Origin of the sequence: Anaerotignum faecicola (genome assembly GCF_003865035.1) — a bacterium.
GTDB classification, from domain to species: domain Bacteria; phylum Bacillota; class Clostridia; order Lachnospirales; family Anaerotignaceae; genus Anaerotignum_A; species Anaerotignum_A faecicola.
Map to the genome: position 1 here is coordinate 1 of NZ_BHVZ01000010.1, position 57,671 is coordinate 57,671.

Genomic DNA, 57,671 nt, shown 5'->3' on the forward strand with positions numbered 1-57,671 from the left:
AACTCGATTTCCTAAGTAGCGGCGAGCGAACGGGAAAGAGGCCAAACCGAAGGACCTGGTTCTTCGGGGTTGCGGACTGCAATTAGCATTGCTGAGAGATAGACGAATGGTTTGGGGAAGCCAGCCGTAGACGGTGAAAGCCCGGTAGACGAAATCTTGAAGCAGCGAGCAGGATCCAGAGTACCACGAGACACGAGAAACCTTGTGGGAAGCCGGGGGGACCACCCCCCAAGCCTAAATACTCCCTAGTGACCGATAGTGAAGCAGTACTGTGAAGGAAAGGTGAAAAGGACCCCGGGAGGGGAGTGAAAGAGAACCTGAAACCTTGTGCTTACAAACAGTCAAAGGCCTACGGGCTGATGGCGTACTTTTTGTAGAACGGTCCGGCGAGTTACTAATGCCAGCGAGGTTAAGATGTCAGAAGCATCGGAGCCGAAGGGAAACCAAGTCTGAATAGGGCGTAGAGTTGGTATTAGTAGACCCGAAACCGGGTGACCTATCCATGTCCAGGTTGAAGGAACCGTAAAAGGTTTTGGAGGACCGAACACACATGTGTTGAAAAACGTGGTGATGAGGTGTGGATAGCGGAGAAATTCCAATCGAACTCGGAGATAGCTGGTTCTCCTCGAAATAGCTTTAGGGCTAGCCTCGAGCTGGAGTCTAACGGAGGTAAAGCACTGAACTGACGCGGGGCCCAAAAAGGTTACCAACTCATATCAAACTAAGAATGCCGTCAAGATACCCTCGGGAGTCAGTCTGCGTGAGATAAGTCGCGTGGACAAAAGGGAAAGAGCCCAGACCGACAGCTAAGGTCCCAAAGTACGTGTTAAGTGGAAAAGGATGTGGGATTTCATAGACAACTAGGATGTTGGCTTAGAAGCAGCCATACATTTAAAGAGTGCGTAATAGCTCACTAGTCGAGAAAACCTGCGCCGAAAATGTAACGGGGCTAAAACACGACACCGAAGCTACGGATTCCTTACAAAGTAAGGAGTGGTAGAGGAGCATCCTGCAAGGACGAAGCCAAAGTGAGAGCGATGGTGGACGAAACAGGAGAGAGAATGCCGGAATGAGTAGCGAGATACATGTGAGAAACATGTAGGCCGAATATCTAAGGATTCCTGGGTAAAGCTAATCTTCCCAGGGTTAGTCGGGGCCTAAGGCGAGGACGAAAGTCGTAGTCGATGGATAACAGGTTGATATTCCTGTACTACACATAATCAGAACTGTGGGGACGCAGGAGGATAGGGAAACCGGGGAATGGAAAGACCCGGTCAAGCGTAAAGCTGTGGGAGATAGGCAAATCCGTCTCCTGTAAGTGAAACGTGATGAGGACTGAAAAAAAGTAAGGAAGTTTCCGAATCCACACTGCCGAGAAAAGCCGCTATTGCGTTATGTGTACCCGTACCGTAAACCGACACAGGTAGATGAGGAGAAAATCCACAGGCCGACGGGAGAAGTGTTGTTAAGGAACTCGGCAAAATGACCCCGTAACTTCGGGATAAGGGGAGCCTCGCAAGAGGCCGCAGAAAAGAGGCACAAGCAACTGTTTAGCAAAAACATAGGTCTATGCGAAACCGTAAGGTGAAGTATATGGGCTGACGCCTGCCCGGTGCTGGAAGGTTAAAAGGAGAGGTCAGCGCAAGCGAAGCTTTGAATTCAAGCCCCAGTAAACGGCGGCCGTAACTATAACGGTCCTAAGGTAGCGAAATTCCTTGTCAGGTAAGTTCTGACCCGCACGAAAGGCGTAATGATTTGTGCACTGTCTCGACAACACGCCCGGTGAAATTGAAGAACCAGTGAAGATACTGGTTACCCGCAACAGGACGGAAAGACCCCATGGAGCTTTACTGCAGCCTGATACTGGGATTCGATGATATATGTACAGGATAGGTGGGAGGCTAAGAAGCGAGAACGCTAGTTTTCGTGGAGCCGCCGGTGGGATACCACTCTTATGTCATTGAATTTCTAACCTGCATCCGTAATCCGGATGAGGGACAATGTCAGGCGGGCAGTTTGACTGGGGCGGTCGCCTCCTAAAAGGTAACGGAGGCGCTCGAAGGTCACCTCAGAATGATTGGAAACCATTCAAAGAGTGTAAAGGCAAAAGGTGGCTTGACTGCGAGAGCGACGGCTCGAGCAGGTACGAAAGTAGGACTTAGTGATCCGGTGGTAATAAGTGGGAATGCCATCGCTCAACGGATAAAAGCTACCCTGGGGATAACAGGCTTATCTCCCCCAAGAGTTCACATCGACGGGGAGGTTTGGCACCTCGATGTCGGCTCATCGCATCCTGGGGCTGAAGTAGGTCCCAAGGGTTGGGCTGTTCGCCCATTAAAGCGGTACGCGAGCTGGGTTCAGAACGTCGTGAGACAGTTCGGTCCCTATCCGTTGTGGGCGCAGGAAATTTGAGAGGAGCTGTCCTTAGTACGAGAGGACCGGGATGGACGTACCTCTGGTGTACCGGTTGCAGACCAACTGCACAGCCGGGTAGCTATGTATGGAACGGATAAACGCTGAAGGCATCTAAGCGTGAAGCCGCCCTCAAGATAAGATTTCCCATTCTTCGGAAGTAAGATCCCTTAAAGATAATGAGGTTGATAGGTTGGAGGTGTAAGCATGGTAACATGTTCAGCTGACCAATACTAATAGATCGAGGGCTTGACCAAAAAAAGATTGATAAGATTTGCAACTTGTGTTCAGTTTTGAAGGTGTAACACCTTAATAAAAGAAAGATTTCCGGTGATGATGCGCCTAGGGGACACACCCGTTCCCATTCCGAACACGACGGTTAAGACCTAGGCGGTCGATGGTACTTGGTGGGCAGCTGCCTGGGAGAGTAGATGGTTGCCGGAATCCAATTCAGATAGAATCGCAAATGCGGTTCTATTTTTTGCTGTTTTTAAAGAAAAATCGGCATAAAAAGAAGAAATCCTTCCTTATTAAATTAAAGTGGATTTCTTCTTCTTTTTTATTGTGATTTGTTTAGTTTGCTGCTATATTTCTTGCAACATGCACGCCGCTTGCGGATGCGTGGGAGAGGGAATGGGTGATGCCGCTGCCATCGCCGATGATATACAGCCCATCATAGCGGCTCATCAGCTGTTCATTGACGGCAACCTCCATATTATAGAACTTTACCTCTACACCATAAAGGAGGGTATCATCATTTGCTGTGCCGGGCGCAACCTTATCGAGTGCATAAATCATTTCGATAATGCCATCCAACAGGCGTTTGGGCAGAACAAGACTCAAATCACCGGGGGTTGCATTCAATGTAGGTGTAACGAAGGATTCCTCTATACGCTTTGGTGTGGAACGACGACCACGAATCAAATCACCGAAGCGCTGCACAATTACACCGCCGCCCAGCATATTGCTCAGGCGGGCAATGGATTCGCCATAGCCGTTGGAATCCTTGAATGGCTCAGAAAAATGCTTGGCAACCAACAAAGCGAAGTTTGTATTACCTGTTTGCAGGGCAGGGTCTTCATAGCTATGCCCGTTTACAGTGATAATGCCGTTTGTGTTTTCATTTACAACAGCACCCTTGGGGTTCATGCAGAAGGTACGCACCTTATCTCCGTATTTCTGGGTGCGGTATACGATTTTGCTTTCGTAAAGCTCATCGGTCAGATGAGAAAAAACCTCCGCAGGCAGTTCCACGCGCACACCAAGATCAACGCGGTTGGATTTTGTGGGGATTTCCAGTTCATTACAAATGCGTTCCATCCACTTACTGCCGCTGCGTCCAACGGAAATGATACATTTTTCGCAGGAAAAGCTTTCCTCTGCACAATTTACCGCATAGCCATTTTCCAGAACGGTAACGGAATTGACGGGTGTATCAAAGAAGAAATCCACCTTATCCTTTAGATGTGCATAAAGATTTTCCAGCACAATATAGTTTATATCCGTACCCAAATGACGCACAGAGGCATCCAGAAGGTGCAGGTCATTTTGGATGCAAAGCTTTTTAAACCTTGTGCCTGCGGTGGAATACAGCTTTGTGCCTGCACCGCCATAACGCATATTGATGGTATCAACATACTGCATTAAATCCAAGGCACGTTTTTTGCCGATATATTCATATAAAGTACCGCCAAAATCGTTGGTGATGTTATATTTCCCATCGGAAAAAGCACCTGCACCGCCAAAGCCGCTCATGATGCTGCAGCTTTTACAGCTGACACAGCTTTTGATTTTATCCCCATCAATGGGACAGTGGCGTTTATCGAGCGCATGACCTGCCTCGAAAACAGCAACCCTCATCGTAGGCTTTTGCTGCATCAGTTCATAAGCAGCAAAGATACCACCGGGACCTGCGCCGATAATAATGACATCATAATTCATTCCTTTTCCTCCATTATCTCTCATTATCTTTTATTCTCTCTTATTTATAGCCGGATTGTCGTCCAATCCTCGCAGTTCCATACCTCAGTCACAACATCCTGATAAAATTCAGGTTCGTGACAAATCAAAAGAATACTGCCCTTATATGCCTGCAAAGCACGCTTTAATTCTTCCTTTGCATCCACATCCAAATGGTTGGTTGGCTCATCCAGCAGAAGAACATTGGTTTCGTTGTTGATGAGCTTGCAAAGGCGAACCTTTGCCTGCTCGCCGCCGCTGAGTACCTTCACCATGCTTTCGATATGCTTTGTGGTCAGGCCACATTTTGCCAGAGCGGAACGCACCTCATATTGCGTAAACGAAGGAAATTCCTTCCAGATTTCATCAATACAGGTGACATTTTCGGTGTATTTCTTTTCCTGCTCAAAATAGCCGGTATAAAGATAATCCCCCAGTTCCGTTTTGCCGCTGAGAGGTGGGATTTCGCCGAGGATGCTTTTCAGCAGAGTGGTTTTCCCAATCCCGTTTGCACCGACAAGCGCAATTTTCTGTCCGCGTTCCATGGAAAGGGTGAGAGGTCTGGAAAGGGGTTTATCATATCCAATCACCAAATCCTCTGTCTGGAAAATGTATCTGCCTGCGGCACGCGCCTCTTTGAAGTTGAATTCCGGCTTTGGCTTTTCCTTCGCCAATTCGATGACGTCCATTTTATCCAGCTTTTTCTGACGGGACATTGCCATATTTCTTGTGGAAACACGCGCTTTATTGCGAGCAACGAAGTCCTTTAGGTCATCGATTTCCTGCTGCTGCTTACGATATGCCGCCTCAAGCTGCGCCTTTTTCATGGCATAGACCTCCTGGAATTTATCATAATCCCCGACATAGCGTGTCAGCTCTGCATTTTCTACATGGTAAATCAGATTGACCACGCTGTTAAGGAAGGGAATATCATGCGAAATAAGGATGAAGGCGTTTTCGTATTCAATCAGATAGCGTTTCAGCCATTCGATATGATTTTCGTCCAGATAGTTGGTCGGCTCATCCAGAAGAAGAATATCCGGTTTTTCCAGAAGCAGCTTACCCATTAAAACCTTGGTTCTCTGTCCGCCCGAAAGCTCTGTGACATCTCTGTCCATGCCGATATCCGCAAGACCGAGGGCACGTCCGATTTCGTCCACCTTGGAATCAATGATATAAAAATCATGATGCTCCAGAGTTTCCTGTATACTACCCGTTTCCTCCATCAGAAATTCCATGCGCTCTGCGTCAGCCTCCGCCATTTCGGCATAGTAGGCGTTCATCTGCGCCTCAAGGTCAAAAAGATAGCCGAAGGCAGATTGCAGAACGTCTCGGATGGTCTGTCCCTGTTCCAGAACGGTATGCTGATCTAAATAGCCCACACGGACATTTTTGCTCCATTCGATTTTGCCCTCATCAGGCATCAGCTTTCCTGTGATAATATTCATAAATGTGGATTTCCCTTCGCCATTTGCCCCAACAAAGCCGACGTGCTCCCCCTTCAGAAGGCGGAAGGATACGTCTGTGAAGATGGCTCTGTCACCAAAGCCGTGGCTGAGCTTTACTACATTTAAAATACTCATGTATCGTTCTCCTTATGCTCTTTCCTTTAGTAATTGTTCCAGAATTTTTGCCGCGCCAAAGTGATTGCAGTCCTCCGCAATCATATCCGCCGCAGCCTTGATGTGTGCCTCGCTGTTTGCCATGGCAACGCCAATGCCCGCAAATTCCAGCATGGGCAAATCGTTATCGCTGTCTCCCATGGCAAGCACATGCTCCGCTTCGATGCCAAGCAGGGCACAAAGCGTTTCCAATGCCTTCGCCTTGGTGGCAAGGGGAGAGGTGATTTCAATATTTTCCGGTGTAGATGCGGTAACGGAGCAAAGACCGAGTGCCCGCAGCTCCGCCCAGACCTGCTTTCGCAAGTCCATATCCCGAAAAATCAGATTGATATTTTCCAGAATGGCATGGCTTTTCTGCATTTTCTCCCAGAAATTTTCTACAGGGGTGCGGCTGTTCAGAATATAGCGCACATGGCTTTCCGTCAGCCCGTAGGGAGAAAGATTTTCATAGACGCTTTTCGCAATATACGCCTTGCCATGGATAAAATATTCCGTGATGACAGGCAGACGCTTGGCAATGGGAATCACTGCATCGACTGCATTGGGCGAAAGATTATTTTCAATGACGGCTTTTTTTTCCACTGCGTCATAAATCGCCGCGCCGTTGCTGGTGATAACATAGCGCAGAAAGGGCAGTGCCTTGATTGCCTGTGGCACTGTGCTGAAGGGTCTGCCTGTGGCAGGCACAAAATAAATGCCCTGTTCGTTCATCTGTTCCAACGCATGATATAAGCGAGGGGTAATTTCCTTATTTTTATCGAGAAGGGTGCCATCCAGATCGGAGGCAACCAGCTTTATGTATTTCATAGTATCACCTGCCCATTCTATCTATTCTATCAGATAAAGGAACACGCTACAATAAAAAGGAAGTGACTTTTTGAAAGAAAATTTCGTTTGAGGGTTCTGTCTGTATTTCTCTGGAAAAAGGCAGGCAGATATGATATGCTAACAGCAGAAGCGGAGGAGAAACGGAGGGATTTACATGGTTTTTACGCCATTTAGGCTGAGAGAGTTGGAATTGAAAAATCGTTGGATTATGCTTGCCATGCACACAGGCTTTGCGACAGGCAATGCGCTGACAGAGCGCGACTATGCCTTCTATGAGGAGCGCGCAAAGGGCGGCGCGGCGGCAGTGACGGTGCTGCTTGCTGTGAATGAAGCAGGGGCACTTAAGGGAATGTATGACGCGGAAACGGTAGAGAAGGAAAGCCTGCGGACACTTGCGGAACGCGTCCACGCGCACGATTGCAGGCTGATTGTGCAGCTGTTCCACTGCGGACGAAACGAAAGCGCGAAGAACCACGGCGAAAAGCCCTTGCTTGCGCCTTCTGCGGTGGCTTCGCCTATTTTCAGGACAGAGCCGCAGGAAATGACGGCAGAGGAATTAGCCAAAACAAAGGCGGCGTTTGCCAATGCGGCGGCATTGTGCAAGGAAATCGGCGCGGATATCGTAGAGGTGAGCGCATCGGCAGGGTATCTGCTTTCGGAATTTTTCTCTCCGTTGACAAATCAGAGAACGGATGTATATGGCTATCAGACAGAAAACGGCATGACCTATCCATTGGAGGTTCTGGCGGCAGTGCGTGCGGCAGTAGGGGATTTCCCAATACTGGTAAAGGTTTCTGCGGCGCAGATGGTAGAGGGCGGCTATGAGCTGACAGATACGCTGCGTTTCTGCAAAAAGGCAGAGGATGCAGGGACGATTGATGGTGTGACGGTAACGGGCGGCTGGCATGAATCTCCGGTGGAGCAGATTTCCTATCATGTTTCCAAGGGGGGATATGCGCCGTTTGCGGGTGCTTTGAAGAAATATCTTTCTGTGCCTGTGATTGCTTGCAATCGGATTCATGATGCGGAAACGGCGGAACGGATTCTGGCGCAGGGTCTCTGCGATTTCTGCGGTACGGCAAGGGCATTTCTGGCGGATGCGGCATTTGCCAATCGCTTGCAGGCGGGCAAGCCCTATCTGCCCTGCCAGAGCTGCAATAAGTGCATCGCGGCAGTGCTGAAGGGGAAGGAGCTTTTCTGCGCCTTCAACCCCGAAGCAGGGAATGAAGCCTTTGAGCACCAGAGAAGAAAGATTGCAACCAGAAAGGAATGTATCGTCATCGGCGGCGGTCCTGCCGGCATGGAAGCGGCGAAAAAATCCGCAGAGCGCGGCTTTGTCACAACACTGCTGTGCAGGGAAAAGGAGCTTGGTGGTCAGCTGCGGCTGGCAGCATTACCTCCGAAAAAGGAGGGTCTGCTGGATTATATTGCCTACATGAAAGCAACCCTTGCGGAGCTAGGCGTTACCGTTTTGACAGAAACAGAAGCAACGCTTGATTTTATTAAGGAAAGAAAACCGTATTTTACGGTTGTGGCAACAGGCAGTCAACCCGAAAAGCAGCCAATTGAAGGCTTGTCTGATGAAAAATATTTTACGGCGCAGGAAATCTTGCAGATGCCGGAAGAAAAAATTGCGGAAATGCTTCAAGGAACTGTGGCAATTCTGGGCGGCGGCGCAGTTGGTTTGGAAACGGCAGCATTTCTGACGCAGCGTCTGCCGGAGGGTGCAGCGGAATTCGGGATTAAGATTATCGAGCAGAAGGAAAAAATGGGCATGGACATGGGCGCAATGGCGCGTCCGCTGTTAAATGAATTGAAGAAAAAGAATGTCAGCTTTTTGACAACTACCACCGCAACGCTGATGGACGGCAGCAAGCTGTATGTCAAAATCGGCGAAATGACGCTGTTTGTTTCTGCGGATACAGTTATCTGGGCAGGCGGCGGCGAGCCTGTTGTGGATACGGAGTTGACCATGTGGCTGATGGATGAGCGGATGAGCTATGCCGTTGTGGGGGATGCAAATGAAATCGGCGATGGCGGCACAGCAATCAAGGATGCGTATGAATTGTACACACATTTGTACCTTGCATGACAAGATTTGTGTATATTGTATTTTTTTAAGATATTGATGAAATATTTTTCGGCAGATATTGCCAAGAGAAAAACATTGTGCTATATTTAGTACAAGTGTTAAATAATTGCCAAGGAATTAGGGAAAATCGCAGTACATTCTCGTTGGCAATGAAAAAAATGCTGAGAAATATCACCATTTTTCTTGGAAAGGAAGCGGAAAGTTATGGATTTTATCAAAAGAACATGGGCAGAAATTGACTTGGATGCACTGGATTACAACATCAAGAGCATCAAATCCAAAATGGAACCCGAGCATAAGGTTATGGGTATTGTAAAGGCGGATGCGTATGGTCATGGTGACGGCTTTGTAGCACGCAAGCTGCAGGCAGGCGGCTTCGACTGGTTCGGCGTTTCCAACATCGAAGAAGGTATGAGCCTGAGAAACGAAGGCATCACAAAACCCATTCTGGTTCTGGGCTATACACCCGCAAGCTGCGTAGAAATTCTTTGCCAGCAGAGCATCACAAACGCAATCGTTGGGATTGAACATGCAAGAAGCCTGCAGGAAGCAGCGGCAGCAGCAAATGTTGTTGTAGAAGGTCATATTAAACTGGATACAGGTATGACTCGTGTTGGTTTCCAGACAGATGATGCAGACTTCGATCAGTCCCTGAAGGATATCATTGAAGTAAGTAAAATGCCCAACGTAAAGATTACAGGTATCTTTACACACCATGCAGTTGCTGACTCCTACACAGGTGATAACCCCGATTTCACAAGAATGCAGTTTGCTCGCTTCGATAAAATGGTAACAGCTTTGCAGGATGCAGGCGTACATGTTGGTCTCCGCCACTGTGCAAACAGCGCAACCACAATCGCTTATCCCGAAAGACATATTGATATGTGCCGTTCCGGTATCATTACATACGGTATGCTGCCCTCTAGCGAATGCGAAGGCATGATTGATTTGAAGCCTTTGATGACAGTAAAATCCACAATCGGTCTGGTAAAGCATGTTCCTGCAGGCTCTCAGCTTTCCTACGGCAGAACCTATACAGCAGAAACAGACAGAAGAATTGCTACCATCCCTATTGGCTATGCAGATGGTTACAACAGAGCATTGTCCAACAAGGCTAAAATGATTGTTCATGGTAAATATGCACCCGTTGTTGGTCGTGTCTGCATGGACCAGCTGATGATTGACGTTACAGATATTCCCGAAGCAAAAATGGGGGATGAAGTTATCGTTGTTGGTACAGATGGCGATAAACACTTCACATTTGACGATATGGCTGCAATCCTTGGCACAATCAACTATGAACTGCCCTGCGTATTGACAAAACGTGTTCCCCGTGTTTATAAAGAAAACGGCGAAATCGTTGGTATCGTAGACCATGTTCTGCATCAGTACAGATAAGAAAAATTGAAATAAAAGAGGAGTGGCTTTGCCGCTCCTTTTTTGAGTTGAAAGATTTTTCGGCTGAAAAAAGACATCCCATCGTAAAGACGGGATGTCAATTTTTTTGTCTGATAAAGCTGTAGGCTTACAGCTTTGCAATCACTGCGTCCGCAAATTCCTCGGTGCTTGCGGTGCCGCCCATATCCTGCGTCAGTGTTTTCCCTTCGGAAATGACATCGGTTACGGCTTTTTCGATTGCCGCTGCCGCCTTTGCCTCGCCCAGATGTGCCAGCATCAGGGAAGCGGAAAGGATGCAGGCAGTCGGGTTGATTTTGTGCTGTCCTGCAATATCGGGGGCAGAGCCGTGGATTGGCTCGAAAATTGCACCGTCCTTGCCGATATTTGCGCTGGGGGTTAAGCCCAAGCCGCCAACCAGACCTGCACACAGGTCGGAAACGATATCGCCGTAAAGGTTCGGGCAAACCAGTACATCATATTCCTCAGGGTGCATTACCAAACGCATACACATGGCATCGACAATGCTGTCTGTAAATTCGATTTGCGGATATTCCTTTGCAATCTCTCTTGCTACATCCAGAAACAGACCATCGGTGCATTTCATAATGTTTGCCTTATGTACGGCTGTTACTTTTTTTCTTCCTTCTCTTACGGCATATTCAAAGGCGTAACGGCAGATGCGCTCGCAGCCCTTTCTGGTAATCAGCTTAATGCTTTCCGCCGCATCTTCGCCAACCATGTGCTCAATCCCTGCATACAGGTCTTCTGTATTTTCGCGCACGATAACAAGGTCGATATGATCATATCTTGTGATTACGCCGGGGTAGGTTTTGGCAGGGCGTACGTTTGCATAAAGGTCAAAGGTTTTGCGCAGTGCTACGTTTACGCTGCGGAAGCCCTTGCCGACAGGGGTCGTAATAGGCCCTTTCAGCGCAACGCCGTTCTTGCGGATGGAATCAATGACATGGTCGGGCAGGGGTGTGCCGTATTTTTCGATCATGGCTGCGCCTGCTTCCATTTCATCCCATTCAATGGCAACGCCGGTTGCCTCTACAACGCGCTTCGCTGCCGCAACAACCTCAGGGCCGCTGCCGTCCCCGGGGATAAGAGTTACTTTATGTGCCATATTATTTTGCCTCCTTTGTATAGTTCAGCAGACCGCCTGCGAGCAGAATGTCGCACTGTCTTGCGGAAATATTCAGTCTTGTGGGAATTTCTTCGCCGGTACGCACCAGTGTTACCATTACGTTCTGTCCCTCTACTGCGCCTTTGATCTGGTCTGCGGCATATTTGATGACAAATTCGTCCCCAAGGCGAATGTTGTCATAGTCCCATTCGTTTACGAATACCAGAGGCAGGATACCGTTGTTAATCAGGTTTGCCATGTGGATACGCGCGAAGGATTTTGCGATGACACCCTTTACGCCAAGCTGCAGGGGAGCCAGTGCTGCATGCTCGCGGCTGGAGCCCTGCCCGTAGTTCTGCCCTGCGATGATAAAGCCGCCGCCTGCCGCCTTCGCTCTTGCGGGGAACTCAGGATCACAGGGGGTCAGGCAGTAATCTGCCAGATAGGGTACGTTGGAACGGAAGGGCAGAAGCTTCGCATTGGAGGGCATAATGTGGTCTGTTGTGATGTTGTCCTCTACCTTAATCAGCGCGCCGCCCTTGATTTCCTTGGGTACCTTTGTATTCTTGGGGAAGGGCTGAATATTCGGGCCTCTGACAACCTTCACACATTCGCCTTCAGGTGCAGGAGGAATGATGAGGTTATCGTTTACCATGAAATGCGCAGGCATGGAAACCAGAGGGGCTTCTCCCAGTGTATGGGGATCTGTTACAACGCCTGCCAGTGCGGATGCAACCGCTGTTTCGGGGCTGACGATATAAACCTGCGCGGATTTTGTCCCGCTTCTGCCTTCAAAGTTTCTGTTGATGGTACGCAGGGAAACCGCATTCGTTGCAGGAGCCTGCCCCATGCCGATGCAGGGGCCACAGCCACATTCCAGAATACGCGCGCCTGCGGAAATAATATCTGCTAGTGCGCCGTTTGCCGCCAGCATATTCATAACCTGCTTGGAGCCGGGCGCGATAACCAGACTGACATCGGGATGAACGGATTTTCCTTTTAAGAGTGCCGCAACCGTCATCATATCGGTATAAGAGGAATTGGTGCAGGAGCCGATTGCAACCTGATCCACCTTCAGACCTGCAACATCCTTTACCTGCTTGATATTATCGGGGGAATGAGGGCAGGCAACCAGAGGTGCGATTTCATCCAGAGCAATCGTTACTTCCTCATCATAGGTTGCATCTGCGTCAGCGGAAAGCTCTATCCAATCCTCGCCGCGTCCCTGCGCGTCAAGGAATTTCTTTGTCACCTCGTCAGAAGGGAATACGGATGTAGTTGCGCCCAGCTCTGCGCCCATGTTTGTGATGGTTGCTCTCTGGGGAACGGAAAGCGTCTTTACGCCTTCACCTGCGTATTCCATCACCTTGCCGACACCGCCTTTAACGGACAGGCGGCGCAGTACCTCAAGAATAACGTCCTTCGCGGTTACCCAGGGGGAAAGCTTGCCTGTCAGGTTCACACGGCAAACCTTGGGCATAGCCAGATAATACGCACCGCCGCCCATTGCAACGGCTACATCCAGACCGCCTGCGCCAATCGCAAGCATCCCGATGCCGCCGCCTGTAGGGGTGTGGCTGTCAGAGCCAAGCAGGGTTTTGCCGGGCTTGCCGAAGCGCTCCAGATGCACCTGATGACAGATGCCGTTGCCGGGCTTGGAGAAATAAATCCCATGCTTGCTTGTCACTGTCTGGATATATTTATGGTCATCTGCGTTTTCAAAGCCTGTCTGCAGGGTGTTGTGGTCGATGTAAGCAACAGATTTCTCTGTTTTGACACGGGGAATCCCAATGGCTTCAAACTGCAGATACGCCATGGTACCTGTGGAGTCCTGTGTCAGTGTCTGGTCGATTTTGATGGCGATTTCCTTCCCTGCCACCATTTCACCGGATACCAGATGGTTTTTAATCAGTTTTTCGGTAATATTCATTCCCATATTCTCTTCCTCCTAAGAAAACTGTTTGATGAAATTTTATTTTTTTAACAAATCCTTCTTACAGAAGCCCTGCCTGCTTTGCCAGCTCCGGCAGAAGCGCGCATGTGGCTGCCTCCATCTCTTCCTCACTGATGAAGGTCATACGTCCGTCGCTGTACTGCTTATCTACCCATTCCTTGAGGATAGCAGTGCGAGGGTCATTCTTGCTGATTTTGCTTTCGCCCTCCAGATGCAATGTCTGGTTCAGCCAGTATGCAACGCCGGCAAGACCGGAGTTTTTGTTGACCTCTACGCTGAGGGGGCGGTTCAGCAGCTTTGCTGTATTGAAGATGTTATAAATTTCCTCATCCTTCGCAACGCCGTCTGCGTGAATACCGGCTCTGGTTACATTAAAGTCACGCCCGACGAAGGGGGTGCGAGAGGGGATTTTATAGCCAAGCTCTTTTTCATAAAATTCTGCGATTTCCGTAATGACAGTAGGGTCCATGCCATCTAATGTTCCTCTCAGGGAAGCATATTCCATTACCATTGCTTCGAGAGGGGTGTTGCCTGTGCGTTCTCCGATGCCTAAGAGAGAGCAGTTTACGGAGGAGCAGCCATACAGCCATGCCGTTGTGGAATTGACAACCGCCTTATAGAAATCGTTATGCCCATGCCATTCCAGTAATTCGGAAGGGATCTGCGCAAAGTGGTTTACACCATAAATGATACCGCCGACAGAACGGGGCAGGGTAGCACCGGGGTAAGGCACGCCGTAGCCCATCGTATCACAGAAGCGGATTTTTACGGGCAGCTGATATTTATCCATCAGCTTTTTCAGCTCCGTTGCAAAGGGAACCACGCAGCCATAGAAATCGGCTCTTGTGACATCCTCAAAATGGCAGCGAGGGGTAATGCCCATATCCAGAGCAGCCTCTACAATTTCCAGATAGCCGTCGATTGCCTGCTTTCTGGTTTTGTGCAGCTTATTGAAAATATGATAGTCGGAGCAGGAAACCAGAATCCCACATTCGGGCATCCCCATTTCCTTGACCAGCTTGAAGTCCTCCTTAGTGGCACGAATCCATCCTGTGATTTCGGGGAATTCATAGCCCAGCTCGCGGCATGCTTCGATCGCCCTGCGGTCATTTTCGCTGTACAGGAAAAATTCGCACTGTCTGATTTTGCCCTTGGGGCCGCCTAAGCGGTGCAGCATATCATACAGCGTTGCGATCTGCTTTGCCGTATAGGGAGCGCGAGACTGCTGCCCATCACGGAAGGTGGTATCTGTCAGCCAGATTTTCTCAGGCACATTCATGGGTACCTGACGGTAGTTGAACGTAACCTTCGGCACTTCGTCATAGCTGTAGTTATCACGATACAGGTTAGGCTCAGGAATATCCTGAAGGCTGTATTTATAGCGCCTGAGTTCCAAGAGATTGGTTTTGTCGTTATAAGTGATCAAAGTTCTCACTCCTTCTATCTGGATTTGTTTATCATACAAAAACAAGTGCTTTGCGTGATATTTTATATTTATAGAATATATCAATCATAGTGCCGTCTGTCAAGAGAAAACGATAAAAAAATTGAATATGTGACAAAATGATTAAAAATCAGGTTTTATTTGAATTTACAAGGTTTTTTAAAAAATATAATAAAATTTTTTCTATAGAAAACAATAAATTATTTCGATATATTAGTTTTTGTCCTAGAAAATAATTCGGAAATTCTATAGATAAATTATGATAGATTTTCTGTTTTTGCAAGAAGGTCGTTGATTTTGCGTGAAAAATAGGGAGACCTGTGCTATACTCAGAAAAGATAGGAGTGAGGCGTATGATTGAGCGATTTCCCGTTTGGGCACCCGGGGAGCATGGCATGGAGCGGCGGAGGGTTTATATCTACCTGCCCGATGAATATTACGAGAAGCCCAAGCGACAGTATCCTGTTTTATACATGTTTGATGGGCATAATGTTTTTTATGATGAAGATGCTACCTACGGCAAAAGCTGGGGGATGGAGCAGTATTTGCAGAAAAGCGGCAGAAAGCTGATGGTGGTTGCGCTGGAATCGAGCCGCGCGCCTGATTATGGCAGACTAAAGGAATATGCCCCTTTTTCGTTTACCACAGAGGAAACGGGCGGAATTATAGGCAACGGGGATATCACTATGGATTGGATTGTCCATGTTCTCAAGCGGACAGTAGATACCCAGTACCGCACCAAGGCAGACCGCAGGCATACCTTTCTGGCAGGCTCCTCTATGGGAGGACTTATGACACTTTATGGGCTTCTGGCGTATCCGGAGGTCTTTTCGCGCGGTGCGGCACTCTCGCCTTCACTCTGGATTGATGCGGAAAAGGTCAAGGCGATGATTCGGCATGCCAGAGTGAAACGAAATACTGTGCTTTATATGGATTACGGCGCACTGGAATTTGCCGATCATCCGCACAGCCGCAGTCTCTTTGCGGAAGTCAGTGCATTGCTGATAGAAAAGCGTGTTCTGCTCAATAGTCGTATTGTTCCGCGGGGAACACACTGCGAAGCAAGCTGGGAAAAGCAGATTCCGTTTTTTATGAAAACGCTGTTTGAATAAGGCGTAATCCGAACAAAAGATAACAGGAGGGATGTTCTATGAAAAATTTTGTATTTCTTTCCCCGAATTTCCCAACAAATTATTGGAAATTCTGTAAAGAGCTGAAGGAAAACGGCATGCGCGTACTGGGCATTGGCGATGAACCGTATGAGCAGCTGGATGAGAATGTGAAAAACAGCCTGCACGAATATTACAAGGTTGGCAGTCTGGAAAATTATGATGAGGTCTATCGTGCGGTTGCCTTTTTTGCCTTTAAATACGGGCGGATTGACTGGCTGGAAAGCAATAACGAATACTGGCTGGAGCAGGATGCTAAGCTGCGGACGGATTTCAATATTACCACAGGCTTTCAGGTGCAGGATATGCCGCGGATGAAATATAAATCCAAAATGAAGGAAGCATACAGAGAGGCAGGGCTTGCAGTCGCGCGCTATACCCTTGTGGAAAGCATGGAGGACTGCCGCCGCTTTGTTGCCGAGGCCGGCTATCCCGTTGTGGCAAAGCCGGATAACGGCGTGGGTGCCTCCCATAATTTCAAGATTACGAATGACGAGGAGCTTGCGGCGTTCTATAAGCAGCGTCACGAAGGGGTTGTCTATATCATGGAGGAGTTTGTCAATGGTGAGGTCTGCTCCTATGATGCCATTATTGATTCCAAGGGGAATATTCTTTTTGAAACGGGCAACGTAACCCCCGGCTCCATCATGGATATGGTCAACCAAAGCGATGACTGCAAATTCTATATCGTGAAGGATTTGCCTGAGGACACCAAACGGGCAGGGCGCGCCACGGTGAAAGCCTTTGGCGTGAAAAGCCGCTTTGTGCATTTTGAATTTTTCCGTCTGCGTCAGGACCAGAAGGGATTAGGCAGGAGGGGCGAAATTATGGCGCTTGAGGTCAATATGCGTCCCTGCGGCGGCTTTGGTCCCGATATGATGGACTATGCAAACAGTACGGATGTCTATAAAATCTGGGCGGATATGATTGCCTTCGACCGCTCCACAAAGTCGGAGGGAGCGCATGCGTTCTGCGCCTATGTCGGCAGAAGGGATGGCAAGCAGTATCAGCTCAGCCACGAAGAAATCCTCTCGCACTATGGGGATGCTGTCCGTATGTCCGGTCGCCTGCCGGATGCGCTGAGTGTTGCCATGGGCAATCAGTTCTATATGGCAACCTTCCCCGAAATGGCGGAGGTAGAAGCATTTTTTGCCGCAGTCTCGGCATTGGTGTAAAATTTTTTGATACGCATAAATAAAAAACGCCGTGAGAGAAGATTGTTCTCTGATACGGCGTTTTTGTTGTTTATTCGGAAATTCATCTGACAGGAATGGAAATCTCCATCAGAAATTTTTCATAGAATTTCCATGAACCTCATGCGCTCTCTGCTGCCGGATTTTTCCCTCGGCAAAATTTCAGATAGAAAAGGATGCAGAGCATTACGGAAAGCAGAGAACCGCCTGCCGAAGCCAGCCCCATCGGGAACAGCGTATCGGGGAAGAGCATGGAAGCAAGATAGGACCCCGGTACACGCACAAGCAAAACCGAACTGATGTTGTGCAGGAAGGAAAGAACCGACTTGCCGCAGGCGCAGAAATAGCCGCTGAAGCTAAAATGAATCCCTGCAAAAACGCAGTCGAGGATATAGCTGCGCAGGTATTGTCCGCCGAAGCGAATGACCTCTGCGCCGCCTGCCGCCTGTCGGTCGGTAAAGAGTGCGACAAGCTGTTCCGCGCAGAGCTGTACCCCGATGCAGACGCAAAGCCCGAAGCCAACGGTAATGCAGATGGCATAGCGTAGGGTCTGTACAGCGCGTTCCGGCTTGCCTGCCCCGATGTTCTGCGCCCCCAGTGCCGAAACGGTGGAAAGCATGGAAGAGGGGACAAGGAACACAAACCCGATGATTTTTTCTACAATCCCGACTGCCGCAGCATCGTTCAGCCCTCTGCGGTTTGCAATAATCGTAATCACGATAAACGCAATCTGAATTAGCCCGTCCTGCAGGGCAACAGGTACACCAATCTGCAAAATCTGCCCCACAACAGGGCGGCGCGGATGGAAGTCCCCCTTGGAAAGAGAAATGCTTTTCCGCCTCAGAATCATAAACAGAGAAACCGCTACACTGATGGTCTGCGCAAGGGTTGTGCCGAGTGCCGCACCGGCAGGACCGAAGTCAAGCGCGCCAATGAAAAGATAATCCAGTGCGATATTTGCCGCGCACGCAATTGCAATGAAATACATCGGGCTTTTGCTGTCACCCATGCCACGGAAAATGGAGCTGATGATGTTATATGCCGTAATAAAGGGAATCCCCAGAAAGCAAATGGTCAGATATGCAACTGTGCCGTCTACCGCCTCCGCAGGGGTGGACATTACACCGACAATCGGGCGCACCAGAAGCAGCAGCACGACCGTCAGCACAATGGAAAGCCCAAAAAAGAGCGTCACAGTGTTGCCGACGTTTTCTGAAATCTGCTTATGGTTTCTGCCGCCCACTGCGCGCGCAATGCTGACGGTTGTTCCCATCGCAAGCCCTACGAGCATAACGGTCAGCATGTGCATCACCTGCGAGCCGATGGAAACGGCGGTTGTGCTAGCAACCCCGTCAAATTGCCCGATGATGAATAAATCCGCCATGCCGTAAAGCGTCTGTAAGAAATAAGAAAGCAGATAGGGCAGGGAGAATATGAGTATATTTTTACCGACACTGCCGGTGGTAAGGTTTCTTTCCATAGGGAACTCCTTTCGTTGCTTTAAAAAATCTTTTGTATATGGTATATGCTTTTGTAAAAATACATAAAATTTATATGTTTACATTAAACGCTACAACTATTGCAGAGTCAAGAGTTTTTGCCAAAAACAGGGTTCAAAAGAAAAAGAGCCTTCCGATTTTGTATTTAATCAGAAGGTTCTTAATTTTCTGTTTTTATTCCTGCTTTTGCTCCTGTGGTAAAAGTTTTTTCGTCAGATATTGTTCTCCCATCAAATCATCATACGTCAGCAGCTCATGCAGCTTGATATATTTGTTTCTCGTTTCCTCATCACAGCCCTCGGAATAAAGATTGTAATACGGGCTGATAACAGGGCAATGCGCATATAAATCCAGAAGGAAATTGCTCCGCAGTGTTTCCGGTGCGCCGATGTAATCATACATCAGTGCTGTCAGCAGATACGGCGAAACGGGTGTGCCGTCTGCGCGGTATTCGTGCCCTGTATCGTAATTGCTGAATACAACATAGGGCGTGGAGAACATCTGATATTTTTCTTCCTCTGTCCAGTTTGCGGCAGTGGTGGAGGTGATTGTGCCGGTGGAGGCATAAACACCGAAATCGTTCCCCAGCGTCGGCAGGTGGTCGCCATACCAAAGCACAACGGTCGGCTTTTCTCTGTTCATCACGTACTCATACAATCTGCCAAGCTGTGCATCCGAATCGGAAACGCCCTTGCAGTAATTGTGCAGCAGGTTGCTTTCCTCCTCCGAAAGCGTATCGGAGGTAAAATCAATATTCCATTCGGAGGGGTCAAATTTATTCAGATACAGCCCATGGTTTTCCATGGTAATGCCCTGAATGAAAACGCCTTTTTCATGCGGCTGCTCCAGCTGATACATGATTTCCTCCACAAGGCTTTCATCTGTCAGGAAGGGACCGCTGTTGAAATGCTGCTCTGCGTGTAAATCATATTCCCCCAGCATTTCATCAAAGCCAAGCAGGGGATAGGCGCGGTCACGTTCATAAAATTCCTTCTGATAGGTATGAATCCCAATGGTATCATAGCCCTGATTCTTAAATTCGCGTGCATAGGAATAAATATTGTTGAATACATACTGCTGATACGGCACATTGCCGGAGGGCAGCATACTTGTAGTCATGCCGGTCAGAATCTCAAATTCGGGACGCACCGTGCCGCCGCCGAAGGTGCAGGAAACCATGCTGCCGCCGTGGTTTTCCGCAAGAATCCTGCGGTAATTGGGAATCGGGTCCTCTGTAAAGCTCACGTTTTTCAGCGTGGTAGGGTCCCAGAAGGATTCCGAAAGAATCACAATGACATCGGGATTCTGAAAATCTGCGCCGCTAGCTTCGTCCGGTTGATATTGTGCAAATGCCTTTTCCAGATATCTCTCACTGTAATTATCCGGGTCACCCATGTTTAAGGAAGAAAGGTTTAGCACAAAAGCGGTCAGAAAGCCGTTTTCGGTGTAGTTTTTTGTCTGGTCGGTCGGTGCCTCGGAGGAAAGCCCCAACAGGCTGTAATCGGCTCGTACGGTGCCGTTCATGGTGCAAAGATACAGACACCCCAATAGAATCGGCGCACCAAGCACGCGTTTTTTCCATGCGATTGGAAGTGTCGGACGCAGAATCGCAAGCACCGTAAGATATGCCACTGTGCCGCCCCAGAGCCACCATAACGGTGTGGGGATTTTCAGCGCAGAAAGAAATGTGGTGAAGCTGTCTGCATTTTTTGCCAGCAGCATATCCCAAGGAAGAAAATGCTCCTTGAGGATTTCTGTTTTCAGGAAATCAACCGTCGGCATAATCGTAAATATTAAGCCTGTCAAAAGTGCTGCCAGGGGAACGTGTTTCCAGAGGCAGACCATCGCCCCGAAGAAAAGATAAATCAGAAGCATCCCTAACAGGAACGCCCCGTAATTTTCCGTTAAAAGCGTGCGCAGCAACACCGCCGCGCCGTCCTCCCCGGAAAGAAAGGAAATGGCGTTGCCGCTCAGGCTCAGCCAGAGGGGAAACAGCAGCACCAGCAGCCACATGATGAAGGCGGCAGGCTTATGCGTTTGTATATACGCATCTATTTTTGTACGAATTTCTCGTAATTTTTTCATGTTTGCAAAACCTCTTTTGTGTAGATTGATTGAATTTCTAAATGGATATTTTAACACGATTTTCACGCGTTTTCAAGAAATTGAAGAAGTAAAATTGTGAAATAAGCCAAACGCCTGATTTCGTCTTAGGAAGGCACACGATAAAGAAAATTCTGCCTGTTCGCTTGACAGGGGATGTTTCGTCCTGTAAAGTAAAAAATAGTGCCGTAACTGTGCATTTATTTGCATGCAGATTTCGGCAGAGAACGAGAGGTGGCACCATGAAAAAGCAAGATTCCAATTATAATAATGAAAGCATCACTTCCCTGAAGGGGGCGGAACGCGTCCGCCTGCGCCCTGGGGTTATCTTCGGCTCGGACGGTCTGGATGGGTGCGAGCATGCCTTTTTTGAAATCCTTTCTAACTCCATTGATGAGGCGCGAGAGGGCTACGGCAAAAAGATTGAGATTACCCGTTTCAAGGATGATTCCATTCTCGTGCGCGATCATGGCAGGGGGATTCCTGTGGATTATAACCCCAAGGAGGATTGCTTCAACTGGGAGCTGGTGTTCTGTGAGCTGTACGCAGGCGGCAAATATCAGAATAATACAGGAGAAAACTATGAATTCAGCTTGGGTCTGAACGGTCTGGGCACCTGTGCAACGCAGTATGCCTCCGAATTTATGGAGGCGGTGATTTACCGCGACGGCATGTGCTATCAGCTGCATTTTGAAAAGGGTGAAAATATCGGCGGTCTGATGAAGGAGGCGGTGGAAAAGCACCCCACCGGCACGCAGATTACATGGCGGCCCGATAGAGATGTTTTTACCGAAATTCATATTCCCCTTTCCTATTTTCAGGATGTGCTGAAAAAGCAGGCGGTTGTGAACGCAGGGCTTTTGTTTGAATTATATGATGAGGAAAGCGGCGAAACCTTCCAATATTGCTATGAAAATGGGATTCGCGATTATCTTGCGGAGCTGAACGGCGAAAATGGACTGACCGCTGTGCATTATCTCCAGACCGAAACCAAGGGACGCGACAGAGAGGATAAGCCCGAATATCGCCTGAAATTTGAAGCGGCGTTCTGCTTCAATAATCATGTGAATGTACTGGAATATTACCATAATTCCAGCTTTCTGGAATACGGTGGCTCCCCCGATAAGGCGGTGCGCAATGCTTTTGTCTTTGCGATTGATAAATATCTGAAAAGCAATAGCTTATATAAAAAGGATGAAAAGAAGATCACCTTTGCGGATGTGGAGGAAAGCCTGATTCTGGTCATCAATTCCTTCTCCACCGTAACAAGCTACGAAAACCAGACGAAAAAATCCATTACGAATAAATTCATTCAGGAGGCCATGACGGAGTTCTTCCGCCGACAGCTGGAGATTTATTTCATTGAAAATAAAATGGATGCCGATAAGATTGCGGCACAGGTGCTTGCGAATAAAAGAAGCCGTGAAACGGCGGAAAATACCCGTGTGAATATCCGCAAAAAGCTGACGGGCAGTCTGGATATGAATAACCGTGTGGAAAAATTTGTAAACTGCCGTACAAAGGATGTCTCCCGCAGAGAAATCTATATCGTGGAGGGCGATTCCGCGCTTGGCTCCTGTAAGCAGGGCAGAGATGCGGATTTTCAGGCGATTATGCCAATCCGAGGAAAGATTTTGAACTGCTTGAAGGCAGATTATAATAAGATTTTCAATAGCGACATCATCATTGACCTATTGAAGGTGCTTGGCTGTGGCGTTGAGGTGAAATCCAAGCATGATAAGGGGCTGAATTCCTTTGATCTGGCGCAGCTTCGTTGGAGCAAGGTTATTCTCTGCACCGATGCGGATGTGGACGGCTTCCAGATACGCACCCTCCTTTTGACGATGCTCTACCGCCTTGTACCGACGCTGATTTACGAAAAAAAGGTCTATATTGCGGAATCGCCGTTATATGAAATCCGCCATGGCAAGGATAAATATTTCGCCTATACCGACAGCGAAAAGGCAAAAATCACCGCCAAGCTGAAGGGCAAGGTGAAAATCAAACGCTCCAAGGGCTTGGGTGAAAATGCCGCAGATATGATGTGGGAAACCACCATGAACCCCGAAACGCGCAGGCTCATTCTGGTTACGCCCGATGAAGCGGAGCGCACACAGGCGATTTTTGAACTCCTGCTTGGGGAAAATCTTTCCGGCAGAAAGGAACACATTGCAGAGGAAGGTCATAAATATCTGGATATGATTGACCTCAGCTAAGAGGTGGATGTATGGCAAAGAAAAAAACAACAACGAAAAAAGAATATCACGATAATTTCATACAGGAGCAGCGCATTACCGATACGCTTGAGCTGAATTATATGCCCTACGCCATGAGTGTCATTGTTTCCCGTGCCATTCCTGAGATTGACGGCTTCAAGCCCTCCCATAGAAAGCTTTTGTATACCATGTATCTGATGGGGCTTCTGAAGGGGGACAGAACCAAATCTGCCAATGTGGTAGGGCAGACCATGAAGCTGAACCCCCATGGGGACAGTGCGATTTATGAAACCATGGTGCGTCTGACAAAGGATAATGAAGCGCTTTTGGTGCCTTTTGTGGATTCTGAGGGGAATTTTGGGAAATACTATTCCAGAGAGATGGCGTATGCCGCCTCCCGTTATACCGAGGTAAAGCTGGAGAGCATCTGTCAGGAAATCTTTGCGGATATTGACAAGGACACGGTTTCGTTTATTGATAACTATGACGGCAGCATGAAGGAGCCGGCGCTTCTGCCGACCACCTTCCCTAATATTCTGGCAAACCCGAACCTTGGCATTGCGGTTGGTATGGCATCCTCCATTTGCAGCTTCAACCTTGCAGAATTGTGCGAAGCAACGGCGCAGTATATCAAGGATGATACGGTTGATTTGTGTGAGGTGCTTTCCGCTCCCGATTTTTCCACCGGCGGCGAATTGATTTACAGCCGGAAGGACTTGGAGCAGATTTATAAAACGGGACGTGGCAGTGTGAAGCTGCGTGCAAAATATCGTTATGATAAAAAGGATAACTGTATCGAGGTCTATGAAATTCCCTATACCACCAATATCGAAGCCATTGTGGATAAAATCATCGCATTGGTTAAGGCAGGGAAAATCAAGGATATCACCGATGTGCGCGATGAATCAGACAGAAACGGTCTGAAAATCACGATTGACCTCAAGCGCGGCACGAATGTAGAACTGCTGATGCACAAGCTGTTCGCCATGACACCCTTGTCGGATAGCTTCAGCTGTAATTTTAATGTGCTGATTCATGGCAAGCCCATGACACTTGGCGTGGGCGAAATTTTGAAGCACTGGACGGACTTCCGCATGGATTCCATCCGCAGACAGCTTGCATTTGATATTCAGAAGAAATCCGAAAAATATCATCTGCTCGAAGGGCTTTCCAAAATCCTGATGGATATTGATAAGGCGATTGCCATTATCCGTGGCACCGAGGAGGAAAAAATGGTTGTGCCGAATTTGATGGCAGGCTTTGAAATTGACGAGGTGCAGGCGGAATATATCGCGGAGATTAAGCTGCGCAACATCAATAAGGAATATATCCTGAAACGCATTGCAGAGCTGGATGCACTGGAAAAGGAAATCAAAGGTCTGCATGAAACACTTCGCTCGGATGCAAAAATCAAAAATATCATCTGTAAGCAGTTGCGCAATGTGGCAAAAAAATACGGCAAGCCCAGAAAAACCGAAATCATCCATGAGGATGATGTGACGGTGCTTTCCAAGGAGGACTTCATCGAGGATTACCCTGTAACCTTCTTCCTGACGAAGGAGAATTATTTCAAGAAAATCAGTCAGGCATCTCTGCGTATGGCAGGGGAGCAGAAGCTGAAGGAGGAGGACGTTCTTCTGATGGAGCAGGAGGGCGCAAACCGTATGGATCTGCTGTTTTTCTCCAATCAGCAGAATGTGTATAAGCTGAAAGCCTCGGATGTGGCGGATGCCAAGGCGAGTGCATTGGGGGATTATCTCCCGAATCTCTTGCAGCTTGACGCAGGGGAAACCATTATTTACATGACTGCAACAGCGGATTACAGCGGTCAGATGGTGTTTTTCTTTGCAAACGGCAAGGCGGCGAAGGTGCCGCTTTCCGCCTATGAAACCAAAACAAATCGCCGCAAGCTGGTCAATGCCTATTCCGCAAGGGCAGAGCTAGTGCGGATGGCGAAAATCGCGGAGGAAGCAGATTTTATGCTGATGCGCAATGCGGATAAGGCAACGCTCTTGAATACAGAGTTGATTCCGCTGAGTGCCACAAAGAACGCCGGCGGCGTGCAGGTCTTTACACTCAAGAAAAACAGTGCAGTTACCGCGGTGTTTGCCAAGGCAGAATTTGAAACAGAGGAATACGAATATTATCGCACGAAAAAAATTCCCACCACGGGACATTTTATACAGGAAAAGGATAAAACCACCAATCATCTGCCCGGGCAGATGGCGTTGGGGGAATAAGAAAGGATGACGAGTATGAAACGGTTTATGGCAATTCTTCTTGCAGGGATGCTGAGCCTTTCCGCCGCAGTGCCTTCCTTTGCCGCCGTTGCGACGAATGCAGGCAAATGGGCAAAGCCTTCCATCGAATTTGCCTATCAGCAGGGACTTCTGACGGAGGCGGATTTGCAGAAGGCAAAATCGCCCATGACGAGAAAGGATTTCTGCAAGATGGTGATGCGTTTTCTGAATGTAATCACCGGAAAGGAATGGAAAGCGGCAGGTAAAACGCCCTTTACAGACTGCGATGATGCAGATGTGACAGCGGCGTATGAGCTGGGTATTATCGGCGGCACAGACCCCGGTATTTTTGAGCCGAACAGCACGCTGACCCGCGAGCAGATGGCAATTATGGTGGCGCGCGTGATGAAAACCTGCGGCGTGGATTTAACGGAGAAGGCAAAGAAAAATCCCTTCAACGATACCGCAGAGCTGTTTGCTTCCTCCAATAAATATATCGACCAGCTGTATGGCATTGGGATTCTTGCGGGCTATCAGGATGGCGGATATCATCCCTTCCGCGAAATGACGGTGCAGGAGGCTGTGGTTTCCTTCGTGAAGGCATATCGCTATATTGAGGAGCAGACCGGCGGCAAGGTGGAAATTACCGAACCAAAGGTGGACAAGGTGGACAGAGTGGACACCCAAAATGACACAAAAGTGGACACCAAAACGGACACGAAAGCGGACACCAAGACAGAGGAAGTGAAGGTGACGGATGCGGCGACAACAGAAACGGTTACTGTCGGCGAAAAAAAGGTTTGTCTCGGCTGGACGGCGGCAGAGCTGAAGGCTGTCTGGGGCGAACCCGACCGCATTGACGATTCTGTGTATGGCTTAGAGAGATATGTTTATCTCAACAAGTATCAGAATTATTTCTTTGCAACGATGCAGGATGGGAAAATTGTCGAAATTTTTGTGCCGGGCACAGATTTTACCTATAACGGTACAAGCGGCAAGGGCATTGCGGCGAATATTAAGAATCTTTCCCACGTCAGCAGCTTAGAGCACAGCGGTATTGTATACAATGCCAATTCCGAGGTGCATGTTCCTCTGGATTATGAGGGGAAAATCTGTGGTGTGCTTTTGCAGGAAAAGAGCTTTGCCCAGACAAAGGATTACCAGAGCACCTTGCAGTATACCACAAGAGAAGCCATGGAAGCGGAGCTGCTTGATTTGATTCAGGTGTGTCGTCTGGAAAAGGGTCTGTCCCTGCTTACGGCAGACAGTAAGCTGGGGGGCGTAGCAAGAGCACATTCCGAGGATATGACGGCGAAGGGATATTTCGACTATACCGGCTCTGACGACTCGACACCCTTCAGTCGGATTCTGGCGAAGGGCAAAGCCTTCCGCACGGCATCCGAAACCATTGCCAAGCAGCGCGGCGATGTGGTGCAGATTTATCAGGAATGGATGCGTACCGCTGCGAAGGAGAACAGCCTGACAGACGGCACCATGCAGGAGGCAGGCGTGGGGATTTCTGCAAAATCCAAGGAGCTTTATGTAACGGTTGACCTTTGCGGTCAGTAAAAAATGGAATAAAAGAAAAAAGTATACAGAACAGAAAAAAAGCCTTGCACGGGAGAATTTTCCCATGCAGGGCTTTTTTTGATCCGGATTTCAGAAATTTTCTGTCAAAGCCAGAATTTCCTTTTCCAGAAGGGCATAGAACACATCATAGCCTGCGTTGCTCCAATGCACGCCATCGAACTGAAACAGTGCATCATACGCTTCGAAGCCTTGTGCTTCCTTAATGTCCAGAAATGCCTGATATACATCAATGACGGGACAATGATAGCCCTTTGCCAGCTTTTTGACGATTTCCCCATATTTTTCAATGCGGTCGGTTGTGGTGAAGGGGTAGAAATCCGTATCCACCACGGGCGGCGGCGTAACCAGAACGGGCAGACAGACACCGCTATGGAAAGCAGAATCTCCGTGCTTTTCTGCCAGAAGGCGTTCCAGAATGAACATCATATTGTGTTCATATTCCCAAGGTGTACGATATTGCCCTTCGTTGAGGGCACTGTCATTGGAACCCAGCAGAATTACAGTAAGATGCGGCTTTAACCAAAGCACCTGACTTTCCAGCCGTTCTTTCGCTTCTCTGGTGGTTTCTCCGTTGATGCCGCGATTGTATACCTTCCAACGAAGCTGCGGATTTTTCTCCGGCAGCTCCCTTGCCAAGCGGAAGGGATATGCAATATGGGACAAAACACCATAGCCGTATGTTAAGCTGTCGCCAAAGGCAACCAAACGAAATTCTTTCATGGGGCAGACCTCCTTTTTTTCTCTATTCTAAAGAGAAAGCAGGAGAATGTCAATCAAAGCAAGGCTGTCATTTGCCTGTATGAAGATCCAACGTGGGGCGGATAATCTGCATGATGTTATCCTTGAAGGAACGCCCGACGAAGGCAAGCTGCTCCGAACCGAAAAAAGAAATCGTCCAAGGATTTTGAGATTTATCGATGGAGGATGCATTTTTCAGATTGACAATAAAGGAGCGATGTGTCTGCACAAAGGTTTCCTTGGGCAGCACTTCCAGAATACGATATAACGGAACCGAAACACAGATGGTTTTTTTCAACAGATGGATGACAGATTTTTTTTGCTCACTTTCGATAAAAAGAATATCCTGATACGGAATTTTATAGATTGCTTTTTGCGTACTGATGCGGCAATAAAGGGGTTCATCATGTGTGGATTCGCTATTTGTGACACAAACGGAACCCCTGTCAGTACAAAGTTCATTTACAGCAGAAGCGGCTGCTCCTGTCGTATGGATTGAATTTTTGCACATAATTATCTCCTCTTTCGTGGTAAAACTTATGAAATTAGACTTATATTTAAAATTACACCAAGGGAATTTTCTTAAATTTTAACATAAAATGTAATTTCTTGTAAATGTTTTCGTACATAAAAATTATAAAAAGAATACTACAAAATTCGCGCTCTGTGAAATAATGCCATCGCAGGTATTTTTTCACCTTTTCCGCATAGGATGAGAAAAGAAGGGAGGACGAGCCAATGCAGACAGAGGCAGTTTGGCGTGCATTGCCGAGAAAAATACGGGAGGTGCTTGCGGAGAAGGATCTGCACGATTTGCAGGAAATTCGCCTGCGCAGCGGACAGCCCTTGCTTTTAAAAAGAGAGAATCGACTGTTTTCTCTGGGGAAGGAGGGGGTGTTTCTGCCTGCGGCGGATGAAAAGGGGATGCGCATTTCCATGGCGGATCTGCGTGAAACCGTTTCGCTTCTGAGCGGCTATTCTCTCTATGCCTTTGAGGAAGAGCTGCGACAGGGCTATCTTACCATAGAGGGCGGACACAGAGTCGGCTTCTGCGGCAAGGCGGTTCTGGAAAACGGCGAAATCCGCACGCTGCGGCAAATCAATGCCTTAAATATCCGCATTGCGAGAGAAAGGAAGGGGTGGGGAGAAACGCTTCTGCCGCTTCTGTTGGAAAAGAATACGCTTTGCCATACCCTGCTTGTTTCACCGCCGGGATGCGGAAAAACAACGCTTTTGCGCGATCTCATCCGTTGTCTGAGTGAGAGAGGAAAAACGGTCGGCGTGGTGGATGAGCGCGGAGAAATTGCGCCGCTCAGAGACGGCATGCCGCAGATGGATGTTGGCCCCTGTACGGATATTCTGGAGGGCTGCCCGAAGGCGAAGGGGATGACGCTTTTACTGCGAAGCATGTCTCCTGATATCATCGCTGTGGATGAGCTGGGCAGGCGTGAGGATGTTGCCGCGGTGGAGGAGGTTTTAAACGCAGGGGTGAAGCTGATTGCGACGGCACATGGGCGGGACTTTGCCGACATTGAAACAAGACCGCAGCTGCGTGCGCTTGTCCGCAGAAAAATATTTGAACGGTATCTTTTTCTTTCCAACCGAAACGGCACAGGCACCATAGAGGGGCTGTGCGACAGGGAGGGGAAAATGATTGCGGAAGAAGAAATGACGATGAAAAAGGAGGAGGAAGCATGATGCGTTTGCTCGGCAGTGTGCTTGTGCTTGGTGCGACGCTCTGGTTCGGGGCATATTTTGCGGCAAAGGAGAAATATCGTTTGCAGGAGCTGGCAGAGCTGGAACGTGCAATCCTGCTTCTGCAAAGCCAGATTGCCTACCTTTCCGCTCCTCTGACAGAGGTTCTGGAAAGCATCAGCTGGAAGGCGGAGGGCGTGATTGGCGAGATTTTCGCGCAGGCGGCGGCAGTCATGGCAGAGAGGGAAAGGGCTTCTGCGGAGGAAATCTGGACAGAGGCATGGTCGAAGAAGCGGAATCAGATTTTCCTGACGGCGGAGGATTTGGATATGGTGCTTTCCTTCGGGAAAACCCTCGGCTATCTGGATAAGGCGCAGCAGGAGGGGAGCATTTGTCTGCTGTTGCGGTATCTGGAGGAGGCATTGGCGCAGGGCAGAAAACGATTGGAGAAAAACGGCAGACTTTACTACGGCATCGGCGGACTTTCGGGATTGCTCATTATTGTAACACTGCTGTGAGGGGGGAGAAAATGGAAATCAATATTGTGTTTCGGATTGCGGCGGTCGGGATTCTGGTGGCAGTGTTGCATCAGGTACTGATGCGTGCAGGCAGAGAAGAACAGGCGATGCTGACCACGCTGGCAGGGTTGGTTGTGGTGCTGTTTTGGGTGATTCAATACATCAGCCAGCTGTTTGATACGGTGCAGACCTTATTTCAGCTTTGAGGAGGCGGTCGGATGGAAATTGGTAAAATCATCGCCATTGGTCTGGTGGGGACGATATTTGCCGTTCTGCTGAAAAAGGAAAATCCGCAGCTTGCGATGCTTCTTGCCGCTGTGACGGGGATTCTGATTTTCGGAATAATCTGTGTGCCGCTGGGAAGGCTCATCGGCTTGCTGCGAGAAACGGCAGAAACGGCGGGGGTCGGGGACGGCTACTTCGCAGTGGTGCTGAAGGTGATCGGCATTGCATATCTGACGCAGTTCGGCGCACAGCTTTGCGCGGATGCGGGAGAGGGAACGGTTGCGGCAAAAATTGAACTGGCAGGAAAGATTCTCATGATGACGGCGGCGGCTCCTGTGCTGATTGGACTGCTGGAACTGGTCATGGGCTTGGTATAGGAGGGGGCAGGATGAAGAAATGGGGGTTGCTTCTGATTTTGCTGCTTTCCCTTCTGCCAAGGACGACATTCGCAGAGGAAACGGCGGATGCAATCTGCATAGAAGGCGAAACGGAAGGGCTGGATACGGATGCTGTGGATGCGGCGACGGAGGAAATGGACGCAGGGGTCAGCTTTTCCGATTTGCTTGCGGAAATCCTTTCGGGGGAATTTGATTTTACATTCGCAAATATCAAGGAGAAGGCTCTGGAATTGACATTCGGAGAGCTGCGCATGCAGGGCAGGCTTTTGGCACAGCTGGTGCTGATTGTCATTCTGAGTGCAATTCTGAAGCAGTGCAGTGATTCCTTTCAAGGGAAAAATGTGGGCGAAATGGGATTTTATGTTTGCTACATGGTATTGATTGTGGCGATTCTGACCTCGTTTTACAGCATTTCACAGTCTGTTGTGGAGCGGATGCGAGGACTATGTGGGGTGTTTGGGGCGATGGTGCCCATTTTTCTGGTGCTTTCCGCTTCATCGGGGAATCTGACGCAGGGGGCTCTGATGGGGCCGACGCTGATGGGCGGCGCGACGGCACTTTCCGTTGGCATCAGCTATGTGCTGATTCCTGCGATTCAGCTTTCGATTGCCTTGGAGATGACGGATCATATTTCCGAAAAACCGATTCTGGGGAAATTTGCGGAGCTGCTGCGGCAGTGCATTTCCTGGGGGATGAAGGGGGCGGCAATGCTTTTTATGCTCCTGCTTTCCCTGCAGAAAATCGGCGGCGGTGCGCTGAACGGTCTGGCGGCGAAAACAGCGAAAATCGCAGTCGGGGCGGTGCCGGTGGTCGGGGGTGTGATGGGCGGCGCGGTGGAAACGGCAGCGGCTATGGCAGGAACGCTCAAAAGCGGCACACTGGTTGCAGCAGTAGTGCTTCTGCTCCTGCTTTGTCTGCCATTGCTCATCAAGCTGCTTGTGATCCTGCTTGTGTTTCGGCTGACGGCGGCTGCGGCGGAATTTATCTGCGAGGAACGCTTAGTAGAGTGCATTGCGGCGGCAGGGGAATACATAGGACTTCTGCTGGGGATTGTTTTTCTGGGCGAAGGGATGTTTTTCTTTTCGGCATTGCTTTTGTTGGGGGGCTTGTAGGCATGATGGCGGCATTTGCGGCATATATTAAAACCATAACTGCGTTAGCTGTTTTCTCTGCTCTGGTGGGACTGCTTCTGCCGGAGGGGAAATATCGCCGTTATACGGAGCTGGTGCTGGGGATTCTGGTGCTGACGGCGGTGCTGCGTCCGTTGCTTGGGCTGTTTCATGCGGCGGAAACGGGAGATTTGCCCCTGACGAGGATAGAGCAGGAATGGTCGGATACATACAACGGATACAGAGAAGAAGGGTGAGAGGATGCAAAAGAATTTGTGGAAGGGGTTATTTCGCCCCGAAAACAAAAAGCTGCGGAGCAATATTTTTCTGGCACTTCTGGCAGGGGTGCTGCTTCTGGCAATGGGGAAGAGCTTTTTCGGCGGAGAAAAGGAAACGCCTGCACAGGCGGAAACGCAGACGGCTTCCGATGTGGCGGAGCGAGAGACAGAAACGCGTATGGCGGAAATTCTTTCCAAGGTGCAGGGAGCAGGTGCGGTGGATGTCATGCTGACCTATTGCAGAACGGAGGAACGCACCATTGCACAGGATGAGGTACGGGAGGAATCGGAGAGGGACGGAAAATTCCGCGTGGAGCAGAAGGCGGTGCTGACCGAGGAAAAGGGCGGCAATACTGCGCCGTTCATCCTTTCGGAAAATGCCCCTGTGATTGAAGGGGTGGTTATTGTTGCGGAGGGCGGCGGAGATGCCACGGTGCAGGCGGCACTGCATCAGGCGGCAGAGGCACTTTGCAATGTGCCTGCGCATAAAATTGCAGTTTTGCAGATGAAATAGAATTTTTGCAGAGGGGGAAAAGGTATGTTTGTCATCAAAAGGAATCAGGTTGTGGTTACGGCACTGGCGGTGATGATTGCGGCGGCAGGCTATCTGAATTTTCAGGAAAGTCGCTCTTCCGAAGGAAAGCAGACGGCATTGCAGCTGACCGAGGAAGGGGATGTGACGGCGTTGGTGGATTATTCCGCTCTGCCGGATGATACGGACGAAACGGAGCTGGATCCGATTACGGCGGAAACCACAGGCGACGGTGCGGCGGTTTATGTTTCGGCGAATGGGAATGACTCTGCTTATTTTGCGGAGGCAAAGCTGAACCGAGAGCAGTCTCGCGCGAAGGAAAAGGATATTTTGACGGAAATGCTCAATAACGAAAACATTACCGAGGAGCAGAAGGCAAAATGCACCGAAAGCATGCTGCTATTGCAGGAACGGATGGAAAAGGAAAGTGCCGCAGAGGCAATGATCCAATCCAAGGGGTTCAAACAGGCGTATGTCCGCATGGATAACGAAACGGTGGATGTGGTGGTGGATGCGGTGAAGCTGACGGATAAGGATGTTGCACAGATTGAGGATATCGTGCAAAGAAAAACAGGGATGTCTGCCGATAAAATCCGCATCAATACATTGCAAAAGTAAGAAATTACAGAAAATCAGATGAAGGCAGTGGGAATAAAATCCGAATACTGCCTTCTTTTTTATGCATAAAATGGTGCATAATTCGTTGCAAAATAGGCGAATATCTGTTATACTCATATCATAATTATGCGTGAATATATTGTTTTGCAAAAACAGGAGATAGAAATAACAGGAGGGATTACACATGTCTGAAAATAAAACAAACGGTCAGATTCAGATTGCAGATGAGGTTGTCGGCGTGATTGCTACAACAGCTGCACTGGAGGTGGAAGGCGTAGTTGCCGGCGGCGGCAAGGGCTTTGTGGAGCTGTTTGGCAAGAAGGGTCATACCAAATGCGCGAAAATCACAAAGGATGCGGATGAAGCCGTTCTGGATATGGATATTATCGTAAATTTCGGCACAAAGGTGCAGAACGCTGCCAAGGAAGTACAGGAAAAGGTGAAAACCACAGTGGAAACCATGACAGGACTTACGGTTGCGGCAGTGAATGTAAGCATCTGCGGCATTGTGAAGGAAACGGAAGCAAAGGCAGAGGAAGAAGAATAATCGTGAAAAACGGTGGGTCTCATGGCTATCTGAGGCCCTTGCTTATTTTTAAGTGTGCCGTTGGTTGGAGAAATAATGGAGGGATACTATGAGCCGTAGAGGTGCGAGAAGAAATGCGTTTTATCTGCTGTTCCAGATGGATTTCAGCGAAGCGGAGGAATTTGAGCAGGTGAAGGAGCTTTTCTTTGCGGAAAAGGAAGAGCCTGTAGAGGAAGAAGATAAGGAATTTATTCTTTCCGAGGTGGAGGGCGTACATGCCCACATGGCGGAAATTGACGAAATGATTACAGCAAGTGCAAACGGATGGGATCCTGCGCGGATGAACAAGGTGGATTTGGCGATTCTGCGTCTGGCAGTGTATGAAATGAAATACGGGGAAACCCCCATCGGCGTTGCCATCAATGAGGCGGTGGAGCTTGCAAAACGCTTCAGCTCTGATGAAGCACCTGCCTTTATCAACGGCGTACTGGGCAAAGTAATCAAATGATAGAGCCGAAGGTGTTCTCGGTTGGGCAGATTAACCGCTATATCAAAAATCTGCTGGAAAATGATTTTATACTGAACAGCCTTCTGGTGCAGGGGGAGATTTCCAATTTCAAGGCACATTCGAGCGGGCATTGGTATTTTACCCTCAAGGACGCACAGGGAGCGATTGCCTGCGTGATGTTTCAGCAGGATGCGGCACAGGTGCCCTTTCTGCCCGAAAACGGGATGCAGGTGATTTTATACGGGCATGTTTCTCTGTACGAAAGGACGGGGCAGTATCAGCTGTACGGCGAATTTCTGGAGCCGGTCGGCATGGGTGCCCTGCAGCTTGCCTTTGAGCAGATGAAGGAAAAGCTTGCAGCGGAGGGACTTTTTGATGCGGACTATAAGCGGGAGATTCCCGAAAATATCGGCTGTATTGCGGTAATTACCTCCCCGACGGGGGCGGCGGTGCGCGATATTATCCAGATTGCAAAAAGACGCGACCCGAGAGTGAAGCTTGCCATATTCCCGACACTGGTGCAGGGAGAAGCGGCTGCGGCGGATATTGTCAGAAGTCTGAAACTTGCGAACAGCTGGGGCAAGGCAGACGTGATTATTCTGGGGCGCGGCGGCGGCTCGATGGAGGATTTGTGGGCGTTTAACGAGGAAAGCGTGGCAAGAGCCATTTTTGCTTCGGAGCTGCCTGTGATTTCTGCTGTCGGGCATGAAACGGATTTTACGATTGCCGATTTTGTTTCGGATTTGCGTGCGCCGACCCCATCTGCGGCGGCAGAGCTTGCAACCACAAGGCTTGCGGACAAAAAGGAGGATGCAAGGGCGCTGGCGGAACGATTGGAACGGAATTTGCAGGCAATCCTGACGGTATCTAAGCGGAGACTGGAATTTCTGAAGGAACGCCCTGTGCTGAAGCGTCCGTTGGAATTGATGCAGAAAAAGGAGCGCATGCTTGCGGAGCAGGAACGGCTTCTGTATAAAGAAACGGCAGGACAGCTGCAGCGGCTCAGCCGAGGACTTCTGGCGGCAGAGGGCAGGCTGGCGGCGGTTTCGCCGTTTTCTGTGATGAACCGCGGCTATGCCATGCTGATGGATGAGAGAGGTACGCCGCTTACAACGGCGCAGGCGGCGGCAATCGGGCAGGCGGTACGGATTCGCATGAAGGACGGCATTTTGCAGGCAGAGGTGACAGGAAAGGCGGTATTTGCCGATGGCGAGAAAGAAACAAACCTTTGATGAAGCAATGGAACGCTTAGAGGAAATTGTAGAACAGCTGGAACAGGAGGAGGTCTCCCTGGAGACGGCTGTTTCGTTGTATAAAGAGGGGCTGACTCTTGCGGCACTTTGCAGAGAAAAGCTTTCTGCGGCGGAGGGAGAAATCGTTCTGCTGAGAAAAGAAGCAGGGCTTTGGCAGGAGGAGCCGTTTCAGGCGGAGGTGGAAGAATGATGGATTTGAAGCAGGAAATGAAGGAACGCTGTGCCTATATTGAACAGGCGTTGGAGCAGGCAGTGCCTGAACAGAAGGACTTTCCGCCTGTGATTTTTGAAGCAATGCGCTACAGCCTTCTGGCAGGGGGCAAGCGTCTGCGCCCGATGATGGTTCTGGCGGCATGCGAGGCAGTCGGCGGCAAAAAGGAGGATGCACTTCCCTTTGCGTGCGCCTTGGAAATGATTCATACCTATTCGCTGATTCATGATGACCTGCCTGCGATGGATAACGATGATTACCGCAGGGGGAGACTGACGAACCATAAGGTTTTTGGCGAGGATATGGCGATTCTGGCAGGGGATGGTCTGTTGCATCATGCCATGGAAACGATGGCGGATGCTTGCGTGAAAAACCCTACACCGCAGACAACAGGTGCCATGAAAGCGATTGCACACGGCGCAGGTGTGGAAGGGATGCTTGTTGGGCAGGTGGTGGATGTTTTCATGGAGGGGAAGCCTCTGGATATCGAAACGCTTGATTTTATCCACCTGCATAAAACGGCGGCAATGATTCGCGGCGCACTGCAGGCAGGGGCAATCTGCGGCGGTGCGGATGAAAAAACAGTTGCGGCATTTGCACTGGCAGGCGAAAAAATCGGCATTGCATTCCAGATTCTGGATGATATTCTGGATGTGACAAGTACACTGGAGGAATTGGGCAAGCCCATCCACAGTGATGAAAAAAATCAGAAAACAACGTATGTGACGCTGTTTGGGATTGAAAAATCAAGAGAGATTGCGGCAAGGCTTTCCGCCGAGGCTGTTTCCATCTGGGAGGAGCAGGGCGAGGGCTGTGCATTTTTATTAGAGTTGACAAAATATCTTACAACCAGAACATTTTAAGAAGATCCTTCCGAGAGATTTTTTGAGGTTGTGAGAATAGAGAGTTGGTGAAACTGTGGACGGTATTTTAAAGCATATCCATTCCACTGAAGATATAAAGAATTTAAACGAAAAAGAGTTAAAGCAGCTTTGCAAAGAGCTGCGGCGGTTCCTTTTGCAGAAGGTATCCAAAACAGGAGGACATCTTGCGTCCAATCTGGGCATTGTGGAGCTGACCGTAGCACTGGAATACTGCTTTCATCTGCCGGAGGATAAAATTGTCTGGGACGTTGGACATCAGGCGTATATTCATAAGATGCTGACGGGCAGAAAAGAGGGCTTCGACCATCTGCGGCAGCTAGATGGACTGAGCGGCTTTCCCAAGCCGACGGAAAGCGACTGCGATGCCTTTGCGGCAGGACACAGCTCCACTTCCATTTCAGCGGCGTTCGGGCTTGCGAAGGCAAGAGACCTGACGGGCGGAAAGGAGCACGTCATTGCGGTTATCGGGGACGGCTCCATGACGGGTGGACTCGCGTATGAGGCACTGAACAATGTCGGCAAGGAGCATACCAGAATGATTGTCATTCTGAATGATAACCAGATGTCTATTGATACGAATGTGGGCGCCATCAGCCGCCATCTGAACAGCCTGCGGACAAGCTATCAATACCGTGGCTGGAAGGAGGCGGTCAAGCAGTTCCGAGATAATGTGCCTGTGATTGGTGAAGGAACCTATCAGGTGCTGAAAAACGTGCGTGACGGGGCGAAAATGCTCTTAACAGGCGGTGCATTGTTTGAACAGCTTGGGCTTAAATATATCGGCCCTGTGGATGGACATGATTTGCCGGATCTGATTGAACTGTTTGAAAATGTGAAGGAAATGAACCGCCCTGTGCTGATTCATGTGAAAACGATTAAAGGCAAGGGCTATCCCTACGCAGAGGAGCGTCCCTGGGCGTATCATGGCGTAGGTGCGTTTGATTTGAAAACAGGACAGCCGCTTTCCAAGGGCGGCAGAAGCTGGTCCTCTGTTTTCGGGGATAAAATGGTGGAAATCGGGAAGAAGAATCCGAAGGTCGCAGGGATTACGGCAGCAATGAGCGGCGGCACAGGCTTTGAGAAATTTCAGAGAGCCTTCCCGAAACGCTTTTTTGATGTTGCCATTGCGGAGCAGCACGGCACAACCTTTGCGGCGGGTCTGGCAAAGGGCGGCGTAACACCTGTGTTTGCGGTGTATTCCTCCTTCCTGCAAAGGGCGTATGACCAGATCGTGCATGATGTGTGTATGCAGAAGCTGCATGTTGTATTTGCGATAGACCGTGCAGGGATTGTCGGGGCAGACGGAGAAACCCATCAGGGCGTTTTCGATATCTCCTTTCTCAGCCACATCCCCAATATGACGGTGCTTTCGCCAAAAAACGCATGGGAATTGGAGGAAATGCTTGATTTTGCGGTGAATGAATGGAACGGCCCGATTGCGGTGCGCTATCCGAGAGGAACGGCGGAAACCGCTTTTGCAGAGCAGAAGGAGCCGATTACATACGGTAAGGCAGAGGTCATTCAGAAGGGCAGGGATATTGCTGTTCTGGCGGAGGGACACATGCTAAAGCCGGCGGCAGAGGCGGCAGAACGATTAGAGGCGGAGGGGTATCACCCCGTGCTTGTGAATATGCGCTTTCTGAACCCTCTGGATACGGAGCTGCTGAAAGAGATTGCTGAAACGTGCGCCCATATTGTGACGGTGGAGGATAATCTGCGTAAGGGCGGCTTCGGCTCAAAGGTACTGGAATACTACGGGGATGCAGGGATACAGACGGATGTGCTGAATCTGGCATTTCCCGATAAATATATCGAACAGGGCACGCAGGCACAGCTTTTTGAAAGATATGGGCTGGATGCGGCGGGCATTTATAACAGCATCAAGGAAAGATTGGGAGAATGACCATGGCAGAAAAGGTTGAAAAGGAAAGATTAGACGTTTTACTGGTGCAGCAGGGCTTGGCAAACTCCAGGGAGCTGGCGAAGGCGTATATCATGGCAGGGAATGTATACGTTGACGGACAGAAGGAGGATAAGGCCGGCACAAAGGTGGCAGTGACAGCGAAGCTTGAGGTAAAGGGCAACCAGATGAAATATGTCAGCCGCGGCGGCTATAAGCTGGAAAAGGCGATGGATGTATTCGGTATCCGTCTGAATGGGAAAATTTGTCTGGATATTGGTGCATCGACAGGAGGCTTTACGGATTGTATGCTGCAAAACGGTGCAAGCAAGGTTTATGCCATTGATGTTGGCTACGGTCAGTTTGCGTGGAAATTAAGAAATGACGAAAGAGTTGTTTGTCTGGAAAAAACAAACGTAAGATATGTGACGCATGAGCAGGTGCCGGATGAAGGGGATTTTGCATCGATTGATGTTTCCTTTATTTCTCTGACAAAGGTACTGCCTGCGGTGCTTGGCGTGCTGGGCGAAAAGGGGCAGCTGGTCTGTCTGATTAAGCCGCAGTTTGAAGCCGGACGGGAGAAGGTCGGCAAGAAGGGCGTTGTTCGGGACAGCAGCGTGCATCGCGAGGTCATCGAGATGATTGTGGAGTATGTCCGCACACAGAGCCTTGGGATTCTCGGTCTGGATTTCTCCCCGATTAAGGGGCCTGAAGGCAATATCGAGTATCTCATTTATCTGGATAAGAGCCGGAGCGGCATGCACGAGGACGAGGTGCAGGCGAGAGTAGATACCGTTGTTGCACAATCGCATAAAATCCTTTCGGGCGAGAAATGAGGTGCGGAAGATGAAAAAAGTAGCAATTTTACCGAATATACAGAAGGATAAGGGACTGGCGGTGACAAAGCGGCTGGTGCGTTATCTGGAGGAAAAGGGCTGTCAGCCGCGCCTTTCCGAAGCGGTGGCGGAACTGGCGGAGCTGCCGCAGTATGCGCAGACGGAAACGGAGCTGTATCAGAACAGTGATCTGCTGATTTCGCTTGGCGGTGATGGAACACTGCTTGGCATTGGCAGAAAAACGGCGAAATTTGAAAAGCCGATTCTGGGTATCAATCTGGGGACGCTCGGCTTTCTGACGGCAGAGGATAAGAATTATGCCGAAGCGGCGATTGATAAGGTGCTGAAGGGCGATTTTAAACTGGAAAAGCGCATGATGCTGACCTGCGGCATTGCCAAGGGGGATGAACGCACGGAGGGCATTATTGCTTTGAATGATATCTGCATTACGCGCGATTTATATAAAATTCTGGAGTTTCACGTTTTTGTAAATGATGAATTTGTGGATACCCTGCTTGCGGATGGTGTTATCATCTGTACGCCGACAGGCTCAACGGCATATAACCTTTCCGCAGGGGGGCCCGTATTGAAGGCGGATGCACAGATTATTGCGATTACACCCATTTCACCGCACACGCTGACAAGCAGACCCATTGTGGTTTCTGCGGATGATGTGGTTACGGTTGAGGTGAAGCCAAGCAGAGAGGACACGCCCTTTACGGTCAGTGCGGACGGGCAGAACAACTTTACGTTGACGGGGCAGAATGTTGTGCAAATTCGTCGTGCGGATGTCTGCACCACGATTATTAAGACAAAGCCGCAGAGCTTTTACGATGTACTGCGGCATAAATTGAAATAAGAATGGCTGAACAAGCAGCCTTTGGATATCTTTCTGAAACAGTAAGGAGGGGTAGTGCGATGAAGATCGCCAGACATGCAAAAATTTTGGAATTGATTGAAAATTATGACATTGAAACGCAGGACGAGCTGGCACAGAGGCTTTGTGAGGAAGGCTTTGTGGTGACACAGGCAACGGTTTCTCGTGATATTCGTGAAATGAAGCTGACGAAAATCGCAACAGAAAAGGGACGGCAGAAATATGCCGTGATTACGGGCAATGATACGGAAGTGACAGAGAGACTAACGCGCGTATTCAAAGAGGCTGTGCTGAAAATGGACTATGCGCAGAACATGATTGTAGTGAAAACACTGGATGGTATGGGCATGGCGGTTGCCGTTGCGCTTGATAATATGCAGAACAGCGAAATTCTTGGCACGATTGCAGGGGATGATACTGTTTTCTGCGTGGTGCGTACACATAATCAGGCGGCAGTTATCATCGAAAAGCTGTATCGCATCATCCATAGTGCCTAAAGGGGGGGGACGCTTTATGCTGGAACATCTGCACATCAGAAATGTGGCGCTGATTAAGGAAAGCGAAATCTCCTTTGGAGATGGGCTGAATATTCTGACGGGCGAAACGGGTGCCGGCAAATCCATGATTATTGATTCTTTGCAGTTTGCCCTTGGCGGCAGAGCAGGGAAGGATTTTCTGCGCCACGGCGAAAAGCAGGCGGCGGTTGAGGCGTTGTTTTCCGTACAGTCGCAGGCGCTTACGGAAAAGCTTGCGGAAAACGGCATTGTCCCTGAGGAGGACGGGACGCTTCTGATTACCCGCACACTCAGCGAAGCGGGAAAATCTGTCTGCCGTATCAACGGCTCTACGGTGACGGTCGGTATGCTGAAGGAGATTGCCGAGGATATGATTGATATTTATGGACAGCATGAGCATCAGTCTCTTTTGAATCCTGTGAAGCACATTCGCCTGTTGGATCGCTTCTGCGGCGCAGGCTTTGGTGAGGCAATGGAGGAATACAAAAACAGCCGGCAAAGGCTGAAGGACTTAGAAAAGCAGCTTACGATTCTGATTGGAGATGAAAGCCAAAGAGAACAGCGGATGGATATGCTGCTGTTTCAGAAGGAAGAAATCGAAGCGGCAGAGCTGCAGGAGGGCGAGGAGGATGCCCTTCTGGAGCAGAAAAAACGCCTGAGCAGCATGGAAAGGCTGATACGACTGACGGGCGAAAGTGTAACACTTCTGTATGACGGGGATGACCGCGCGCCCTCTGCCTGCGACCAGCTGGGGGATGCCCTTGCGAAATTACAGGAAGCGGCGGAATATGATGCGGCTCTGTCTCCCTTGGCGGATGCATTGGCGGATGGCTATGCTGCCGTGGAGGACTGCGCGCGGGAATTGAAGCGCGAGGCGGAAAAGCAAGAGGCTGATCCGGAGGAGCTGGAACGCATTGAGGAGCGCTTGCAGCTTTTTTATAAATTGAAGCGAAAATATGGCGGCAGCATCGAGGCGGTATTGGAATTTTACGAAAAAGCCGTACAGGAGCTGGAATTTCTCTCCAACAGCAGCGAAAAGGCGGCGGAACTTTCTGCCAAGAAGGCAGCGGAGGAGAAGCGCCTGTCTGCTCTTGCGGAAACGCTGACAGCAAGAAGAAGGGCGACTGCCGAACAGGTGGAGGAGCAGATTGAAACGGCACTGCATGACATGGAAATGAAGCATGCACGGTTTCATATTCAGATAGAAGAAAAAGCCGATTGGGGCGCAGACGGCAAGGATAAGGTGGAATTTCTGATTTCTGCCAATGCAGGGGAGCCGCTCAAGCCCTTGGCAAAGATTGCATCCGGCGGCGAAATGAGCCGTGTGATGCTTGCACTGAAAACGGTGCTTGTGGATGCGGATGAAATCGGGACATTTATTTTTGATGAAATTGATACAGGGGTCAGTGGCAGAACGGCGAGAAGGGTCGGCGAGAAAATGCGCTTTCTGGGCGGAAAACGACAGCTTCTCTGCATTACGCATCTGCCCCAGATTGCCGCGATGGCGGATAATCACTTTCTGATTGAAAAGGAAAGCGACGCAGGAGAAACCGTGACGCGCGTGACGGCACTGGACGAGGAAGGCGCGGTGCGCGAGGTGGCGAGACTGATGAATGATGTGACGGAAACCACACTGGCAGCGGCAAGAGAGCTGCTTGCGGAAAAATAAAACGAAGAACACATGATGACACCCTAAGTCGAAATCAGGATTTCGACTTGTTGAAGCAGAGGAATAAACAGACGAGTTCCATCAGCTTAAAAGCCTTGAAACTCGCTGTTTTCCTCGTCGGAAGTGAATTCCGACTGCGGATTCCATTTGGGAAACGGATTTGTTTCCCAAGCCCTTCCGCTACCTCAAAATTACTTTGTCTACAGACTGAGCACATGATGACAGCATTGTGTGTTCTTTTTTTGTCGAGATTTTTCTGCTTTTCACAGGAAAAACGACAGGTTTCGCAGGTCCTTCGTTTTATAATCATAGAAGGAGGGAAGGAATGGAACCGAAGATTTACATAGATATCGTTTTTCCGGTGACATGGGGGATGGATGCCTTTCTGCTCTGGATGGCAGGGCGGATTCTGGGCCTGCGAAGGAAGCGGTGGCGATTTGCATTAGGCGGTCTTTTTGCGGCGGTGTGTGATTGCGCGTGGCTTTTCTTTTTGCAAAGAAGCGGCGGTGCGCTATTTTCGCTTTTGCTTCTGGCGGGCGGCGTTTTCATTGCCTATACACCGAAAAGCGGAAAAATATTTTTGCGGCTGATAGGGACAACACTGCTTTCTTCGTTCCTGCTTGGCGGCGGCGCACAGCTTTTGTTTACCTTTACGCAGGCACAGCGATTGTTTGGGCAGGGTCTTATCGTAGAGCAGATTTATCCGTGGTGGCTGCTGCCATGGGCGGTGCTTTTGGCGTATGTATTGCTGAAATTGGGTGCAGGGTGGATGGAGACGCATATTTGCCGCAGACGTGAATTCTGCACGGCTGCTGTGTTTCGGCAGGGCAGATGCGCCGAGGTGCGCGTGCTGATTGATACGGGAAACGGGCTGAAGCAGGCGGATGACCGAGGGGTTGCGATTCTGGAGATGCAGGCGGTTTTGCCGCTGTTTTCGGCAGAGGAGGGCGTGCGGCTGCTTTCCGGGAGCAGAGAGGGCTTGGAATGGCTTGCGTTCAGCAGTCTGGGGAACCCGGATGGCAGGCTCTGGGGTATACGGGCAGAGAAGCTGATTTTGTTTTTCGGGGGAAAAAGCATCTGCCATCGGGATATTTTTGTCGGGATTGCCGAGGAAGCGTTTACGGGCAGTTATGAGGGCATTGTGCCACCCTCTTTATGGAAGGAGGATTCGGAATGAAGGAATGGAGATATTTAGTTTTTCTTGTAAAATACCATCTGAACCGTTGGATACGGGAAAAGAAGCAGGGAGGGGTATTCTATATCGGGGGGAGCGATGTATTTCCGCCGCCGCTCAAGCCGGAGGAGGAGCTGGTGCTTCTGGAGCAGCTGGGCGGAGAGGAGGATGTGACGGTAAAAGCTGTTCTGATTGAGCGAAATCTGCGTCTGGTGGTCTATATCGCAAGGAAGTTTGAAAATACGGGCATCAATGTGGAGGATTTAATTTCCATTGGCACGATTGGGCTGATTAAGGCAATCAATACGTTTAAGGTGGATAAAAAAATTAAGCTGGCAACCTATGCTTCACGCTGTATCGAAAACGAAATTCTGATGTATCTGAGACGAAACAGCAAGACGAAAACAGAGGTTTCCATTGATGAGCCGCTAAATGTGGACTGGGAAGGAAATGAGCTGCTGCTTTCCGATATTCTGGGGACGGAGAACGATATCATCACGAAGGATATTGAGAATAAGGTTGACCGAGAGCTTTTGCAGGATGCCATGCAGAAGCTGAGCGGACGGGAGCGGCGGATTGTAGAAATGCGCTTTGGTATTCTGCCGGAAACAGAGGAAAAAACGCAGAAGGAGGTGGCGGATATTCTGGGGATTTCGCAGTCCTATATTTCCAGACTGGAAAAAAAGATTATGCGGCGGCTGAAAAAGGAAATAAGCAAAATGATGTAAGAAAAAGGTGCGCCCGATTGGGACGCACCGAAAGCGGATGTTGAAGGACATCCGTTTTTTGCTATACATCCAGATAATGAAGCGGTTCATAATCGACATTTTTTGCCTTGCCAAACCCACGGTCAATATACTGCTGATTGCCATTTTTTCCGCCGTGGCGCTGGATGCGTGTGCTTTCGCGCAGGGCGGCTGCTGTGGGAATGCCGTCATGGATTTCTGTCAGACGCATGAAGAAAACTCCTTTCAATTGCTATAACAGCTTTTTTGCTAGGATACGAAAAAGAATGTGATTTTATACGAGGATTGGCGAGATTTGCTTCGTATATTTTTGTGCGCAAAGGGAGAAGGTATTCATATACCTTTGAACGAATGGAGTGACAGGATTGGCTTATTACGGAAAGGTGGAAATCAGCGGTGTGAATACGGCAAACCTGCCCGTTCTGACAGGAACAGAGGCAAAGGCGCTGTTTATAAAATGCAAGGCAGGGGACGAAGCTGCCCGTCAGCAGCTGATAGAGGGGAATTTGCGGCTGGTGCTTAGTATTATCAAGCGCTTTGAAAACCGCAATGAAAATATGGATGATTTGTTTCAAATTGGTGTGGTGGGGCTGATTAAGGCGATTGATAATTTTAATATTGAGATGGATGTGATGCCGTCAACGTATTTCTGCCCCATGATTATTGGGGAGATTCGCAGATATCTCAGGGATAACAACACCATTCGGGTGTCGCGTTCTCTCAGGGATACGGCGTATAAGGCGTTACAGGTGAAGGAACGGCTGATGGCAGAGCAGGAAAAGGAGCCGAGCATAGAGGAAATTGCGAAGGAAATGGGGATGAGCCGAGAAAATATCGTGATGGCAATGGATGCCATTCAGGATCCGGTTTCCCTTTTTGAGCCGATTTATCATGACGGCGGCGACACGCTTTTTGTGATGGATCAGGTGAGTGATGAAAAGAACGGTGACAGGCTCTGGCTGGAAAATCTTTCTCTGAGCGAAGCCATGCAGCACCTCAATGAGCGCGAAAAGAAAATCGTAAATCTGCGCTTTTTTGAAGGCAAAACACAGACAGAGGTCAGCACAGAAATCGGCATTAGTCAGGCGCAGGTTTCCCGTCTGGAAAAATCTGCTTTGCAGCACATGCGAAAGTTTATGTAAGGGATTATGGGAAAACGAAAAAAGGTAGTCGAATATTCCTATAAAAGGTGTAGACAATTTTCTTTTGATAGGATAAAATGAAAAGCAAAGGGGAATTTTTAGATACCCGAAGGAAAGAAGGCTTTTTGAATATCAGGAGGAAAAATATGAAAATAAAAGCAGAAGATACCGCGGCATTGATTATCGATTTTCAGGAAAAACTGGTGCCTGCCATTGCAGATCATGATGAAATTGTTGCAAAGGCAGCTATTTTTGCGGCAGGGTTGAAGGAATTTGGCGTTCCTATGGCTGTGACACAGCAGTATACAAAGGGACTGGGCGAAACTGTTCCTGCGATGAAGGAAGCTATCGGCGCATTTGAACCCATGGAAAAAACAGCTTTTTCCGCAATGGGCTGTGATGCCTTTGTGGAATGGGTAAAAGCACAGGGCAAAAAGACAATTTTGGTTTGCGGCGTGGAAGCACATATCTGCGTGCTGCAGAGTATTATAGATTTGATTGGTGAAGGCTATCGTGTATTTATTGTGGCGGACTGCGTTGGCTCCAGAGTGGTATACAATAAGGAGTATGCAATCCAGAGAGCTGTGCAGGAGGGTGCATTCGTAACTACCTGCGAGGGCGCGCTGTATGAAATGACACAGGGGGCAGGCACACCCCATTTCAAAGCAATTTCAAAGCTGACAAAATAATGATTGGAGGCCTCAATTCCTGAGAATTGGGGTTTCTTTTTTGAGTAGGTTTTCAAGAAGGAATGAGAAGAATGCACATAAAAGAACATTTTCAGACAATTACATACCATAGAAGGCTGGTGCGGCAGAGCTGCTTCCGGGTTGGGCTTTACTGGCAGGGGCTGACGCATGATTTGAGCAAATACAGTCTGACAGAATTTTTGGTCGGTGCGAAATATTTTCAGGGTGATTGCAGCCCCAATAATGCAGAGAAGGAGGAGAAGGGCTATTCCTCCTCCTGGCTGCATCATAAGGGCAGAAATAAGCATCATTTTGAATATTGGATTGATTATTCCATGCCCGGCAGCAAGGGGCCGCTTCTGATTGGGATGAAAATGCCCCTGCGGTATGTGGTGGAAATGTTCATGGATCGCATTGCAGCATGCAAGGTTTATCAGAAGGAAGACTATACCGATGCAAGCCCCTGGCTGTATCATCAGAAAAGCAAGCGTGTACAGGCGGTGATGCACCCCGAAAGCCTTGCTTTGCTCAATCACTTACTGCAAATGCTGGCAGAGGAGGGGGAGAAAAAGACCTTCGCTTATGCAAAACAGCTGGTACAAAAGGACAGAATCAGCCGATGGAAAAAATGCTTTGGAAAAAAGCAGGGCAAACGAGGTGAATGAGATGAACAAAGGAAAGGTAGTAGTAGGGATGAGCGGCGGCGTGGACAGCACGGTTGCGGCATATCTTTTAAACAAGCAGGGCTATGAGGTGACAGGCGTAACACTGCGGATGTGGGACGGAGAAGGCACAGAGAAGGCGATTGCCGATGCAAAACGGGTGGCAGATTCCATCGGGATTTCCCATGAGGTACTGGATTGCAGAGAAGCCTTCCGTACCTGTGTGGTGAATGATTTTATCGGACAGTATCAAAAGGGCGTAACCCCGAACCCCTGTATCGTCTGCAACCGCATGGTAAAGGAAAAATCCCTTCTGGATAAGGCAAAGGAAATCGGTGGGAAGTACATTGCAACGGGGCACTATGCCCGTATCGAAAAGCATCCGAAAACGGGACGTTATGCCATCCGAAATTCTGCAACCGCCGAAAAAGACCAGACGTATGCGCTTTATCGGCTGACACAGGAGCAGCTTGGCGCAATGCTTCTGCCTATTGGGGAATATACCAAGGACGAGGTGCGTAAGATTGCGGAGGCTGTGGACGGCTTTGTGGCAAAAAAAGGCGAAAGTCAGGATATCTGCTTTATTCCCGATGGGGATTATGCCGCCTTCATTGAAAGAGAGGGCAAGCTGACGGAAACGCCCGGTAATTTTGTAGATATGGACGGGACTATTTTAGGTAAGCACAAGGGCTTGATTCATTATACCATCGGGCAGAGAAAGGGGCTTGGCATTGCGCTTGGCAAGCCTGCCTTTGTGTATCGTTTGGATACGGAAAAAAACGAGGTTGTTCTTTCCGATAATGCGGCATTATTCCGGACAACGCTTTGTGCCGACAATCTGGCATACATGGCGTATGATAAATTTGAGGACGGACAGCGTTTTCTGGCGAAAATCCGCTATGCGCATAAGCCTGCATGGTGTACTGTGCGGATGGTCGGGGAGGATAAATTAGAGGTTGTCTTTGATGAACCGCAAAGAGCGATCACGCCCGGGCAGTCACTTGTGCTGTATGATGGGGAATTTGTTGCCGGTGGCGGATTTGTATTGTAATTAAGCCAAAAATGAAAAAGCTTTTTTGAAAATGCAAAAGGGGAGGATTCAAGGGAAACGGGTTGGCAAATGTCGGCCTGTTTCTTTTTGAAAAAATGCTTCACAGCACAAAGGGCAGAAGCCGAAAATTCGGTTCTGCCCGGTGGGGTCGAAATGTGTATCGTATTTTTTTTGATTTACTTGAGTAAAATCAAAGACTTTCTTTTAAAATTTCGATGATTTCCGCTCGATTGGGAACGTGATAGCCGCCCTTCAGAATCAATGTGACATCTGCGATGCTCTCCAGCATATCCTCGGTTACGCCAAGCTCTGCAAGATGCAGCACTACGCCGATTTCACGCATCCAGTCTTCCATAGCAGAGAGACCCTCCTGTGCTACTTGCTCTGTTGCCTTGCCCTCTGCATTGATGTTCCAGACATTCACAGCAAAACGCTTGAATTTCGGGATGGCATAGGGCAGTATATGGCGATAATATGGCAGGGATACCGCAGAAAGCGTCATGCCGTGGGTCGCATCAGTATAGCCTCCGACTGCCTGCCCAAGCATGTGCACCATCCAGTCGGTATGCTTTCCTTTGTCAATGAGCGTATTCAGTGCCCATGTGGCTGTCCACATGAGATTGCTGCGCGCTTCATAATCCAGTGGATTTTGTACGGCTATGCGGCTGGAATGAATGACAGAGCGCATTAAGCCCTCGCTGATGTAATCACTGGTGTTGTCATCTTCATCCGAAAAATATTGCTCGCAGATATGATTGAAAATATCATATATACCGGAAACCATCTGATATTTCGGCAGTGTAAACGTATATTCAGGATTCAATATCGTAAACCGAGGCATGATTTTTTCATCGGCAAAAACATGAGCAATTTTCTGATGTGTTTCTGTGTTGGTAATCACGCTACCTGCGTTCATTTCGGAGCCGGTGCCGACCATGGTGAGGACGCAGCCGACAGGGACGATTTCGCAGCTCGGTTCTTCAAAGCGAACAAAGTATTTCTCCCAAGGCTCCTCCTCGCAATGAACGGAAACAGAGACAGCCTTGGAATAATCGCAGACAGAGCCGCCGCCTACAGCAAGCAGTAAATCTGCCTTATGCGCACGGGCAATTTCAATTCCCTCATGCAGCTTTGCAACGGTGGGATTGGGCATAACACCGCTAATCTCTGCAACAGTTTTATTATTTTTCTTTAAAAGAGCAGTTACGGCATCATAAATTCCATTTTTCTTAATGGAGCCGCCGCCGTATATCAGCACAACATTTTTGCCGTACTTGGATAGTTCGTCATTGAGGTAGTTCAAGGATTTTTTCCCGAAATACAGCTTGGTTGGATTGCAGTAAGAAAAGTTACCTAACATAATTGCTCACCCATGCCTTTCTTTTTAATTCTTATAAAAATCATGCACCTTTTGATGACTGCTCTTATTTTAGTCGTATTTATTCTGTGGGTTGTGCGAGGGGATTTTGGCGGTATCCCTCCAGCAGATTGTCATTTTCCATGATGAACGGCCGTGTTGTATCCTGCTCCCACGCAACATCATATTTTTCCATGAGATAATCACTCAGCTCTGTCCGATTTTTTAATTTTACCAGACGATATGGCTCCTGGAAGGCGACCTTCTCGATAAAATAAAGCTCTCCGTTTTCTGCGGGAAGCAAAATGCCGACATGACCGATAAAAAGCGTATTATCCGTATCCGAAAATTTGTCATGCAGAACGACGGAGATCAGGCGTGCCTTGTCGTCTGTAAACGAAATGCCGCGTTCCCTCCAGCCTGCCTGCAGAGCCTTGACCTGCTCGGTTACATCGGTACTGTTTGCAGCATTTACAGGTGCGAACAGAGCACAGAATTTGGCGGTACTGTCTCCGCAGAGAACAGAGGAATCCGCAGAAAGCGTTTCAAGATCCAGAAAAAGCGCATCCTCGCCTTGGGTATTCGGCTGATTAGCTCCCACTGTGACAAAGTCGCCGAATAGACTGAAGGCTGTGATCCTGCAATTATATCCGGGAAAGCTGCCGTTTTTTTTCATCCAAGCATCCTGCATTTCATAGGGATCATATTTGGTTTCAGTTGGTGCCGCGCTTTCAAAGCCCTTCGTTAGCCACTCACTTTTTACATCTGCACGAAAGGCATCGACCTTGGCAAAAAGGGTATCAATTCTGTTTTCCTTTACCCCAGCATCCGAGAGACCTTGGCGAAGCAGGCTGCGAGATTCTTCATCCGTCAGATTGGAATATACAGCGGTTTTCAGTGGCAGCTGTTGGCTGTCTGCTTTTGTTGCTGCACAGCCGCAAAAGCCGCTTAGGGTTAGGCTTGCAGCCAGCAGCAGGGTGGCATATTTTTTCAAATTCATGTGCATCTACCTTCCTTATAATGGATTTGGGTGGAGCATACTTCTTTCAAGGTGTTAGCCAAGAATGCGCCGGTCGAAATGTTGCAAGACTGGCGCAAACCGGATAAATATTGGATTTTTACGGTAGTTCAGATTATTCCCATTCTACAAAGACTAACGCTTTTTGTTTAGGAATTATTCTCTGTAATGTTTCTCGTTCTTTTGATTATTTGATATATCCATATTATCCTGCCTATACGAGCTAATGTTATCATTTTGTTATCGGCATTGATAACACCTACTCGATAACTGTGGATAATAACTATATGTAGCATGTCAAATTATAAGCTATTTTGCTTAGAGATTCAACACAAAACTGAAATTTTACTTTTCCTTATATTCATCTGGTATTGCTATTTGAAATGTTTCACACAACAGCATCACATCATGCACATCATTTTTATCGTGTTCATATCCCAAATGAAGCATTACCTGACTCAATGGTTCAATACAAGAAACAGTTATATCTCCAACTTTTCCAATACCGGAAAAAGTTTTTGATGGAAATATATCTCCCTCATAAACAATTCCGTCATCTGTAAATTCAAAACAATGTAAATCAATGATTCTTTGTTTATCATCTTTCCAGACAGTATGACCATCCGTTGTATAATCAGTATTTACTTCCTCAAATCCATGCTGCTTAATCACATAAATATAATCATGATAATGTTTCAGTTCAACAAACAAATCAATATCATTGTGTATTCTTGATTCTCTTTTAAGAAGTGCATCAACACCCCATCCGCCATCTAAATATACTTTAATTTCGTTTTGCAAAGCATATTTTATAATTTCACATGCATCTTCTGTACGTACCATAATCTATCCTCCAAATTCAAATCTTTGTATGCTTTCCAACTCACTAAAAGCCTGAAATTTGTCAGTCTTTCATCCTTTTTGTTATCAATCACCAATTAGCTGTAATCCATTAGGATTTAGCTGATATATTTTATCGCACACCTCTTCAATATACTTTCTATCGTGAGAAATGCTAATGACAGCCCCCGGAAATTCTCGGAGCATTTTTCTTATTACCGGACCGGACAATGGTGAAAAATTTCTTGTCGGTTCATCCAGAATAAGAACATTTGCACCACTTAAGCTCATCCTCAAGAGAAGCACTTTCGCCTTTTGTCCGCCTGATAACTCCCGAATCGGATGCTCCATTTCATCTGGTGTGTATTTAAGTGAACCAAGGTATGTTCTAATTCTTGTACGCTCTTCTTTATCTCCTGTTTTATCAAGGTAATCAACCGGTGTAACATCCAAATCCAGCAGGTCTTCATAAGTTTGAGGCATATATTCTGCTTTAATGTCATTCCGATTTAGGAGTTCTTCCGCTATCTTTTTTAGAAGAGTCGTTTTTCCTGCCCCGTTGGCTCCTATCATACAGATTTTTTCTGAACCTTTTATTTTTAAATGAATTCCTTCTGCTAAAATTCTTTTGCCATCCGGAGTCACAAGCTTTGAAAGTTCATATTCTATGACCGTTTTTCCTGCGGGAATGTGTGAGTTTTCATCCCCTAATTTGACAAAGATTGCTTCTTCCTGTTCCGGCATCTGAGTCATATTTTCATCTTCTTTTTCAAATCTTCGTTCCATTGCCTTAACCGTATGCATTTTGTCCTTTAAGTTTTTGGCAACAGACGGTGCTTGTCTGGTACAACTTCTTAATGCACCTTGTACACTCTGCATAACTCTTTGATATTTTTCATCGCGAATCTTTTTCTCCCTACGGTCACTCAGTGCCCGCTGTTTTTGGATTTCAAATTTATGAAGCCGTTCTTCCACATAGCGTCTATAGGGAAGCTTTGCCACGGTATATCTCGCCTTTGTTTTTCGTATAATCTGCTCGATATGTATCACCATGTTGGCAGTACGCTCTATCAGCGTTTCATCGTGTGAAATAAAAAGCACAATGTGCTTCCAGTCATTTATGATTTTTTCCAGTAATGTAAGCGTCGCAATGTCGATGTCATTGGAAGGTTCGTCCAACAACAGCACAGAAACATCGCGAATGAAAAGCCTCATAAGTTGTGTCTTGACTTTTTCGCCTCCTGAAAGACTACCCATTGTCTGGTTACTGTAGAAAAAATCATTTTTCATTCCAAATTTTCCCGCAATAACAGACAATTCTTTAGGCGTTTTCTCCCAGAATATTTCCTCTTCAGAAAAATATTCGTATATTGTTTTTTCCTTATCTTCATCGAGCATCTCCTGCGGAAGATAACCAAGACGTTCGTGTCCCATTATCCTTTCCCCATCTGCTTCTATATAGTTTTCTACAAGCGACGGATTGTATATCCACTTCATTAATGTCGATTTCCCATTTCCCTCTTCTCCAATAATAACTGCCTTATCTCCATCATTTAGCACAAGGTTGAAATCATTAAGAATTATTCTCAGGTCTTTTTTATGTGTTAAATTTAATTTTTTTATCTGCAACATTAAAGTTTCTCCTTTTCGAAGTCTGAGCCAATTATTATTTTGAACACACAAAAACGAGTCTTTTTTGCATACGCAAAAATAGACTCGCTAAATAGACCCTTATTTCTTTTCCAAAAGGAAAACAAAGGAAATGCCTCTTGCGATAATCCAACTTAAGCGTACACAAAACAAACCTATTCTCTACAGGCTCAATAACTATATGTGTCTTACTTAAATCAAATTATCTATTAATCATTTCCTCACCTTACACAAAATGTGCCTTTCTTTCTTCTAATGGCAATACTATCATACTGTATTTTTTGTGTCAATACATTTCACCTTATGGAAGTGCAAATTAAAATTTTCACTTCCTAATTATACATCCAACCATTACGAAATTCAATCTTTCACAACCTCTTTACAACCACAACCACAGCACTCCAGCAAACGCAGGAGCACCATACCGTAAAACGCTTATGTGTAAATCAACTCCGTTCCTACAACTTCCCTCACACAAGCCTGAATATTATTCATTCTTCCAATCCATTCGTAGGGATTATCTTTCTTTAATTGTTCCGTCACATCTTGTCTGTCGGCATATTCCTTTACCAGTCGAAGAAACATATCCTCTGCTTGCTTATCGACTTCTGCAAGATAACTATGCAGCTTTCCGCTTGTCAGCAGGTTCATATATAACACTTTATAGTGTTCCTTTAAATGCCTTGCATGTCGTTTCCCCCATAAACCAATCGGCTCTATTTCTTCTTCGGCTGGTACTGTGATGTTCGGCAATAAATAATCACCCACCTGTCTATAAGTTCCGCCCATTTCTTCAAAAATTGTCTTTGTCATTTTCCTTTTCCTCCTGTGATTTTTGTCTATCGTGATCGTGTATTATCACGCTTGCGACCTTTAACTGTTCTTGCCTGCTCCAACAAATCATCTATCTGTTTGCGACCAAAAACCTTACGGAGCAGGCTGTAATCTTTATTTTCTGCTTTTAGGATTTTGTTTTCTTCGGTCAATCTTTCATTGACTTTCTCCAAACGCTGATTGGTGCGGTATAACTGTGCATTCGCTGTATTCAGCCTATGATAGTTGTCCCACCCCTCAAAGCAGCGGGCAAGCACCGTTTTGACAAGTTGCTTCAATTTCCTTACAACCGGCTCTGCCATTTTGGTTTTATATGCCTTTGCAGTCATAAATTTCTCTGGTTCTGGCAACTGATATTTCGGTGCAGTATCAAGCTCTATTTCAAGATTTGACAGCTCGTCTTTTGCCTTATCATAGTTCAATACTCGTTCCGACAACACATCAAATTCAATCTGTTTCTGCTCGATTTTCGCACCTAATGCCGCCACTTCTTTTTCTCTTTCCTGCTTTTTATAATCCAAAACAGAAAGATGTTTTTCGTGTGTGCCTAAATGTTCCCACTCAATCCCATAACGTTCCATCACCGCCGCAAGCTGTTCTTTTTCGGACTGTATCCATTGCGACCACTCCGTATCGCCACGACTGCCGCCCTTAAAACCTTGCGTTGCAAGAGCCTGCTTTAGTGACACTCTTGTATCAAGTCCACGCTTGCTGCCTGTGGTAAAAGGTACAAAATCTATGTGCAGATGTGGTGTAGCTTCATCCATATGCAGATGAGCCGAGAACACCCGAAGCTGTGGATTTCGCTCCTGAAAACCCTGATAGTATTCATCTAAAATCTGCTTTGCCAGTTCTCCGTTTTCCGTATCGGCGTTCATATTTCCCTTACCGCCCACCTGTAAAATGATTTCGTGGAACGGTTTTTCCTGCTTGGAACTTCGGATTTTTTCATAATAATCTTTTATCTTTCGGTCTGACCTTATCTGCTTGGCATTGTATCTTTCCAATGCTTCATCAAACAATTCGTGATAAACTGTCTTTATATTTTCATTGCAGTAGTCGATATTGAGATGAGTACGAGTTCCGTCTACATTTTCTGCTCGGAACTTTCGGCTATTGTGATTGACCGAGCCTTTACCGACCATTGCACTTATCGTTCTCTGCATTTTTTCATCTCCCATCTGTAAATTTCAACATTCTCAGGTTTTGTTACTTTTGTCAAAAGTAACGCAAAAGCACTTTTGACGGGTACACCCATCAAAAATGCGACCTGTAAACAGGTTTTGCGTTCTCCGAAGGCTCTCCGAGGGGTGAGCGTGTGCCGGTGGCACACACGCCTGCGAACCGACCGAGCCAGCAGGCGAGACCAAAGAGCCGCCTTTGAAAAGGCACTCTCTGCACACTCCCCTAAACTTTATCCGGTGTCAAAGTGTGACGATGGTGACAATGTTTTTCACAGCGTGCTGCTCTCAAAAACATTGACACCTTTGACACCGTTTGTCACGCCGTCTGCTCGGTTTCTTTCCAAAGTGAAACCTTTCTTCCGTCGTGTGTGCGGCTGTTCTGATAACGGATACCGTAATCACGAAACAGCCTGCTTGCGTTGATACTGAGCCTTAAAGAAAGTACATTCGGCTTTATATCCACCGCAAGCCTTTCGCAAAGTTCCGAAGCAGTTCCTTCCCATCTGTCACTTTCCGAAAAGAGCGTATCCGCTATCTTCTCAAGCAGAGGTTCGGGCGGTTCTTTCCACATCTCCGTTTCCGATTTTGCAAAGTTCCACACCAATCGCTCGCTGTCCCTTACAAGATGGATTTTCATATCCTGCTGGTCTCTGCCAGCAACATCAAGTGTGGCATTGTTGGAAGCACGCTTGTCCTTACTGAGAACAAATGCACCGTCTGCCGCACCCATCAGACCATTCGTGCCTGAAATCATATCGAATATATCTTCCGATTTTTGTTTGCGTGTATGATGAACAATAAGCATTGAAACCTTGTAACTGTCTGCCAACGCTTTCAGCCTTGCCACAACATCATAATCACTTGCGTAGCTGTAATCTGCTCCGCCTGCTTCACGCACACGCTTTAAGGTGTCTATGATAATCAAGCCTGTGTCTGGGTGTTCCCTCATAAACCCTCTTATCTGTTCTTCCAGTCCGCCATTGACCGTTTTACATTCCGTTGCGAAATACAGATTGCCTGTCTCCTTTGCACCGAACATCTGAAACAATCGCTTCTGCAAACGTGGGTAATCATCTTCAAGGGCAAAATAAAGCACCGTTGCCTTACGCACCTTATACTCCCAAAGCGGTGTGCCTGTGCTGATATGATAGGCAAGCTGTGCCATCATAAAGCTCTTTCCCACTTTCGGGGAACCTACGAAAAGGTAAGTTCCCCTTTGGAGCAGACCGTCGATAAGTGGTGTCTGAACCTCAAACACCGTATCATACAGCGTTGTCATTGATACTGTTTTCAGATAGGAAGGGTCTAACTGTCTGAGTATTTCCCTTTGCATTTCTTCAAAAGATTGCTCGTACCCCTTGAAATCCGTATCCTGATTGACTATACTATTGTCAGTACATTTGGAAAGTGACTGTTCCGCATCTGTTGCCGCAGATACATTTGGAATAGTCATTTCTTTTTTATTCTCCATTCGCATCCTCTCCTTTCAAACCGCCGAGAATAATGGAAATCAGTTCTATTACACTCAGCAGTTCATCATCCACACCTTTTCCTGCTTCAATCCTTTTCAGTTCCGCAAGGACTGTGGCAAATTCCGTTTTCAACGCCTTATACACTCTCGGATTGCCCTGTACCACCACATCCTGATTTAAGCAACGGCGGTAACAATACTCCTGTTTTGGCAATCCTGATAGAGCTACAGCTCTGTTAATGAGTTCGTTTTCTTCGGGCGATACTCGAAACCCTACTGTGATATTCCTCCAACGATTTTTGTTATCTCTGTTCTTAGCTGACATTTTCAAAATCTCCTTTCCCTAAATCATCTAATTTTTCTGCCATCTCAATCTGCTTTGACGGAAAGAGGTGTGCGTACTGATAAGTAATATCAATACTTTCGTGACCAACTCGGTCAGCAATCGCCACCGCAGAAAAGCCCATATCAATCAAGAGTGAAATGTGGCTGTGACGGAGATCGTGAATGCGGATACGCTTCACGCCTGCCGCCTTTGCCCCTCTGTCCATCTCGTGATGAAGATAGCTTTTCGTCACCGTAAAGATACGGTCTTTCTTCTTCAATCCGTAAAGCATACCGAGATATTCTTTCATTTCCTCACACAGAAACTTCGGCATTTTAATCGTGCGGTTGCTCTTTTTCGTTTTCGGAGAAGTAATCACATCCTGCCCTTTCAAACGCTGATAGGATTTATTGATTGTGACTGTTTCCTTATCAAAGTTGAAATCTGCCGGAGTCAAAGCTAACAGCTCGCCCTCTCGGATACCGCACCAGTAAAGCATTTCAAACGCATAAAAGGAAACAGGCTTGTCCATCATCTCAAAAGAGAATTTCTTGTATTCTTCCTTTGTCCAGAACAGCATTTCCTTGTGTTCCTCACGTCCCATATTTCCCACCTTTGCCGCAGGATTGGAACGCAGTTCATAGTAGCGGACAGCGTGATTGAAAATGGCGGACAACTGATTGTGCAGCGTTTTCAGATACGTCTGTGAATAAGGCTTTTTCTTCTCATCACGATAGGCAAGCATTTCATTCTGCCAAGTAATAATCTCCTTTGTGGAAATCTCGCTGATTTTCAGTTTCCCGAAATACGGAAGTATCTTTGTGCGTATGATATGCTCTTTGGTAAGCCACGTGTTTTCCTTCAAACGGTTCTTCACATCATTGATATAAAGCTCCGTAAAGGCTTCAAAACTCATATCAAGGTCTGAAGAAGTCTGCAATTTGAACATTCTTTCCCATTCCTGTGCTTCTCGTTTGGTAGCAAAGCCACGCTTGCATTTCTGCTTGCGTTCCCCTTTCCAGTTCACATACCTTGCCATCACATACCAAGTACCGTTATCTTCATTCTTAAATACCGGCATTTACATTTCCCCCTTTCCTGCTCCGTAGAGCCTTTCGTAAAAATACTGGCGATTTACACGCCCTGCAATCGTAATAAAGCCCTTTGCTTTCAATTCCTCATTTAATTGTCTGATGAGTTTATATGCATAAGGTTTTGATACGTTTAGTTCCTGAGCCACATCTTCGGCTCGGATAAATCTGTTTTCCATATCCTTTTTCTTCCTTTCTTAAAATAATTTTTTGCTTGCCGCTTTCTCCGTGTTAAAGTTCCAACAGGCACTCCTGCTTGTCGGCAGGCGCTGTGCTGTCCCAATGCACCGCAGTACATCAGG

Annotated in this window: 52 protein-coding genes and 2 rRNA genes; 33 read left to right on the top strand and 21 right to left on the bottom strand. The window is 48.0% G+C overall.

The features are described 5' to 3' along the window. Together EJE48_RS08935 and rrf are read left to right on the top strand one after the other, a co-directional pair. A 23S ribosomal RNA gene (locus EJE48_RS08935) occupies positions 1-2,669 on the top strand; the annotation flags it as partial. Positions 2,670-2,738: 69 nt separating this feature from the next. Then, a 5S ribosomal RNA gene (rrf, locus tag EJE48_RS08940) occupies positions 2,739-2,856 on the top strand. 129 nt (positions 2,857-2,985) lie between these two features. On the opposite strand, the gene EJE48_RS08945 is transcribed toward rrf, so the two are convergent. From EJE48_RS08945 to EJE48_RS08955, 3 genes are read right to left on the bottom strand one after another with little or no spacing between them, the layout of a single operon-like run. Then, entirely contained in the window at positions 2,986-4,353 is a 1,368-nt protein-coding gene (locus tag EJE48_RS08945; protein WP_118582448.1) for an NAD(P)/FAD-dependent oxidoreductase, read from the bottom strand. Between the two features lie 44 nt (positions 4,354-4,397). Next, complete coding sequence (locus EJE48_RS08950) at positions 4,398-5,954, bottom strand: ABC-F family ATP-binding cassette domain-containing protein (protein ID WP_118582445.1); 1,557 nt, start codon at positions 5,952-5,954, stop codon at positions 4,398-4,400. A gap of 12 nt (positions 5,955-5,966) precedes the next feature. After that, positions 5,967-6,800: a Cof-type HAD-IIB family hydrolase gene (locus EJE48_RS08955; RefSeq protein WP_118582442.1), complete on the bottom strand. Its 834-nt coding sequence runs from the start codon at positions 6,798-6,800 to the stop codon at positions 5,967-5,969. Positions 6,801-6,975: 175 nt separating this feature from the next. On the opposite strand from EJE48_RS08955, the gene EJE48_RS08960 reads away from it, so the two are divergent. Beyond that, the gene (locus EJE48_RS08960; protein WP_118582439.1) at positions 6,976-8,913 is read left to right on the top strand and encodes an oxidoreductase; all 1,938 of its coding nucleotides are present in this window, start codon (positions 6,976-6,978) and stop codon (positions 8,911-8,913) included. 204 nt (positions 8,914-9,117) lie between these two features. Further along, positions 9,118-10,311, top strand: a complete 1,194-nt coding sequence (alr, locus tag EJE48_RS08965; RefSeq protein ID WP_016408087.1) for an alanine racemase — start codon at positions 9,118-9,120, stop codon at positions 10,309-10,311. Positions 10,312-10,438: 127 nt separating this feature from the next. Here alr and EJE48_RS08970 read toward each other — a convergent pair whose 3' ends face one another. The 3 genes from EJE48_RS08970 to EJE48_RS08980 are packed head-to-tail and all read right to left on the bottom strand — an operon-like array spanning position 10,439 to position 14,826. Further along, positions 10,439-11,437 carry an isocitrate/isopropylmalate dehydrogenase family protein gene (locus EJE48_RS08970; RefSeq protein WP_016408088.1) on the bottom strand — a complete coding sequence of 333 codons (999 nt, stop codon included), beginning with the start codon at positions 11,435-11,437 and terminating at the stop codon, positions 10,439-10,441. A 1-nt stretch (position 11,438) separates the two neighbouring features. Beyond that, complete coding sequence (locus EJE48_RS08975; protein ID WP_118582436.1) at positions 11,439-13,373, bottom strand: aconitate hydratase; 1,935 nt, start codon at positions 13,371-13,373, stop codon at positions 11,439-11,441. Positions 13,374-13,431: 58 nt separating this feature from the next. Beyond that, positions 13,432-14,826: a beta/alpha barrel domain-containing protein gene (locus EJE48_RS08980; protein ID WP_408608194.1), complete on the bottom strand. Its 1,395-nt coding sequence runs from the start codon at positions 14,824-14,826 to the stop codon at positions 13,432-13,434. A 362-nt stretch (positions 14,827-15,188) separates the two neighbouring features. Between EJE48_RS08980 and EJE48_RS08985 the strand changes: the two genes are divergently transcribed. Next, positions 15,189-15,947 carry an alpha/beta hydrolase gene (locus EJE48_RS08985; protein ID WP_016408091.1) on the top strand — a complete coding sequence of 253 codons (759 nt, stop codon included), beginning with the start codon at positions 15,189-15,191 and terminating at the stop codon, positions 15,945-15,947. A 38-nt stretch (positions 15,948-15,985) separates the two neighbouring features. After that, a complete protein-coding gene (locus tag EJE48_RS08990; protein WP_118582430.1) occupies positions 15,986-17,179 on the top strand; it encodes an ATP-grasp domain-containing protein in 1,194 nt (397 codons plus the stop codon). 139 nt (positions 17,180-17,318) lie between these two features. Here the strand turns inward: EJE48_RS08990 and EJE48_RS08995 are convergent, their stop codons facing one another. Then, positions 17,319-18,677: an MATE family efflux transporter gene (locus EJE48_RS08995; protein WP_118582427.1), complete on the bottom strand. Its 1,359-nt coding sequence runs from the start codon at positions 18,675-18,677 to the stop codon at positions 17,319-17,321. Positions 18,678-18,870: 193 nt separating this feature from the next. Further along, on the bottom strand, positions 18,871-20,781 hold the full coding sequence (locus tag EJE48_RS09000) for an LTA synthase family protein (protein ID WP_118582424.1): 1,911 nt from the start codon (positions 20,779-20,781) through the stop codon (positions 18,871-18,873). 260 nt (positions 20,782-21,041) lie between these two features. Between EJE48_RS09000 and EJE48_RS09005 the strand changes: the two genes are divergently transcribed. From EJE48_RS09005 to EJE48_RS09015, 3 genes are read left to right on the top strand one after another with little or no spacing between them, the layout of a single operon-like run. Next, positions 21,042-23,015 (top strand): DNA gyrase/topoisomerase IV subunit B, encoded by a 1,974-nt coding sequence (locus tag EJE48_RS09005; RefSeq protein ID WP_118582421.1) that lies wholly within the window; start codon positions 21,042-21,044, stop codon positions 23,013-23,015. A gap of 11 nt (positions 23,016-23,026) precedes the next feature. Then, the gene (locus EJE48_RS09010) at positions 23,027-25,255 is read left to right on the top strand and encodes a DNA gyrase subunit A (RefSeq protein WP_016408096.1); all 2,229 of its coding nucleotides are present in this window, start codon (positions 23,027-23,029) and stop codon (positions 25,253-25,255) included. Positions 25,256-25,270: 15 nt separating this feature from the next. Then, the gene (locus EJE48_RS09015) at positions 25,271-26,824 is read left to right on the top strand and encodes an S-layer homology domain-containing protein (protein WP_160117343.1); all 1,554 of its coding nucleotides are present in this window, start codon (positions 25,271-25,273) and stop codon (positions 26,822-26,824) included. Between the two features lie 90 nt (positions 26,825-26,914). Here EJE48_RS09015 and EJE48_RS09020 read toward each other — a convergent pair whose 3' ends face one another. Together EJE48_RS09020 and EJE48_RS09025 are read right to left on the bottom strand one after the other, a co-directional pair. Continuing rightward, positions 26,915-27,565 (bottom strand): SGNH/GDSL hydrolase family protein, encoded by a 651-nt coding sequence (locus EJE48_RS09020; protein ID WP_016408098.1) that lies wholly within the window; start codon positions 27,563-27,565, stop codon positions 26,915-26,917. 67 nt (positions 27,566-27,632) lie between these two features. Next, positions 27,633-28,094, bottom strand: coding sequence for a LytR/AlgR family response regulator transcription factor (locus EJE48_RS09025; RefSeq protein ID WP_118582415.1), 462 nt, complete (start codon positions 28,092-28,094; stop codon positions 27,633-27,635). A 227-nt stretch (positions 28,095-28,321) separates the two neighbouring features. On the opposite strand from EJE48_RS09025, the gene spoIIIAA reads away from it, so the two are divergent. The 20 genes from spoIIIAA (at position 28,322) to sigE (ending at position 44,037) form a co-directional block, all read left to right on the top strand. Then, on the top strand, positions 28,322-29,281 hold the full coding sequence (spoIIIAA, locus tag EJE48_RS09030; protein WP_016408100.1) for a stage III sporulation protein AA: 960 nt from the start codon (positions 28,322-28,324) through the stop codon (positions 29,279-29,281). Next, positions 29,278-29,796, top strand: coding sequence for a stage III sporulation protein AB (locus EJE48_RS09035; RefSeq protein WP_118582412.1), 519 nt, complete (start codon positions 29,278-29,280; stop codon positions 29,794-29,796). Before spoIIIAA ends, EJE48_RS09035 begins: the two co-directional genes overlap by 4 nt. An 11-nt stretch (positions 29,797-29,807) precedes the next feature. Next, the gene (gene spoIIIAC / locus EJE48_RS09040; RefSeq protein WP_016408102.1) at positions 29,808-30,002 is read left to right on the top strand and encodes a stage III sporulation protein AC; all 195 of its coding nucleotides are present in this window, start codon (positions 29,808-29,810) and stop codon (positions 30,000-30,002) included. Positions 30,003-30,014: 12 nt separating this feature from the next. After that, on the top strand, positions 30,015-30,398 hold the full coding sequence (spoIIIAD, locus tag EJE48_RS09045) for a stage III sporulation protein AD (RefSeq protein WP_016408103.1): 384 nt from the start codon (positions 30,015-30,017) through the stop codon (positions 30,396-30,398). A gap of 11 nt (positions 30,399-30,409) precedes the next feature. Further along, the gene (locus tag EJE48_RS09050; RefSeq protein ID WP_016408104.1) at positions 30,410-31,531 is read left to right on the top strand and encodes a stage III sporulation protein AE; all 1,122 of its coding nucleotides are present in this window, start codon (positions 30,410-30,412) and stop codon (positions 31,529-31,531) included. A 2-nt stretch (positions 31,532-31,533) separates the two neighbouring features. Next, the gene (locus tag EJE48_RS09055) at positions 31,534-31,785 is read left to right on the top strand and encodes a stage III sporulation protein AF (RefSeq protein WP_118582409.1); all 252 of its coding nucleotides are present in this window, start codon (positions 31,534-31,536) and stop codon (positions 31,783-31,785) included. 4 nt (positions 31,786-31,789) lie between these two features. Then, positions 31,790-32,320, top strand: a complete 531-nt coding sequence (locus tag EJE48_RS09060; protein ID WP_118582406.1) for a hypothetical protein — start codon at positions 31,790-31,792, stop codon at positions 32,318-32,320. Positions 32,321-32,344: 24 nt separating this feature from the next. Then, positions 32,345-32,956 (top strand): SpoIIIAH-like family protein, encoded by a 612-nt coding sequence (locus tag EJE48_RS09065; RefSeq protein WP_118582403.1) that lies wholly within the window; start codon positions 32,345-32,347, stop codon positions 32,954-32,956. 184 nt (positions 32,957-33,140) lie between these two features. Further along, positions 33,141-33,503: an Asp23/Gls24 family envelope stress response protein gene (locus EJE48_RS09070; protein WP_016408108.1), complete on the top strand. Its 363-nt coding sequence runs from the start codon at positions 33,141-33,143 to the stop codon at positions 33,501-33,503. Between the two features lie 88 nt (positions 33,504-33,591). Beyond that, the gene (gene nusB, locus EJE48_RS09075) at positions 33,592-33,990 is read left to right on the top strand and encodes a transcription antitermination factor NusB (protein ID WP_016408109.1); all 399 of its coding nucleotides are present in this window, start codon (positions 33,592-33,594) and stop codon (positions 33,988-33,990) included. Next, a complete protein-coding gene (gene xseA / locus EJE48_RS09080; RefSeq protein WP_118582400.1) occupies positions 33,987-35,222 on the top strand; it encodes an exodeoxyribonuclease VII large subunit in 1,236 nt (411 codons plus the stop codon). The genes nusB and xseA overlap by 4 nt, the downstream gene beginning before the upstream one ends. Further along, on the top strand, positions 35,197-35,433 hold the full coding sequence (gene xseB / locus EJE48_RS09085) for an exodeoxyribonuclease VII small subunit (protein WP_016408111.1): 237 nt from the start codon (positions 35,197-35,199) through the stop codon (positions 35,431-35,433). Before xseA ends, xseB begins: the two co-directional genes overlap by 26 nt. Next, the gene (locus EJE48_RS09090; protein WP_016408112.1) at positions 35,430-36,317 is read left to right on the top strand and encodes a polyprenyl synthetase family protein; all 888 of its coding nucleotides are present in this window, start codon (positions 35,430-35,432) and stop codon (positions 36,315-36,317) included. Before xseB ends, EJE48_RS09090 begins: the two co-directional genes overlap by 4 nt. 55 nt (positions 36,318-36,372) lie before the next feature. Next, on the top strand, positions 36,373-38,241 hold the full coding sequence (gene dxs / locus EJE48_RS09095; protein WP_207667384.1) for a 1-deoxy-D-xylulose-5-phosphate synthase: 1,869 nt from the start codon (positions 36,373-36,375) through the stop codon (positions 38,239-38,241). 2 nt (positions 38,242-38,243) lie between these two features. After that, the gene (locus tag EJE48_RS09100) at positions 38,244-39,074 is read left to right on the top strand and encodes a TlyA family RNA methyltransferase (RefSeq protein ID WP_118582397.1); all 831 of its coding nucleotides are present in this window, start codon (positions 38,244-38,246) and stop codon (positions 39,072-39,074) included. Between the two features lie 10 nt (positions 39,075-39,084). Next, positions 39,085-39,933 carry an NAD(+)/NADH kinase gene (locus EJE48_RS09105; protein WP_016408115.1) on the top strand — a complete coding sequence of 283 codons (849 nt, stop codon included), beginning with the start codon at positions 39,085-39,087 and terminating at the stop codon, positions 39,931-39,933. Positions 39,934-39,992: 59 nt separating this feature from the next. Next, the gene (gene argR, locus EJE48_RS09110) at positions 39,993-40,448 is read left to right on the top strand and encodes an arginine repressor (RefSeq protein ID WP_016408116.1); all 456 of its coding nucleotides are present in this window, start codon (positions 39,993-39,995) and stop codon (positions 40,446-40,448) included. 16 nt (positions 40,449-40,464) lie between these two features. Beyond that, positions 40,465-42,135: a DNA repair protein RecN gene (gene recN / locus EJE48_RS09115; protein WP_160117344.1), complete on the top strand. Its 1,671-nt coding sequence runs from the start codon at positions 40,465-40,467 to the stop codon at positions 42,133-42,135. A 325-nt stretch (positions 42,136-42,460) separates the two neighbouring features. Then, entirely contained in the window at positions 42,461-43,312 is an 852-nt protein-coding gene (locus EJE48_RS09120; protein ID WP_118582391.1) for a sigma-E processing peptidase SpoIIGA, read from the top strand. Beyond that, complete coding sequence (sigE, locus tag EJE48_RS09125) at positions 43,309-44,037, top strand: RNA polymerase sporulation sigma factor SigE (protein ID WP_118582388.1); 729 nt, start codon at positions 43,309-43,311, stop codon at positions 44,035-44,037. The genes EJE48_RS09120 and sigE overlap by 4 nt, the downstream gene beginning before the upstream one ends. A gap of 61 nt (positions 44,038-44,098) precedes the next feature. Here the strand turns inward: sigE and EJE48_RS12280 are convergent, their stop codons facing one another. Then, positions 44,099-44,266 carry a hypothetical protein gene (locus EJE48_RS12280; protein ID WP_016408120.1) on the bottom strand — a complete coding sequence of 56 codons (168 nt, stop codon included), beginning with the start codon at positions 44,264-44,266 and terminating at the stop codon, positions 44,099-44,101. A 154-nt stretch (positions 44,267-44,420) separates the two neighbouring features. Between EJE48_RS12280 and sigG the strand changes: the two genes are divergently transcribed. The 4 genes from sigG to mnmA all read left to right on the top strand — a co-directional run bounded on the left by sigG (position 44,421) and on the right by mnmA (position 47,599). Beyond that, positions 44,421-45,197: an RNA polymerase sporulation sigma factor SigG gene (gene sigG / locus EJE48_RS09130; protein ID WP_118582385.1), complete on the top strand. Its 777-nt coding sequence runs from the start codon at positions 44,421-44,423 to the stop codon at positions 45,195-45,197. 146 nt (positions 45,198-45,343) lie between these two features. Beyond that, complete coding sequence (locus EJE48_RS09135) at positions 45,344-45,886, top strand: hydrolase (protein ID WP_118582382.1); 543 nt, start codon at positions 45,344-45,346, stop codon at positions 45,884-45,886. A gap of 71 nt (positions 45,887-45,957) precedes the next feature. After that, positions 45,958-46,551 (top strand): DUF5662 family protein, encoded by a 594-nt coding sequence (locus EJE48_RS09140; protein WP_174707776.1) that lies wholly within the window; start codon positions 45,958-45,960, stop codon positions 46,549-46,551. A gap of 1 nt (position 46,552) precedes the next feature. Further along, positions 46,553-47,599: a tRNA 2-thiouridine(34) synthase MnmA gene (mnmA, locus tag EJE48_RS09145; protein WP_243108011.1), complete on the top strand. Its 1,047-nt coding sequence runs from the start codon at positions 46,553-46,555 to the stop codon at positions 47,597-47,599. A gap of 190 nt (positions 47,600-47,789) precedes the next feature. On the opposite strand, the gene EJE48_RS09150 is transcribed toward mnmA, so the two are convergent. The 10 genes from EJE48_RS09150 to EJE48_RS09195 form a co-directional block, all read right to left on the bottom strand. Continuing rightward, positions 47,790-48,959, bottom strand: a complete 1,170-nt coding sequence (locus tag EJE48_RS09150; RefSeq protein ID WP_118582373.1) for an iron-containing alcohol dehydrogenase — start codon at positions 48,957-48,959, stop codon at positions 47,790-47,792. Positions 48,960-49,038: 79 nt separating this feature from the next. Then, on the bottom strand, positions 49,039-49,956 hold the full coding sequence (locus EJE48_RS09155) for a DUF4300 family protein (RefSeq protein ID WP_243108012.1): 918 nt from the start codon (positions 49,954-49,956) through the stop codon (positions 49,039-49,041). 363 nt (positions 49,957-50,319) lie between these two features. Then, entirely contained in the window at positions 50,320-50,817 is a 498-nt protein-coding gene (locus tag EJE48_RS09160) for a nucleotidyltransferase domain-containing protein (RefSeq protein WP_009247521.1), read from the bottom strand. An 84-nt stretch (positions 50,818-50,901) separates the two neighbouring features. Further along, positions 50,902-52,446, bottom strand: coding sequence for an ATP-binding cassette domain-containing protein (locus tag EJE48_RS09165; protein WP_009247522.1), 1,545 nt, complete (start codon positions 52,444-52,446; stop codon positions 50,902-50,904). Positions 52,447-52,899: 453 nt separating this feature from the next. After that, the gene (locus EJE48_RS09170; RefSeq protein WP_009247523.1) at positions 52,900-53,277 is read right to left on the bottom strand and encodes a TnpV protein; all 378 of its coding nucleotides are present in this window, start codon (positions 53,275-53,277) and stop codon (positions 52,900-52,902) included. Positions 53,278-53,303: 26 nt separating this feature from the next. Beyond that, the gene (locus EJE48_RS09175; RefSeq protein ID WP_019190307.1) at positions 53,304-54,443 is read right to left on the bottom strand and encodes a plasmid recombination protein; all 1,140 of its coding nucleotides are present in this window, start codon (positions 54,441-54,443) and stop codon (positions 53,304-53,306) included. A 355-nt stretch (positions 54,444-54,798) separates the two neighbouring features. Further along, entirely contained in the window at positions 54,799-55,953 is a 1,155-nt protein-coding gene (locus EJE48_RS09180; RefSeq protein ID WP_055200169.1) for an AAA family ATPase, read from the bottom strand. Beyond that, positions 55,943-56,278 carry a plasmid mobilization protein gene (locus EJE48_RS09185; RefSeq protein WP_009247526.1) on the bottom strand — a complete coding sequence of 112 codons (336 nt, stop codon included), beginning with the start codon at positions 56,276-56,278 and terminating at the stop codon, positions 55,943-55,945. The genes EJE48_RS09180 and EJE48_RS09185 overlap by 11 nt, the downstream gene beginning before the upstream one ends. Next, complete coding sequence (locus EJE48_RS09190) at positions 56,268-57,359, bottom strand: site-specific integrase (RefSeq protein ID WP_009247527.1); 1,092 nt, start codon at positions 57,357-57,359, stop codon at positions 56,268-56,270. The genes EJE48_RS09185 and EJE48_RS09190 overlap by 11 nt, the downstream gene beginning before the upstream one ends. Continuing rightward, positions 57,360-57,548: a helix-turn-helix domain-containing protein gene (locus EJE48_RS09195; RefSeq protein ID WP_009247528.1), complete on the bottom strand. Its 189-nt coding sequence runs from the start codon at positions 57,546-57,548 to the stop codon at positions 57,360-57,362. Positions 57,549-57,671 lie beyond the last annotated feature (123 nt).

Bases quoted from the DNA above. Each gene is read 5' to 3' on its own strand.
- EJE48_RS08945 (WP_118582448.1), bottom strand. From the start codon at position 4,353: ATGAATTATGATGTCATTATTATCGGCGCAGGTCCCGGTGGTATCTTT.
- EJE48_RS08950 (WP_118582445.1), bottom strand. From the start codon at position 5,954: ATGAGTATTTTAAATGTAGTAAAGCTCAGCCACGGCTTTGGTGACAGA.
- EJE48_RS08955 (WP_118582442.1), bottom strand. From the start codon at position 6,800: ATGAAATACATAAAGCTGGTTGCCTCCGATCTGGATGGCACCCTTCTC.
- EJE48_RS08960 (WP_118582439.1), top strand. From the start codon at position 6,976: ATGGTTTTTACGCCATTTAGGCTGAGAGAGTTGGAATTGAAAAATCGT.
- alr (WP_016408087.1), top strand. From the start codon at position 9,118: ATGGATTTTATCAAAAGAACATGGGCAGAAATTGACTTGGATGCACTG.
- EJE48_RS08970 (WP_016408088.1), bottom strand. From the start codon at position 11,437: ATGGCACATAAAGTAACTCTTATCCCCGGGGACGGCAGCGGCCCTGAG.
- EJE48_RS08975 (WP_118582436.1), bottom strand. From the start codon at position 13,373: ATGGGAATGAATATTACCGAAAAACTGATTAAAAACCATCTGGTATCC.
- EJE48_RS08985 (WP_016408091.1), top strand. From the start codon at position 15,189: ATGATTGAGCGATTTCCCGTTTGGGCACCCGGGGAGCATGGCATGGAG.
- EJE48_RS08990 (WP_118582430.1), top strand. From the start codon at position 15,986: ATGAAAAATTTTGTATTTCTTTCCCCGAATTTCCCAACAAATTATTGG.
- EJE48_RS08995 (WP_118582427.1), bottom strand. From the start codon at position 18,677: ATGGAAAGAAACCTTACCACCGGCAGTGTCGGTAAAAATATACTCATA.
- EJE48_RS09000 (WP_118582424.1), bottom strand. From the start codon at position 20,781: ATGAAAAAATTACGAGAAATTCGTACAAAAATAGATGCGTATATACAA.
- EJE48_RS09005 (WP_118582421.1), top strand. From the start codon at position 21,042: ATGAAAAAGCAAGATTCCAATTATAATAATGAAAGCATCACTTCCCTG.
- EJE48_RS09010 (WP_016408096.1), top strand. From the start codon at position 23,027: ATGGCAAAGAAAAAAACAACAACGAAAAAAGAATATCACGATAATTTC.
- EJE48_RS09015 (WP_160117343.1), top strand. From the start codon at position 25,271: ATGAAACGGTTTATGGCAATTCTTCTTGCAGGGATGCTGAGCCTTTCC.
- EJE48_RS09020 (WP_016408098.1), bottom strand. From the start codon at position 27,565: ATGAAAGAATTTCGTTTGGTTGCCTTTGGCGACAGCTTAACATACGGC.
- EJE48_RS09025 (WP_118582415.1), bottom strand. From the start codon at position 28,094: ATGTGCAAAAATTCAATCCATACGACAGGAGCAGCCGCTTCTGCTGTA.
- spoIIIAA (WP_016408100.1), top strand. From the start codon at position 28,322: ATGCAGACAGAGGCAGTTTGGCGTGCATTGCCGAGAAAAATACGGGAG.
- EJE48_RS09035 (WP_118582412.1), top strand. From the start codon at position 29,278: ATGATGCGTTTGCTCGGCAGTGTGCTTGTGCTTGGTGCGACGCTCTGG.
- spoIIIAC (WP_016408102.1), top strand. From the start codon at position 29,808: ATGGAAATCAATATTGTGTTTCGGATTGCGGCGGTCGGGATTCTGGTG.
- spoIIIAD (WP_016408103.1), top strand. From the start codon at position 30,015: ATGGAAATTGGTAAAATCATCGCCATTGGTCTGGTGGGGACGATATTT.
- EJE48_RS09050 (WP_016408104.1), top strand. From the start codon at position 30,410: ATGAAGAAATGGGGGTTGCTTCTGATTTTGCTGCTTTCCCTTCTGCCA.
- EJE48_RS09055 (WP_118582409.1), top strand. From the start codon at position 31,534: ATGATGGCGGCATTTGCGGCATATATTAAAACCATAACTGCGTTAGCT.
- EJE48_RS09060 (WP_118582406.1), top strand. From the start codon at position 31,790: ATGCAAAAGAATTTGTGGAAGGGGTTATTTCGCCCCGAAAACAAAAAG.
- EJE48_RS09065 (WP_118582403.1), top strand. From the start codon at position 32,345: ATGTTTGTCATCAAAAGGAATCAGGTTGTGGTTACGGCACTGGCGGTG.
- EJE48_RS09070 (WP_016408108.1), top strand. From the start codon at position 33,141: ATGTCTGAAAATAAAACAAACGGTCAGATTCAGATTGCAGATGAGGTT.
- nusB (WP_016408109.1), top strand. From the start codon at position 33,592: ATGAGCCGTAGAGGTGCGAGAAGAAATGCGTTTTATCTGCTGTTCCAG.
- xseA (WP_118582400.1), top strand. From the start codon at position 33,987: ATGATAGAGCCGAAGGTGTTCTCGGTTGGGCAGATTAACCGCTATATC.
- xseB (WP_016408111.1), top strand. From the start codon at position 35,197: ATGGCGAGAAAGAAACAAACCTTTGATGAAGCAATGGAACGCTTAGAG.
- EJE48_RS09090 (WP_016408112.1), top strand. From the start codon at position 35,430: ATGATGGATTTGAAGCAGGAAATGAAGGAACGCTGTGCCTATATTGAA.
- EJE48_RS09100 (WP_118582397.1), top strand. From the start codon at position 38,244: ATGGCAGAAAAGGTTGAAAAGGAAAGATTAGACGTTTTACTGGTGCAG.
- EJE48_RS09105 (WP_016408115.1), top strand. From the start codon at position 39,085: ATGAAAAAAGTAGCAATTTTACCGAATATACAGAAGGATAAGGGACTG.
- argR (WP_016408116.1), top strand. From the start codon at position 39,993: ATGAAGATCGCCAGACATGCAAAAATTTTGGAATTGATTGAAAATTAT.
- recN (WP_160117344.1), top strand. From the start codon at position 40,465: ATGCTGGAACATCTGCACATCAGAAATGTGGCGCTGATTAAGGAAAGC.
- EJE48_RS09120 (WP_118582391.1), top strand. From the start codon at position 42,461: ATGGAACCGAAGATTTACATAGATATCGTTTTTCCGGTGACATGGGGG.
- sigE (WP_118582388.1), top strand. From the start codon at position 43,309: ATGAAGGAATGGAGATATTTAGTTTTTCTTGTAAAATACCATCTGAAC.
- EJE48_RS12280 (WP_016408120.1), bottom strand. From the start codon at position 44,266: ATGCGTCTGACAGAAATCCATGACGGCATTCCCACAGCAGCCGCCCTG.
- EJE48_RS09135 (WP_118582382.1), top strand. From the start codon at position 45,344: ATGAAAATAAAAGCAGAAGATACCGCGGCATTGATTATCGATTTTCAG.
- EJE48_RS09140 (WP_174707776.1), top strand. From the start codon at position 45,958: ATGCACATAAAAGAACATTTTCAGACAATTACATACCATAGAAGGCTG.
- mnmA (WP_243108011.1), top strand. From the start codon at position 46,553: ATGAACAAAGGAAAGGTAGTAGTAGGGATGAGCGGCGGCGTGGACAGC.
- EJE48_RS09150 (WP_118582373.1), bottom strand. From the start codon at position 48,959: ATGTTAGGTAACTTTTCTTACTGCAATCCAACCAAGCTGTATTTCGGG.
- EJE48_RS09155 (WP_243108012.1), bottom strand. From the start codon at position 49,956: ATGAATTTGAAAAAATATGCCACCCTGCTGCTGGCTGCAAGCCTAACC.
- EJE48_RS09160 (WP_009247521.1), bottom strand. From the start codon at position 50,817: ATGGTACGTACAGAAGATGCATGTGAAATTATAAAATATGCTTTGCAA.
- EJE48_RS09165 (WP_009247522.1), bottom strand. From the start codon at position 52,446: ATGTTGCAGATAAAAAAATTAAATTTAACACATAAAAAAGACCTGAGA.
- EJE48_RS09170 (WP_009247523.1), bottom strand. From the start codon at position 53,277: ATGACAAAGACAATTTTTGAAGAAATGGGCGGAACTTATAGACAGGTG.
- EJE48_RS09175 (WP_019190307.1), bottom strand. From the start codon at position 54,443: ATGGTCGGTAAAGGCTCGGTCAATCACAATAGCCGAAAGTTCCGAGCA.
- EJE48_RS09180 (WP_055200169.1), bottom strand. From the start codon at position 55,953: ATGGAGAATAAAAAAGAAATGACTATTCCAAATGTATCTGCGGCAACA.
- EJE48_RS09185 (WP_009247526.1), bottom strand. From the start codon at position 56,278: ATGTCAGCTAAGAACAGAGATAACAAAAATCGTTGGAGGAATATCACA.
- EJE48_RS09190 (WP_009247527.1), bottom strand. From the start codon at position 57,359: ATGCCGGTATTTAAGAATGAAGATAACGGTACTTGGTATGTGATGGCA.
- EJE48_RS09195 (WP_009247528.1), bottom strand. From the start codon at position 57,548: ATGGAAAACAGATTTATCCGAGCCGAAGATGTGGCTCAGGAACTAAAC.